General features: G+C 73.8%; 46 protein-coding genes (1 of these 46 running past the window's edge). 13 read left to right on the plus strand and 33 right to left on the minus strand.

Annotated features, from left to right (window positions below; genetic code table 11):
• Positions 1–474: 474 nt before the first annotated feature.
• The 4 genes from aztD to aztB all read right to left on the minus strand — a co-directional run bounded on the left by aztD (position 475) and on the right by aztB (position 5,363).
• Positions 475–1,749, minus strand: a complete 1,275-nt coding sequence (gene aztD / locus ES689_RS12240; RefSeq protein WP_146904987.1) for a zinc metallochaperone AztD — start codon at positions 1,747–1,749, stop codon at positions 475–477.
• 58 nt (positions 1,750–1,807) lie between these two features.
• Positions 1,808–2,722 carry a zinc ABC transporter substrate-binding protein AztC gene (gene aztC, locus ES689_RS12245; protein WP_223269599.1) on the minus strand — a complete coding sequence of 305 codons (915 nt, stop codon included), beginning with the start codon at positions 2,720–2,722 and terminating at the stop codon, positions 1,808–1,810.
• 200 nt (positions 2,723–2,922) lie between these two features.
• Positions 2,923–4,353, minus strand: coding sequence for an ABC transporter (locus ES689_RS12250; RefSeq protein ID WP_146904992.1), 1,431 nt, complete (start codon positions 4,351–4,353; stop codon positions 2,923–2,925).
• A complete protein-coding gene (gene aztB, locus ES689_RS12255) occupies positions 4,350–5,363 on the minus strand; it encodes a zinc ABC transporter permease AztB (protein WP_146904995.1) in 1,014 nt (337 codons plus the stop codon). Before aztB ends, ES689_RS12250 begins: the two co-directional genes overlap by 4 nt.
• A gap of 44 nt (positions 5,364–5,407) precedes the next feature.
• On the opposite strand from aztB, the gene aztA reads away from it, so the two are divergent.
• Together aztA and ES689_RS12265 are read left to right on the plus strand one after the other, a co-directional pair.
• A complete protein-coding gene (gene aztA / locus ES689_RS12260) occupies positions 5,408–6,106 on the plus strand; it encodes a zinc ABC transporter ATP-binding protein AztA (RefSeq protein WP_146904998.1) in 699 nt (232 codons plus the stop codon).
• A gap of 278 nt (positions 6,107–6,384) precedes the next feature.
• Positions 6,385–7,209 carry a class I SAM-dependent methyltransferase gene (locus ES689_RS12265; protein WP_370512371.1) on the plus strand — a complete coding sequence of 275 codons (825 nt, stop codon included), beginning with the start codon at positions 6,385–6,387 and terminating at the stop codon, positions 7,207–7,209.
• 104 nt (positions 7,210–7,313) lie between these two features.
• Here the strand turns inward: ES689_RS12265 and deoC are convergent, their stop codons facing one another.
• The 7 genes from deoC to ES689_RS12300 form a co-directional block, all read right to left on the minus strand.
• Positions 7,314–8,027, minus strand: a complete 714-nt coding sequence (gene deoC / locus ES689_RS12270) for a deoxyribose-phosphate aldolase (RefSeq protein WP_146905001.1) — start codon at positions 8,025–8,027, stop codon at positions 7,314–7,316.
• Positions 8,024–9,673, minus strand: coding sequence for a GMC family oxidoreductase (locus ES689_RS12275; RefSeq protein WP_223269585.1), 1,650 nt, complete (start codon positions 9,671–9,673; stop codon positions 8,024–8,026). Before ES689_RS12275 ends, deoC begins: the two co-directional genes overlap by 4 nt.
• Positions 9,670–11,067 carry an alpha/beta hydrolase gene (locus ES689_RS12280; protein ID WP_146905004.1) on the minus strand — a complete coding sequence of 466 codons (1,398 nt, stop codon included), beginning with the start codon at positions 11,065–11,067 and terminating at the stop codon, positions 9,670–9,672. The genes ES689_RS12275 and ES689_RS12280 overlap by 4 nt, the downstream gene beginning before the upstream one ends.
• 294 nt (positions 11,068–11,361) lie before the next feature.
• Positions 11,362–12,585: a DUF2254 domain-containing protein gene (locus ES689_RS12285; RefSeq protein ID WP_191330415.1), complete on the minus strand. Its 1,224-nt coding sequence runs from the start codon at positions 12,583–12,585 to the stop codon at positions 11,362–11,364.
• 298 nt (positions 12,586–12,883) lie between these two features.
• Positions 12,884–15,517, minus strand: a complete 2,634-nt coding sequence (locus ES689_RS12290) for an MMPL family transporter (RefSeq protein WP_146905010.1) — start codon at positions 15,515–15,517, stop codon at positions 12,884–12,886.
• A gap of 140 nt (positions 15,518–15,657) precedes the next feature.
• On the minus strand, positions 15,658–16,308 hold the full coding sequence (locus ES689_RS12295) for a helix-turn-helix domain-containing protein (RefSeq protein ID WP_146905013.1): 651 nt from the start codon (positions 16,306–16,308) through the stop codon (positions 15,658–15,660).
• 77 nt (positions 16,309–16,385) lie between these two features.
• Positions 16,386–18,944 carry an excinuclease ABC subunit UvrA gene (locus tag ES689_RS12300; RefSeq protein WP_146905016.1) on the minus strand — a complete coding sequence of 853 codons (2,559 nt, stop codon included), beginning with the start codon at positions 18,942–18,944 and terminating at the stop codon, positions 16,386–16,388.
• Between the two features lie 287 nt (positions 18,945–19,231).
• Between ES689_RS12300 and ES689_RS12305 the strand changes: the two genes are divergently transcribed.
• Both ES689_RS12305 and ES689_RS12310 read left to right on the plus strand, forming a co-directional pair.
• Positions 19,232–20,689 carry a GAF domain-containing protein gene (locus ES689_RS12305; protein ID WP_146905019.1) on the plus strand — a complete coding sequence of 486 codons (1,458 nt, stop codon included), beginning with the start codon at positions 19,232–19,234 and terminating at the stop codon, positions 20,687–20,689.
• Positions 20,690–20,841: 152 nt separating this feature from the next.
• Positions 20,842–21,600 carry a L,D-transpeptidase family protein gene (locus tag ES689_RS12310; RefSeq protein ID WP_223269586.1) on the plus strand — a complete coding sequence of 253 codons (759 nt, stop codon included), beginning with the start codon at positions 20,842–20,844 and terminating at the stop codon, positions 21,598–21,600.
• A 22-nt stretch (positions 21,601–21,622) separates the two neighbouring features.
• Here ES689_RS12310 and ES689_RS12315 read toward each other — a convergent pair whose 3' ends face one another.
• The 4 genes from ES689_RS12315 to ES689_RS12330 all read right to left on the minus strand — a co-directional run bounded on the left by ES689_RS12315 (position 21,623) and on the right by ES689_RS12330 (position 25,056).
• Positions 21,623–21,988: a hypothetical protein gene (locus ES689_RS12315; protein WP_146905022.1), complete on the minus strand. Its 366-nt coding sequence runs from the start codon at positions 21,986–21,988 to the stop codon at positions 21,623–21,625.
• Complete coding sequence (locus ES689_RS12320; RefSeq protein ID WP_191330417.1) at positions 21,985–23,139, minus strand: serine hydrolase; 1,155 nt, start codon at positions 23,137–23,139, stop codon at positions 21,985–21,987. The genes ES689_RS12315 and ES689_RS12320 overlap by 4 nt, the downstream gene beginning before the upstream one ends.
• Positions 23,136–23,714 carry a helix-turn-helix transcriptional regulator gene (locus ES689_RS12325; RefSeq protein ID WP_223269587.1) on the minus strand — a complete coding sequence of 193 codons (579 nt, stop codon included), beginning with the start codon at positions 23,712–23,714 and terminating at the stop codon, positions 23,136–23,138. Before ES689_RS12325 ends, ES689_RS12320 begins: the two co-directional genes overlap by 4 nt.
• Before the next feature lie 160 nt (positions 23,715–23,874).
• On the minus strand, positions 23,875–25,056 hold the full coding sequence (locus ES689_RS12330; RefSeq protein ID WP_191330419.1) for an ROK family transcriptional regulator: 1,182 nt from the start codon (positions 25,054–25,056) through the stop codon (positions 23,875–23,877).
• A gap of 126 nt (positions 25,057–25,182) precedes the next feature.
• Here ES689_RS12330 and ES689_RS12335 point away from each other — a divergent pair, with 126 nt between their 5' ends.
• Positions 25,183–27,372: an alpha-galactosidase gene (locus ES689_RS12335; RefSeq protein WP_146905029.1), complete on the plus strand. Its 2,190-nt coding sequence runs from the start codon at positions 25,183–25,185 to the stop codon at positions 27,370–27,372.
• An 85-nt stretch (positions 27,373–27,457) separates the two neighbouring features.
• Positions 27,458–27,742 (plus strand): hypothetical protein, encoded by a 285-nt coding sequence (locus ES689_RS12340; RefSeq protein WP_146905032.1) that lies wholly within the window; start codon positions 27,458–27,460, stop codon positions 27,740–27,742.
• Between the two features lie 34 nt (positions 27,743–27,776).
• On the opposite strand, the gene ES689_RS12345 is transcribed toward ES689_RS12340, so the two are convergent.
• From ES689_RS12345 to ES689_RS12365, 5 genes are all read right to left on the minus strand, one after another.
• Entirely contained in the window at positions 27,777–28,370 is a 594-nt protein-coding gene (locus tag ES689_RS12345; protein ID WP_146905035.1) for a TetR/AcrR family transcriptional regulator, read from the minus strand.
• Positions 28,371–28,393: 23 nt separating this feature from the next.
• Complete coding sequence (locus ES689_RS12350) at positions 28,394–29,437, minus strand: SDR family NAD(P)-dependent oxidoreductase (RefSeq protein WP_146905038.1); 1,044 nt, start codon at positions 29,435–29,437, stop codon at positions 28,394–28,396.
• Positions 29,438–29,659: 222 nt separating this feature from the next.
• Positions 29,660–30,355 carry a YqjF family protein gene (locus tag ES689_RS12355; RefSeq protein ID WP_146905040.1) on the minus strand — a complete coding sequence of 232 codons (696 nt, stop codon included), beginning with the start codon at positions 30,353–30,355 and terminating at the stop codon, positions 29,660–29,662.
• A gap of 222 nt (positions 30,356–30,577) precedes the next feature.
• Positions 30,578–31,396, minus strand: a complete 819-nt coding sequence (locus tag ES689_RS12360) for an SDR family oxidoreductase (protein ID WP_146905043.1) — start codon at positions 31,394–31,396, stop codon at positions 30,578–30,580.
• 161 nt (positions 31,397–31,557) lie between these two features.
• Entirely contained in the window at positions 31,558–32,295 is a 738-nt protein-coding gene (locus ES689_RS12365) for an SDR family NAD(P)-dependent oxidoreductase (RefSeq protein WP_146905046.1), read from the minus strand.
• An 89-nt stretch (positions 32,296–32,384) separates the two neighbouring features.
• Between ES689_RS12365 and ES689_RS12370 the strand changes: the two genes are divergently transcribed.
• From ES689_RS12370 to ES689_RS12380, 4 genes are all read left to right on the plus strand, one after another.
• The gene (locus tag ES689_RS12370) at positions 32,385–33,005 is read left to right on the plus strand and encodes a hypothetical protein (RefSeq protein WP_146905049.1); all 621 of its coding nucleotides are present in this window, start codon (positions 32,385–32,387) and stop codon (positions 33,003–33,005) included.
• 124 nt (positions 33,006–33,129) lie between these two features.
• Positions 33,130–33,396: a DUF1775 domain-containing protein gene (locus ES689_RS16010; RefSeq protein ID WP_255515954.1), complete on the plus strand. Its 267-nt coding sequence runs from the start codon at positions 33,130–33,132 to the stop codon at positions 33,394–33,396.
• Positions 33,393–33,956: a DUF1775 domain-containing protein gene (locus tag ES689_RS12375; RefSeq protein WP_255515955.1), complete on the plus strand. Its 564-nt coding sequence runs from the start codon at positions 33,393–33,395 to the stop codon at positions 33,954–33,956. The genes ES689_RS16010 and ES689_RS12375 overlap by 4 nt, the downstream gene beginning before the upstream one ends.
• Positions 33,953–35,410: a PepSY domain-containing protein gene (locus ES689_RS12380; RefSeq protein ID WP_146905051.1), complete on the plus strand. Its 1,458-nt coding sequence runs from the start codon at positions 33,953–33,955 to the stop codon at positions 35,408–35,410. Before ES689_RS12375 ends, ES689_RS12380 begins: the two co-directional genes overlap by 4 nt.
• Positions 35,411–35,508: 98 nt before the next feature.
• Here ES689_RS12380 and ES689_RS12385 read toward each other — a convergent pair whose 3' ends face one another.
• The 7 genes from ES689_RS12385 to ES689_RS12415 form a co-directional block, all read right to left on the minus strand.
• On the minus strand, positions 35,509–36,498 hold the full coding sequence (locus ES689_RS12385) for an endo-beta-N-acetylglucosaminidase H (protein ID WP_146905054.1): 990 nt from the start codon (positions 36,496–36,498) through the stop codon (positions 35,509–35,511).
• A 153-nt stretch (positions 36,499–36,651) separates the two neighbouring features.
• Positions 36,652–39,930: a GH92 family glycosyl hydrolase gene (locus ES689_RS12390; protein WP_223269588.1), complete on the minus strand. Its 3,279-nt coding sequence runs from the start codon at positions 39,928–39,930 to the stop codon at positions 36,652–36,654.
• A complete protein-coding gene (locus tag ES689_RS12395) occupies positions 39,927–42,971 on the minus strand; it encodes a glycoside hydrolase family 38 C-terminal domain-containing protein (protein WP_146905057.1) in 3,045 nt (1,014 codons plus the stop codon). The genes ES689_RS12390 and ES689_RS12395 overlap by 4 nt, the downstream gene beginning before the upstream one ends.
• Positions 42,972–43,065: 94 nt before the next feature.
• Positions 43,066–44,379, minus strand: coding sequence for a glycosyl hydrolase (locus tag ES689_RS12400; protein ID WP_146905060.1), 1,314 nt, complete (start codon positions 44,377–44,379; stop codon positions 43,066–43,068).
• Positions 44,379–45,326 carry a carbohydrate ABC transporter permease gene (locus tag ES689_RS12405; RefSeq protein ID WP_223269589.1) on the minus strand — a complete coding sequence of 316 codons (948 nt, stop codon included), beginning with the start codon at positions 45,324–45,326 and terminating at the stop codon, positions 44,379–44,381. The genes ES689_RS12400 and ES689_RS12405 overlap by 1 nt, the downstream gene beginning before the upstream one ends.
• Positions 45,323–46,201 (minus strand): carbohydrate ABC transporter permease, encoded by an 879-nt coding sequence (locus ES689_RS12410; protein ID WP_146905064.1) that lies wholly within the window; start codon positions 46,199–46,201, stop codon positions 45,323–45,325. The genes ES689_RS12405 and ES689_RS12410 overlap by 4 nt, the downstream gene beginning before the upstream one ends.
• A gap of 15 nt (positions 46,202–46,216) precedes the next feature.
• The gene (locus ES689_RS12415; RefSeq protein ID WP_146905067.1) at positions 46,217–47,542 is read right to left on the minus strand and encodes an extracellular solute-binding protein; all 1,326 of its coding nucleotides are present in this window, start codon (positions 47,540–47,542) and stop codon (positions 46,217–46,219) included.
• 149 nt (positions 47,543–47,691) lie between these two features.
• Here ES689_RS12415 and ES689_RS12420 point away from each other — a divergent pair, with 149 nt between their 5' ends.
• The gene (locus ES689_RS12420) at positions 47,692–48,783 is read left to right on the plus strand and encodes a LacI family DNA-binding transcriptional regulator (RefSeq protein ID WP_223269590.1); all 1,092 of its coding nucleotides are present in this window, start codon (positions 47,692–47,694) and stop codon (positions 48,781–48,783) included.
• Between the two features lie 159 nt (positions 48,784–48,942).
• Here ES689_RS12420 and ES689_RS12425 read toward each other — a convergent pair whose 3' ends face one another.
• From ES689_RS12425 to ES689_RS12440, 4 genes are read right to left on the minus strand one after another with little or no spacing between them, the layout of a single operon-like run.
• Positions 48,943–51,345 (minus strand): glycoside hydrolase family 3 N-terminal domain-containing protein, encoded by a 2,403-nt coding sequence (locus tag ES689_RS12425; RefSeq protein ID WP_191330421.1) that lies wholly within the window; start codon positions 51,343–51,345, stop codon positions 48,943–48,945.
• Positions 51,342–52,283, minus strand: a complete 942-nt coding sequence (locus ES689_RS12430; protein ID WP_146905070.1) for a carbohydrate ABC transporter permease — start codon at positions 52,281–52,283, stop codon at positions 51,342–51,344. Before ES689_RS12430 ends, ES689_RS12425 begins: the two co-directional genes overlap by 4 nt.
• Complete coding sequence (locus ES689_RS12435) at positions 52,280–53,302, minus strand: carbohydrate ABC transporter permease (RefSeq protein ID WP_123546985.1); 1,023 nt, start codon at positions 53,300–53,302, stop codon at positions 52,280–52,282. The genes ES689_RS12430 and ES689_RS12435 overlap by 4 nt, the downstream gene beginning before the upstream one ends.
• A gap of 7 nt (positions 53,303–53,309) precedes the next feature.
• Positions 53,310–54,623, minus strand: a complete 1,314-nt coding sequence (locus ES689_RS12440) for an ABC transporter substrate-binding protein (protein ID WP_146905073.1) — start codon at positions 54,621–54,623, stop codon at positions 53,310–53,312.
• Positions 54,624–54,769: 146 nt separating this feature from the next.
• Between ES689_RS12440 and ES689_RS12445 the strand changes: the two genes are divergently transcribed.
• Entirely contained in the window at positions 54,770–55,807 is a 1,038-nt protein-coding gene (locus ES689_RS12445) for a LacI family DNA-binding transcriptional regulator (protein ID WP_146905076.1), read from the plus strand.
• 210 nt (positions 55,808–56,017) lie between these two features.
• Here the strand turns inward: ES689_RS12445 and ES689_RS12450 are convergent, their stop codons facing one another.
• Entirely contained in the window at positions 56,018–56,287 is a 270-nt protein-coding gene (locus tag ES689_RS12450; protein WP_146905079.1) for a GlsB/YeaQ/YmgE family stress response membrane protein, read from the minus strand.
• Between the two features lie 409 nt (positions 56,288–56,696).
• Between ES689_RS12450 and ES689_RS12455 the strand changes: the two genes are divergently transcribed.
• Positions 56,697–57,083, plus strand: a complete 387-nt coding sequence (locus ES689_RS12455) for a hypothetical protein (protein WP_146905082.1) — start codon at positions 56,697–56,699, stop codon at positions 57,081–57,083.
• On the opposite strand, the gene ES689_RS12460 is transcribed toward ES689_RS12455, so the two are convergent.
• Positions 57,080–57,671 carry the 3' portion of an AI-2E family transporter gene (locus ES689_RS12460; protein WP_146905085.1) on the minus strand. Its footprint extends 578 nt past the window's final position, so only the last 592 of its 1,170 coding nucleotides appear in the window; its start codon lies beyond the right edge, outside the window; the stop codon is at positions 57,080–57,082. The two genes, ES689_RS12455 and ES689_RS12460, sit on opposite strands and share 4 nt — an antisense overlap.

Below are 57,671 nucleotides of genomic sequence, written 5' to 3' on the forward strand. Positions count from 1 at the left end.
TCCTCGAGGGCACCACCGTCCACATCAGCCCCGACGCCGCCGCCCTGCTGAACCAGACCTTCAACACCGACGCCGTCCAGGACGAGATGCTCGTCGGCGTCGCGAAGATCACCGTCGCCACCGAGTAGGGTCCGCCCTCACCCGAGTGACGACGACACCGGCCCCGACCCTGCACGTGGGCCGGTGTTCCCGGTGGGGCCCCGTCCCGCGCCTCGGCGTGGGACGGGGTTCTCCCATCGCTCCGTCGTGAGACGCCAGGAAAGGTCCTTCCCCGCTCGGGGAAGGACCTTTTCTGTCGTCTCGGCGCCGCTCGACGGGTCCGGGGACGGGACGGGGCCGGGGCCGGCCACCCCGGGTCGGCACCATTCAGGAGGTGCGGGCTGGCGCCTCCTGAACTGTGCACTAATCAGGACGCTGCGCACCTGTGCTGCGCGACTCAGGACAGAGATTCCTGAATGAGGAGAGAGCGACGCGCTAGCCGGTGACGACCGCGATCTCGTTCGCCGCGACGCCGAGGTCGCCCGTGGCCGTGACCTCGCCGGTGGCGACGTCCACCGCGTGGATCGAGCCCGACGCAGGGTCGGTCACGTACGCGGTGTCGCCGACGACCGAGAGGCTCGGGTGCGAGTCCTGCCACTCGGCCGGCCCCTCCCACGCCCCGATCACCGGGTACGAGGCCCCGAACGAGCCTGTGCCGGTGCCGACGTCGAGCACGTGCAGCGCCCCGTCGGTGCCGAGCACGAGCGCGTCGTCGTCGGCGGTGCGGCCGACGCCCTTCCAGGTGTACGCCACGCCGGACGGCAGGTCGAGCACCTGCGACGAGGCCGCGGCCGTGTCGACCATGGTCAGCTGCGTCAGCTCGTAGCCCTCGGAGTCGGGGTCGCTGTTGTAGTCGCCGAGCATGACGGGCGACGAGTCGGTGACGTAGGCGTTGCCGGTGCGGCCGTACTCGTCAGCGGCGGCGATCTTCGTGAAGGCGCCGTCGTCGTAGAGGAGCACGCCGTCGCTGCAGCCGAACACGGCGACCTCGTCGGCCGTGGTGCCCTCGCCGTGCACGGAGGGGCACTCCTCGCTGCGGGCGGTCTCCTCGCCGTCGGCGTCGAGCGCCCGCACGCCGACCCGCGACTCGGAGTCGCCGATCGTAGTGAGCAGCGTGCCGTCCTCGAGCTCGATCGAGACGCCGTGGTGGGCCTCGGGCGACGAGATCGTCTCGGTCGCGGGCAGCTCGCCGGTCGACGAGACGTCGAGCAGGTCGGCCGTCTCGAAGACGGTGGTGTCGCCGGTCCCGTCCGAGAACAGGATCGTCTTGTCGCCGTGGCGCACGACGTGGCCGGGCGTCGGCGCCTCGAAGACGAGGTCGGTGAGCTCGGGCTCTGCCGTGTAGGACTTCCCGTCGGCGGTCCAGGCCCCGGTGTCGAGCACCTGGAACCCCGCCTCGGTCGAGACGAGCACGTGCCGCCCGTCGCCCGCCGGGTTGACCCGGGTGAAGCCGGCCAGCTCGATGTCGGCGACGGTCTCGAGCGTGGTCGCGTCGAGCACGAGCACCCCGCCGTCGTAGGTGGCCGCGATGCGGGGCTGCGCCGAGGAGGCGGTGGTCGCGCCCGCCTCGGAGACCGCGCCGGTCGCGGCGTCGCCGCCCGCGCCTCCTGCGCCCGAGCCTGCCGTTCCGCTGCACGCGGTGAGGGCGAGCGCGGCCGAGGCGGCGAGGGCAAGGCCGGCGAGGGCCCTGGTGCGGTGTCGCTGGGTCATGTGTCGCTGGGTCATGTGATCCGTTTCCGTGTTCGGTGAGGGGGGTGGTGCGGGCCGGTCAGGGCGACAGGCCGGTCGCGATGAGCTGCTCGTTCGAGCGCATCATCTCGAGGTAGGTCTCGGCTCCCCCGCCGGGGGCGCTGAGCGACTCGGTGTGCAGGGCGACGACGTCGACGTCGACGTCGGCCTCGTCGGCGAGGACCTGCACGAGGCGGTCGGGCTGGGAGGCGTCGGCGAAGATCGTGCCGACCCCCGCCTCCTCGATCGCGTCGGTGAGCCCCGCCAGGTCGGACGCGCTCGGCGCCGCCAGCGTCGTGCCGCTCGGCAGCACCGCCCCGACGACGCGGAACCCGTACCGCTCGGCGAGGTAGCCGAAGACGTGGTGGTTGGTGACGAGCGCACGGCGCTCGGCCGGGATCGCGCCGAAGCTCGCCTCGAGGTCGGCGTCGAGCTGCTCGAGCTGGCCCCGGTAGGAGGCGGCGGCCGACTCGAGCGCGCCGGCGTCGAGGCCGTCGACCTGCGTCGCCAGCTCGCGCTCGAGCCCGTCGACGACGTCGAGCATCCGCTGCGGGTCGGTCCAGAAGTGCGGGTCGAGCTCGCCCTCGGCGTCGCCCTCGGCGTAGGCCAGGGGCTCGATCAGGTCGCCGGCCTCGACGACGGGCACGCCCGCGGCCTCGGCGGAGTCGACGTGCTGCTGCAGGCCCTCCTCGAGGCCGAGGCCGTTCGAGACGACCAGGTCGGCGTCGCGCAGGTCGGCGGCCTCCCGGGCCGAGATCTCGACGCTGTGCGGGTCGGCCCCCGGGGGCATCAGGGTGACGACGTCGGCCTGGTCGCCGATCAGCTCGTCGACGACGTCGCCGAGGATGTTCGTCGTGACGACGACGCGCGGGGTGCCGGCGGCTGCGCCGCCTGTGCCGCCGGGGCCACCCGGGCCGCCGTCGGCGAGGGCCGAGCAGCCGCTGGTGACGAGCAGCACGGCCAGGGCGGCGGCTGCTGTCGCGACTGCACGCGCGGGCCGCGCGGGTCGCGCGGGTCGGACACCCCCGAGTGGACCATGCACCCCGGAACGACGGGGTGTTCCGTCCACTCCGGGGTGCCGGAGGGGGGCGGGGGCGGGCGCAGCGTCGGCAGTGGGAGCAACGCCGGAGCGGGAGGGGAGGAGGCGCGCGGGGCTCATCGGCCCGTCTCCACGACCAGGCGGCCGGGCAGCGACAGCGTGCGGGCGACCCGCGCCGAGTCGGCGTGGTCGATCTCGTGGACGACTCCCGCCGACGGCGAGTTGAGGTAGCTGCGCGACGCGTCGACCTCGAGCACGACGCCGGCGGGCAGCTCGGGGCCGCCGGCTCCCGCGACGAGGTCGGCGGCGACGAGAGGCTCGGTCTGCGCGAGGACGCCCTCGGGCGAGAGGACCATCACGCGTCCGGAGACGTCGACCGCCACGACCGTGTCGTCGGAGTCGCCGACGGCTGTGGCCCGCAGCAGGGGCTCGGGGGTCTCGATCAGCGTCCAGGTGCGGGCCCGCGTGTCGAGCAGCCACGCACCGCGGGTGCCGGCGACGGAGGCGACCGCCGGGCGTCCGGGACGCGCCTGGAACGAGGTGGCGACGTCCGACGCGGCCGTCCCGGCCGGGTACGGGATGCGCTCGAGCGTCACGTCGCCGGCGCTGTCGGCGGTGGCGAGCACGGCGCCGTCGGCACAGCCGACGACCACGCCGACGCGGGTCGTTGCCGAGCCGCGGAGGGCAGGGCAGGGCTCCTCGAGGCCGTCGACGGGCTCGCCCTCGGCCGTCGTGACGACGACCGTGTCGGCGAGCACGGGCGCGGCCGGCGCGGAGGCGTCGGCAGACCCGGACACGGACGTGGCGGACGCGTCGGCCGCGTCGGAGGCGTCGGAGGCGGCCGCGTCGGAGGCGTCGGCCGCGTCGCTGACGACGCTCGCGATCAGCTCGTCGCCGAGCGGCACGAGCACTCCGTCGTGCGGCGTCCCCTCGATCCGGCCGACCGAGTCGAGCTTGCCGTCGCCCAGTGCGTCGCCGTCGAATACGAGCCCCGTGCCGGTGGCCGGCCAGAAGGCGGCGGTGAGGGACGCACTGGAGGCGGCCCGCACCTCCTGCGCACCGCCCTCGGCGGACGAAGAGGCGGCTGATCCGGGGCTGCCACTGCCGGTCTCGACGCCGAGGTCTTCCAGGTCGTCGGGCTCGGCGACGATCCGTGGCTCGGCGAGGTAGTAGTGCGAGTGGTCGCCGTGGGGAACGGTCCAGGCGCCGCCGTCGACGACGGTGAGCCGCCCGTCCGGGGTCGCCGCGAAGAGGTGCCGGCCGTCGGTCGTGAGCGAGGAGGCGTCGCCGAGCGAGCCCCCGGACGCCAGCTCGACGATCTCGCCCGAGGCAGGGTCGAGGGCGCTCAGCACGTCGCCGTCGAGGGCGACGAGGCGGAGCTGCGGCTCCTGGAGCTCGCGGGCTCCCTCGACGTACCCGTGCGGGACGGCGGTCTCGTCGGCACCGGTCGTGCCGGCGTCGTCGGCGGAGTCGGCGCCGGGGCTGCAGGCCGCGAGGGCGAGCAGCGCGACGAGGGCGGCGGGGAGGAGGGCTGTTCTTCTGGTCACGAGTGCGGGGTCGCTTCCTGTCGCGCCGGTGGCGCGAGGTCGAGGGGCGGGCGGTCAGGTGCGGGGTTGGCGGCGAGCACGAGGGTGGCTGCCGTCGTCGCGGATGCGGATGCGGGTGCGGGTGCGGGTGCCGGTGCGGACGTGGATGCGGGCGTCGCTCCGGCGGTCGCGTCGGGCGTCGATCCCGAGGAGGCGCGGTCTCCGACCACGGCTCGCGCTGCGGCTGACAGCCCGGCCAGGGCCACCGCGCACGCGGCGATGCTCGCGCCCGCCGCGGTCGAGGCGTGCCACGAGACGAGCAGCCCGACGAGCACGGCGAGGGCACCGACGAGAGCGGCGGCGGCCATGGTGGTGGGGATGCGCCGGGTCCACTGGGCGGCGGCCACGGCCGGGGCGATCAAGAGGCCGACGACGAGGAGGCTGCCGACCGCCTGGTACGAGGCGACGACGACGAGCGTGACGAGCCCGACCAGCACGACGTGGGCGAGCCCCGGACGGAGGCCGGACGTGCTCGCGACCCGCGGGTCGAAGGCCAGGGCCACGAACGGGCGGTGGAACGCGGCCGTGACGACCACCCCGACGACGACCGCGACGGCGATGAACACGAGGTCGCCCTGGTCGACGGCCAGCACGTCACCGAACAGCACGGCCGTGAGGTCGGTCGCGAAGGAGCGCGAGCGGGAGACGATCACGACGCCCACGCTGAGCATCGCGACGTAGAGCAGGCCGATGGCGGTGTCGGGAGAGACCCGCGAGCGTCGCGTGACGAGACCGACGCCGGCCGTCATCACGGCGGCGCTGACCGCGGCGCCGAGCACGGCGGGCAGCCCGAGGAGCGCGGCCAGGGCGACGCCGGGCAGGACTCCGTGCGCCATCGCCTCGCCGAGGAAAGCCATGCCGCGGACGACGACCCAGGTGCCGACGACGCCGCAGAGCACGGCGACGAGCACGCCGCCGACGAGGGCCCTGAGCATGAACGCCGTGCTGAACGGGTCGAGGAGAAAGGTCACGAGGCACGACCATACATGAAAACGATTATCAGTATGATCAAGGCATGGACATCGCACCGTCACCCTCCGCGCCTGCCTCCGACCTCGCTCCGGACCTGCCGGAGCGGGTCTCGAGGACGGTCGCGCGCCTCCTCGGGGTCAGCGCCCACCACGACGGTCGCACCGCCCTGCAGGACGTCGACGTGGACGTGCTCGGCGGTCGGCTGACGGCGCTCGTCGGCCCCAACGGCTCGGGCAAGTCGACGCTGCTGGGGGTGCTGGCCGGCACCCACCGCGACGTGGAGGGGCAGGTCGCCCTGCCCGCGTCGGGCACGACCGCGTTCGTCGTCCAGCGGAGTGCGGTCACCGACCGGCTGCCGATCACCGTGCGGGAGACCGTCGCGATGGGGAGGTGGGGGTCGCTCGGAGCGTGGCGGCCGCTCGGGCGTCGTGACCGCGCCGTCGTCGACGACTGCCTCGAGGCGCTCGACGTCGCCGACCTCGCGCGGCGCCCGCTGGCGGCGCTGTCGGGCGGGCAGCGGCAGCGCGTGCTCGTGGCACAGGGGCTGGCACGCCAGGCCGACCTGCTCTTGCTCGACGAGCCGACGGCCGGGGTCGACGCCGCCGCCACGACCCTGATCCGCGCGGCGATCAGCGCCGAGCTCGCCCGGGGAGCGACCGTCGTCGAGGCGACGCACGACCATGCGCTGCGCGGGCCGGGCATCGACGTCGTGCACCTCGTGGACGGTCGCCGCGTGGCCTGAGCGCGGATGCGCGGCTGCGCGGCGCGGCTGCAGGCGCACCTCGGCGACACGCCTGGCGGCCGCCGCACGCGGCTGTGCGCCCGCACCCCGCGAACCCGCGCGGACCCTCGCGCGCGCCGGAGGGTGTGCGCGGGTTCCGCGGGCGCGGGCAACGAGCGCCTCCGCTGGGCGCGAGCTACACCCGCGGACCAGCGCTACACCCCTCGTTCCACGGGCGTAGTGCGGGTCCGGGGGTGTAGCTCGCGTGATGGCCGCGGCACGCGCAGCGTCCGCACCCCATGAACCCGCCCACACCCCCGCACGCGCCGGAGGGTCCGCGCGGGTTCGTGGGGTGCGGACGGCGCGCGATGATGGTCGGCGTGCAGCTGCCGCCGAGTGGACCCCCGCGTGAGCCCGACGCGGGCACCGATGCCGACACGGGCCCGGACGCAGGCGCGGGCGCGGTTGCGGGCGCGGACGTCGTCCGTGCGGCCTACGCCGAGCGCGCCGGCGAGTACGCGGCAGTGCTCGGTTCGATGAGCGCGGTGCACCCCGACGACATCGACCTCGTCACCCGCTGGGCCAGGGGCCTCGACGGACCCGTGCTCGACCTCGGCTGCGGACCAGGCCACTGGACGGCGTACCTCGCCGGGCACGGACTCGCGCAGGGCGGTCATGCCGCGCCAGAGCACGCGGGGAGCGGCGGCCTCGACGTGACGGGCGTCGACCCCGTGCCGGCGTTCGTGGAGCACGCCCGACGCACGCACCCGGGCGTCCGCTACGAGGTCGGCACGGCCGAGCACCTGTCCGCGGACGACGGCAGCGTGGGCGGGGTGCTCGCGTGGTACTCGCTGATCCATCACGGTCCGGACGCGATCGAGGAGCCGTTGCGCGAGATCACGCGCGTCCTGCGTCCGGGCGGGCGCCTCCTCGTGGGGTTCTTCGAGGCGCCGACGCCGGAGCCGTTCGACCACGCCGTCGTGACGGCCTGGCGCTGGCCGGTCGCCGAGCTCGCCGCGAGGCTCGAGGCAGCTGACCTCACCGTGCTCGAGACGACGACGCGCACCGACCCTGGCTCCCGCCCGCACGCGGCCGTCGTCGCCGAGCGCCGCCCCCGCGACTGACGCTGCCGAGCAGCGCGGCCCCTGGACACCGCACGGCTGCCGGCCCGGACGACGGACGCCCCGGTGCCGGGTCGGCAGCGGGGCGTCCGAGAGACGATCAGCGACTAGTACGAACCGGCCCCCGAGGAGGCGGCGGCCGAGTCGGCGAGGAGCGCCCGCGACCCCGAGACGCCCAGGCGCGTGGCGCCGGCGGCGACGTACGCCTGCGCGTCGGCGAGGGTGCGCACACCGCCCGAGGCCTTGACGCCGAGGCGCCCGCCGACGGTCTCGGCCATCAGTCGGACCGCGTGTTCGGACGCACCGCCGGCCGGGTGGAACCCGGTCGAGGTCTTGACGAAGTCGGCACCGGCCGACTCGGCGGCCTTGCAGGCACCGACGATCGCGTCGTCGCTCAGCGCGGCCGACTCGATGATGACCTTCAGCACGGTCGGGGCCGGCACGGCCTGGCGGACTGCGGCGATGTCCTCCTCGAGGGAGGCGTAGTCGCCGGCGACCGCGGCGCCGACGTCGATGACCATGTCGACCTCGTCGGCCCCGGCACGGACGGCCTCGGCCGCCTCGGCGGCCTTGACCGCGGAGGTGTGCTTGCCGCTGGGGAACCCGGCGACGACGGCGACCTTGAGGTCGGCGCCCTCGGGCAGCACGAGGGGCAGCATCGACGGCGAGACGCAGACCGAGTACGTGCCGAGCTCGACGGCCTCGGCGATCAGGGCGTCGACGTCGGCGCGGGTCGCCTCGGGCTTGAGCAAGGTGTGGTCGATCAGGCGGGCTGCGTCGGCGCTGGTGAGGGTCGTCGCGCCGGGGGTCGTCTCAGTCATGAGACCAGGGTACGGCGGTCGGCCGCGTCGTCCTGCGCCGCGTCGCCGTCGGCCGCTCCGTCTGCCCCGTCGTCGCGCACCTCGACGACCGAGGCCGTCGGGTGCTGCGCCAGGAACCGGTCGGCCGTGCGCAGCGACATCGCCATCTGCAGCAGGGCGGGGTTCGCCACGACGGCGCTGGGGAACGTCGAGTTGTCGCAGACCCACAGGTTGGACACGTCGAAGCTGCGGCCGTCCGGGTCGACCACGGCGTCGGCAGCGTCGTCGCCCATCCGGCAGGTGCCGAGGGTGTGCGCCGTCCGGGCCAGGACCCGGATGTCGGTGCCGCCCGCGGCCTCGACGATCGACGTCATCGTGCGGATGGCGTGCTCGTCGATGGCCTGCTCGTTCGGGCCCGCCGTGAACGAGATGCGCGCCTTGGGCACGCCGACCTCGTCGAGCTCGTCGGAGAGGACGAGGCGGTTGTCGTCGCTCGGCAGGCACTCGGCGTTGATGCCGATGCCCGACAGGTGGCGGTAGCCGCCGATGACGTCGGCCAGCTCGTCGCCCCAGAGCCCTCCGCCGCGCACCAGGGTCGTGGCGAGGGTGAGCGGCGGGACGCCGAGGCTCTGGATCAGGTAGCCGCCCACGAAGTCCGCGTCGGCGGGCGCGCGCAGGTCTTCGGTGATGATCGACGACGGGTAGCCGCGGTGCCCGCGCATCTCGCCCTCGAAGGTGCCCCAGACCTGGGTGGCGCCGTGCGCCATGAAGTTGCGGCCGACCTGGTCGCTGCTGTTCGCGAGGCCCGTGTGCAGCAGCAGCCGTGGGGTCTCGACGCCGCCGGCGCAGAGGAAGAGCGCGGCGGTGCGCTGGCGGTACTCGACCCCGTCGTGCACGTAGACGACCGCCGTGACCTCGCCGCTCTCGTCGGTGTCGATTCCGATCACCGTCGAGTCGGCGCGGATCTCGGCGCCGTGCGCGACGGCGCTCGGCAGGTACGTGACATCCATGCTGACCTTGGCGCCGTTGCGGCAGCCCTGGTGGCAGCTGCCACAGCTGACGCAGGCGTGGCGGAGGCCCGCGTGTTCCTGGTGGTGGTCGTGCGTGATGAGAGCCTCGGGCGCGTCCGCCGTGCGGATCCCGACGGCGTCGCAGCCGCGCACCATCATGTCGGCCGCCGCGTTGCGCCCCGCGGGCGGGTAGGCGTAGTGCCGTGTGGGGTCCCACGGGTAGTCGCTCGGCCCGGAGACGCCGACAAAGGCCTCGACCTGCTCGATGTAGCCGGTGACCTCCGCGGAGTCCACGGGCCAGTCGACGCCCTGGCCGGTGACGGACTTCAGGTGGAGGTCGCGCTCGTCGGGCCGAGGCACGAAGGCGCCCCAGTGGAGAGTCGAGCCGCCCACGCCCCGGCCCGAGTTGTTCGGGCCGAACGCGTTCGGGTCCGCACCGTCGCTGAGGCGCTCGTCCATCCAGTTGATGGCCGTGCCCGCGTCCTCGTCGTTCGTGTACAGCTCGGGGTCGAAGTTCGGCCCCGCCTCGATCGCGACGATGCGCAGGCCGGCCGCAGCCAGCTTCGCCAGCAGGGGCGCGCCTCCTGCACCGGTGCCGACGACGACGGCGTCGACGACCTCGTCGCGGCCGTAGGTGGTCATGTCGTCGAGCTTCATCGTGCTGCCTCCGTCGGTGCTGCCTCCATGGTCGGTTCCCACGCTTCTCGGGCATCGGCGGCGAGCAGCTGGAAGCCCTGGAACCGAGGCCCGTCGCCCCCGTTCGCGTAGCCGTCGTAGCCGATGCGCGACATCGTCGCCGGGTGCGAGAGCCAGGTGCGGACGAGGTCGACCCGGCAGTCCTCGAACCACAGGGTCATCTGCTCGGCCGTGAAGTCGTCGACGCGCGGCTCGTGCTCACCGGCGATGATCGCCGTGACGAGGGCGTCCTGCTCGGCCCGGGGCAGCCCGCCGAAGCCCGCGAGCTCGTCGAGCCCGCGGCGATAGGCCTCGGGGTCGGGCGGCAGGGCGGCGTTGCGCCACCCGTCGCCACGGCCCGAGCCGACCTGCGCGTCGACGCGGGCGGCGAGGTCGATCGTCTGTCGCGGCTCGGGCGCGCGCTGCGGGACGACGCGGTCGCTCAGCTCGCGCAGGGTGCGCAGCTGCACCTCGTCGAGCACGACGGGGGCGTAGCGGGGGTCGTCGGCCAGCACGCGACGGGCGTGCAGCGCACGGGTCTGCGTGCTGACCCGCGAGGAGGCGAGGGTGCGGACCACGTCGACGGGCACGACCGGGCCCGTGCCGGCCTCGTCGCGCCAGAAGTCGCGGATGGCGGCAGCGACCTCGTCGGGGCGCTCGAGGGGCAGCAGGTGACCCGCACCCTCGAGCACGTGCACCTGGGCCCGCGGATAGACGCTGCCGTTGAGCTCTCGCTGCGCCGCCTCGCCGAGGTCGCCGTCGCTGCCGCCCGCCAGGATGACGGCGGGCACGTCGAGGACGCCGACCGTCTCGGACCAGTCTTCGCGGCTGCCGCGGTCGAACCAGGCCGTCCAGGCCTCGGCGGAGGCGCGCTGCACGTCGTCGACGGCGGTCGCGTCGGACGTCGGGTCGAGCGGCGCACCTACGTTCGCGTCGACGAACGCACGCGCCGACGCCGCGTCGAGCGCGCCCCCGTCGGCCATCGCGCGCTTCTCGGCGCGGTCGTCGTCGCTCATCGGCTCGGGGCTCGGCGGCGAGGCCGCGAGCAGCACGACGCCGCTGAGGCCGAAGAGGCCGTGCTCGCCGGCGAGGGCGCGCGAGGCCACGACGGACGCGACCTTGCCGCCCATGCTGTGACCGACCAGCAGCCAGCGCCCCGGCGCGTGACGGCGGACCTTGCGGACGACCAGGGCGGCCATGTCGTCGACCGAGACGCCGGAGGCGGCGCTCGCGTCGCCGAAGCCGGGCAGGTCGAGCGCGACCACGTCGCCGGTGTCGGCGAGCCGGGCGGCGACGCCGTCGAACTCGCGCCCGCTCATGCCCAGGGCGTGCAGGAAGAAGATCGTCGGACGGGACGCGTCGACGGCAGTGCTCATGATGGCTCCTCGCGGGCCTCGGTGCGGCGCCCCGGACTGCGGGGCCACGACGGACACTACGAGGCACCGCCGACATTACGAACGGGCGGCTGACCGGCCTCCCAGCCAACCGCCTCCTGCCGGGGTACGCCCGTCGCCACGAGCTGCATGTCGGCATGTCGAGGGCGGGTCTTCCGGGTCGAGGGCGGGTCCGCGGCTACCCGCCCTCGACCCGGATGACCCGCCCTCGAGGGGCAACGTGGCCGAGGAGGCGCAGGTCGACGGGCCGGCGGAGGCGCGGGTCGCGCCGGGCGCTCAGCCGGCGGCAGCGGCCGGCAGGGCAGCGAGCCGGCGCTCGAGCTCGTCGACCGTGCCGAGCCGCCGCTCCGGCGACACGTCCCGCAGGCGCCCGACGAGCCGGCGCGCCGCCGCGACCACGGCCGGCTGGTCGGCGCCGTACGTCTCGACGCCCGCCACGACCGAGTCGACGAGCGACTCGACCGACGGCAGCCCGACGACGACGCGGAGCGTGCCTGCGGCGTCACGGTGGCCGGTCACCCGGTCGCGTCCCCGCCACACGGGCACGAGGACCGCCGTCGACATGTCGAGCGCGCTCACCGCCGTGTAGGGGTCGTTGGTGCCGGAGGCCAGGCCGCGCACGGCGATCTCCACGAGCTGCTGCAGCGCGTAGGCGACGTCCTGGTAGGGGGTCCGCGACGGCCCGAGCGTCACGCAGGCGCGGATCGCCGTCACCGTGGCGGACGACGCGGTCGTCGTCGTGCCGACGAGCTCGTCGCCGACGATGACCCAGCTGCCGGGCACGGCGCGCACGACCGCGACCGTGTCGGCGTCGGCCGCCACGCGGGCGAGCCGCGGCCAGTCGACGGCCTGGACGTAGCCGTCCCGGTCCGTGCGCACCGCGGCCGTCGTGCGGGGCGCCTCCTGCGGCTCGGTCGTGACGCGGTCGCCGGGCGAGGCCGGGTAGGCGAGGTCGGCCGCCGTCCGGAGGTCGCCGAGCACCTGCTGCTGCAGCGACGTGATCTGCACCGACGTCGCGATGTGGTGGATGAAGAAGACGAGAACCCCGACGTCGACCACGCCGAGCAGGACGGCTCCGTGCACGGCGAGCAGGGGCACGAACGCCTCGGCGCCGTCGACCTCGGTGTGCACCGACCGCATCACGACGATCGCGTAGAGGAACGTCGAGGTGAAGGCCGCGAGCACGAGCTGGTTGGCGCGGTCGGCCATGAAGTTGCGCACGAGCCTCGGCCCGTAGGTCGACGACGTCGTGGCGAGCACGGAGATCGTGATGGAGAACGAGGTGCCGGCCACCGTCAGCATCGACGAGCCGATGATCGACAGCAGCGACCGCCCCCCGCTGGCGCTCAGCGCGTCGAGGAACGGCAGCCCGACCGTGCCGCCTCCGATCAGGCCGCGGTCGACGGCGACGAGCAGCTCGGCCGCGACGATCGCGACGACGCCGAACAGGGCCGGGAAGAACCAGAACGACTCGCGCGCGCGCAGCAGCAGGGCCCTCACGAGCGGGTCACGAGGGCGGAGGAGGCGCGGGCACGGCAGAGGGGCATGTCCCACACTGTGCCCGGTCGCGTCCCGGACGGCCCGGTACGAGCCCGAGGGCGGGTCGCACTCGTCGAGGGCGGGTCCGCATCGACCCGCCCTCGACGAAGGGGACCCGCCCTCGACGGAACGCGGAGCACGAGGAGGCGTGGAACGCGGAGCACGAGGAGGCGCAGCGCACGCAGACGAGGAGGCGCGGCGCGGCAGGGTGCCGCACCGCGCCTCCTCGACGCTGGCCGGGCCGCAGCCCGGGGGGAGGTCAGGCCCGGTGGGCGCCGTCCCCGTGGTGCCGGGTCGACGTCTCCGCGTCGACGGGCGCCTCGGCCGCGACGTGCGACACGGCGTCCGACGGCCCCACACCGGCGACCGTACCGGCACCGGCACCCGCACCCGCACCCGCACCCGCACCCGCAGCAGGGTGCGACCGCTCGAGCGACGCGCCCTCCACGTCGACGTCCGGCAGGATGCGGTCGAGCCACTTCGGGATCCACCAGGCGGCGTCGCCGAGCAGGTGCATCACCGCGGGGATCAGCAGCAGGCGGACGACGAACGCGTCGACGAGCACGCCGAGGGCGAGCCCCAGCCCGATCGACTGGATCATCACGGAGTTCGAGAACACGAAGCCCGAGAAGACCGCCGCCATGATCAGCGCCGCGGCGATGACCACGGTGCGCCCGGCGTGCACGCCGCGCTGGACGGCGAGGCGCGCCGGCGACCCGTGGGCGTACGACTCGCGCATGCCGCTGACCAGGAACAGCTGGTAGTCCATCGCGAGCCCGAACAGCACGCCGACCATCAGGATCGGCAGGAAGCTCAGGATCGGCCCGGGGTCGTGCACCCCGAAGACCGGCCCCAGCCAGCCCCACTGGAACACCGCGGTGACGCCGCCGAACGCGGCGAACAGCGAGAGCACGAAGCCGAGGGTCGCCGTCACCGGCACGAGGATCGACCGGAACACGAAGATCAGGATGATCAGCGACAGCCCGACGACGACGAGCAGGTACAGCGGCAGGGCCGCGGCCAGCTTCTCGCTGACGTCGATGTTGCCCGACGCGTTGCCGGCGACGCCGAGCGACGAGACGCCCTCGACGTCGAGCGAGCGCAGGTCCCGGACGAGCTGCTCGGTCGACTCGGCCGTCGGGCCGCCCTCGGGCACGACCTGGAAGGCGAGCAGGGCGTCGTCGTCCGAGGCGCCGATCGGGGCGATCGCGGCGACGTCGTCCTGGGCGGCCAGCTCGGTGCCGACGCGGACCTGCTCGGCGACGAGGTCGTCGTCCGAGACGGCCTGGTCGAGGTCGGCGACGACGAGCAGGGGCCCGTTGACGCCGGCGCCGAACTTGTCCTCGACGATCTTGTAGGCCTGGTAGGCGCTCGACTCGACGGGCTCGGACGACCCGGCCGGCAGCCCGAGGCGCATCGACAGCGCCGGGATCGCGACGATCAGCAGCACCACGACCCCGCCGATCAGCGTCAGCACGGCACGACCGGTGCCCATGGGCTTCGAGGGCACCTTGACGGCACCGGTGCGGCCGACCGCGGCGCGCGCCTTCTTCGTGAGGATGCGCGGGCCGACGAGGCGCAGCAGCGCCGGCGTCAGCGTGATCGCGATGAGGATCGCGACGAACACGCAGACCGCGCCCACGGTGCCCATCAGGCCGAGGAACGGGATGCCCGTCAGGTTGAGCGCGAGCAGGGCGATGAGCACGGTCGAGCCGGCGAACACGACGGCGTTGCCGGACGTGCCGTTGGCCAGCCCGATCGACTCCTCGAGCGGCACGCCGGCCTTGAGCTGCGTGCGGTGCCTGTTGAGGATGAACAGCGAGTAGTCGATGCCGACCGCGAGGCCCAGCATCACCCCCAGCACGGGCGTGACCGAGAGCATCTCGACGGCTCCCGAGAGCGACAGCGACGCGAGCACGCCGACGCCGACGCCGATCAGGGCGTTGACCAAGGGCAGTCCGGCGCCGATCAGCGTGCCGAGCATGACGAAGAGGACGACGGCCGCGATGAGCACGCCGGCGATCTCGCCCGGACCGAAGATCTCGGGGATGGTGGACGCGATGTCGTTCGAGACCTCGACGTCGACGCCGGCGATGTCGGCGTCCTCCAGGTGCGAGACGACCGCCTCCTTCGCCTCGGAGGGCACGAGGTTCAGCGCCTTGTCGAACTGGACGGTCGCGACGGCCGTGGTGCCGTCCTCCGAGACCTGGCGGATGCCGGACGAGAGGTCGAGCAGCGAGGCGCCGTCCTCGAGGGTCGACTCCTGCGTCTCGAGCTCGGAGAGGCTCGAGTCGAGGGTGGCCTGCTGCGTGTCGATCTGCTGCTGGCCCGCCGTGAGCTGCGCCTGCTGCGCGTCGAGCTGCGCCTGAGCGGCGGCGAGCTGGCCGGCGGCCTCCGCCTGTGCACGGGCGGCGTCGAGCTGCTCCTGACCTGCGGTCAGCTGCGCCTGAGCGGCGTCGATCTGCGCCTGGCCGGACTCGATCTGGGTGCGGCCGTCGGCGATCTGCTGACGACCGGCGTCGATCTGCGCCTGCGAGTCGGCCAGCTGCGCCTGCGTCGCGAACGGGTCGACCGTGCCCTTGACGTCGTCGAGGTCGGTCATGCCGCCGAGCAGCGAGACGATGTCGGCCTGCTGGTCGTCGGTGAAGGCACTGTCGTCGCTGGTCGTGAAGACGACCGAGCCCGTGCCTCCGCTCGCCTGCGGGAACTCGTCCGCGAGCTGGTCGGACACCTCCTGCGTCTTCGTGCCGGGGATGCTCACGGCGGTGGTGAGCGTGCCGCCGAACAGGGCGAACGAGCCGCCGGCGAGGCCGAGCACGACGATCCAGGCGGCGATCACCACCCAGGCGCGTCGGGCCGAGAGCCGGCCGAGTCGGTAGAGCAGGGATGCCATGGGCGGTCGTCCTCCTGGTGGTGCGGTGGGCCGGTGGTCGGTCCGTGGGGTGGTGGAGCCTCGCGTCGCGTCGTCGGGAAGGAGGTGGGGGTCGGGCGGGTCGGGCAGGTCGGTCGGGCGGGACTGGTCGGCCAGGCAGGTCAGGCAGGAGGCGCGTAGCCGCTGCGCACGGTCGCGATCAGCCGGTCGAACAGCTCGGCCCAGACCTCGCGGGAGGCGTCGTCGAGCGAGCCGTCCGTCCGCCGGACCCAGTGCACCGCGATGACCGCGATGCCGTGCATGACGGAGCTGACGAGCAGCTCGACGTCGAGCTCGTCGACGTCGATGCTGCGACGGGCCGCGTCGGCCGAGAGCTGCTCGGTCGCGCGCGAGAAGACGTCCTGCATGACGTTCGGCGCCCCGTTGCCCTCGGCGTCGCCGTCGAGGACGCGCCAGAGGTAGGCGATCACGGCGGGCAGGTCGATGCCGCGCAGGGCGAGGGCCACCTCGTCGAACAAGGAGGCGCGGGTGCCGGCGACGGCAGGCGTCGCGACGGCCGCGGTGGCCGACTGGAACTCGTCGACGGCGCCCGTGATCGCGACGGTGCCGAGCGTCATCACGACCTCGTCGAGGCTCGCGAAGTGGTTGAAGATCGTGCGGCGCGACACGTCGGCGCGGTCGGCCAGCTCGTCGACGCTGAAGCGCGGGGCGCCGCGCTCGGCGATCAGCGCGTCGGCCGCGTCGAGGATCGCCTGACGGTGCCGCGCCTTGAGGGCGGCACGTCGGTCGAGGGCGGGGGCGGTCGCGGGCACCTGCCTACACTAAGTGCAGCGACGCACTCGGTGCACGGCGTCCAGGTGGGGAAACGCTGGGAGATTCGGCCGGGTGCTCAGCGGCCGAGGGCCCGGGCCAGGTACGGGGCCGTGCGGCTCGCGCGCGACGCGGCGACCTCGCGCGGCGTGCCCGTGGCGACGACCTGTCCCCCTGCGTCTCCCCCGCCGGGACCGAGGTCGATCACGTGGTCGGCGGCCGCGACGACGTCCATCGCGTGCTCGACCACGACGACCGTGCTTCCCGCGTCGACGAGCCGCTGCAGCTGTGCGACGAGCAGCTCGACGTCGGCCGGGTGCAGGCCGGTCGTCGGCTCGTCCAGCAGGTACAGGGTCTTGCCCCCTCGCATCCGCTGCAGCTCGGTCGCGAGCTTGATCCGCTGCGCCTCGCCGCCCGACAGCTCGGGCGCCGGCTGCCCCAGCCGCAGGTAGCCGAGGCCGACCTGCCGCAGCGTCGAGAGAGCGCGGGAGGCGGCCGGCACGTCGCCGAGGAACCCCTCCGCCTCGTCGACGGTCATCCCGAGCACGTCGGCGATCGTCGCGCCGTGCCAGGTCACCTCGAGGGTCTCGGCGGTGTACCGCGCGCCGTGGCACTCGGGACACGGCGCCCAGCTGCCCGGCAGGAACAGCAGCTCGACGGTCACCGAGCCCTCGCCCTGGCAGACCTCGCAGCGGCCGCCGACGACGTTGAACGAGAACCGGCCCGCGCCCCAGCCCCGGGCCCTCGCCTCGTCGGTCGCCGCGAAGGAGGCGCGGACCGCGTCGAACAGGCCGGTGTACGTCGCGAGGTTCGACCGCGGAGTGCGCCCGATCGGGGCCTGGTCGACCTGCACGACCCGGTCGACCAGCGGGTGCTCGGTCGCCCGCTCGGCGAGGACGCCGCCGACGAGGCTCGACTTGCCCGAGCCGGACACGCCCGTGACGGCGGTGAGCACCCCGAGCGGCACGTCGACGTCCAGTGCACGCAGGTTGTGCCGGGCGACGTCGCGCAGCTCGAGCCACGCGGTCGGGGCGCGGGGGGCACGCTCGATGCGTGCGTCCGCGGGGGTCTCGTGCGCCTCCTCGGCGGTGTCGCCCTCGCCCCGACGCACTGTTCCGGCGTCCCGACGCACGGGTCCGGCGTTCTTGCGCACGGGTCCGGCGTCCTGACGCACGACGCCTGCGTCTCGACGCGGCGAGAGGAACCGCCGCGTGACCGACGCCTCGACGTCGGCGAGGCCCTCGACGGGGCCGCTGTAGAGCACCTCTCCGCCCCCGGTGCCGGCGCCGGGACCGACGTCGACGACCCAGTCGGCACGGCGGACGATCTCCATGTCGTGCTCGACGACGAACACGCTGTTCCCGCCCGCGCGCAGCTCCTCGAGCACCTCGACGAGCGACTCCGCGTCGGCCGGGTGCAGGCCCGCACTCGGCTCGTCGAGCACGTAGACGACTCCGAAGAGGCCGCTGCGCAGCTGCGTCGCGATGCGCAGCCGCTGCATCTCGCCCGGCGAGAGCGTCGGCGTGGCCCGGTCGAGGCTGAGGTAGCCGAGCCCGAGGCCGGTGAGCACCTCGACCCGGGACAGCAGGTCGCGTGCGATGGTGACGGCCACCTCCGTCCCCTCGCCCGAGGAGGCGCGCGAGGTCGCCGCGGTCGCGTGCGCCAACGAGGCGGTCGGTCGCAGCATCTCGGCGACCTCGGAGAGGGGCAGCCCGTTCAGCTCGGCGATCGTGCGGCCGGCGAAGGTCACGGCGAGCGCCGCCCGCGTCAGGCCGGTGCCGCCGCAGAACGAGCACGGGCCCGACTCGACGAACTGCAGCACCTTGGCGCGCTGCGTCTCGCTCTGCGAGTCGGCGAGGGTGTGCAGCACGAAGGCGCGGGCGCTCCAGAACCGGCCCTTGTACGGCTTCGCCACGCGGTCGCGCTGCGGGACGACCTCGACGACGGGCTGTTCCTCGGTGAAGAGCAGCCAGTCGCGGTCGGCCTTCGGCAGCTCCCGCCAGGGCCGGTCGATGTCGTGGCCGAGCACCGCGGTGACGTCGCGCAGGTTCTTGCCCTGCCAGGCGCCCGGCCAGGCGGCGATGGCCCCGTCGCGGATGCTCAGCGAGTCGTCGTGCACGGCGGACGCCTCGGTCACCTCGTGCGCGGTGCCGAGCCCGTGGCAGCGCGGGCAGGCGCCCGCGACCGTGTTCGGCGAGAACGAGTCGGACTCGAGCCGCTCGGCGCCGGCGGGGTAGCTGCCCGCCCGCGACCAGAGCATGCGGGTGGAGTTCGAGAGCGTCGTGAGGGTGCCGACGGTCGAGCGGGAGCTCGGCGCCCCGCGCCGCTGCTGCAGCGCGACCGCCGGCGGCAGGCCCGTGATCGACGCGACGTGCGGGGTGCTGCCCTGGGCGATGAGCCGGCGGGCGTAGGGCGCGACCGACTCGAGGAACCGGCGCTGCGCCTCCGCGAAGATCGTGCCGAACGCGAGCGACGACTTGCCCGAGCCGGAGACGCCCGTGAAGGCGACGATGCGGTCGCGGGGCACGTCGACGTCGACGTCGCGCAGGTTGTTCTCGCGGGCGCCGCGCACACGGACGAAGCCGTCGGCGGGGGCGTCGGCGGATGTCGAGGAGGTGCGCGAACGTGAGGAGGGCATCCGGGCGATGGTAGGCGGTGCCGCCGCACGATGCCGAGGGCGGGTCTTCCGGGTCGAGGGCGGGTCCGCGCGCACCCGCCGTCGACCCGAACGACCCGCCCTCGACGGGGACGCTGTCAGGGGCCACCGGGAGGCGGCGTCCGTCGGCTGGCTGCGAGAGGGGCGGACGGCCTTGTCCGCCCGCACCCCCGTCGCTACCGTGGAGGCACGGCACCGGGGGGTGCCGCACGCGAGGCAGCCCTGCTGCTCACCGACTCGCGGGCACGACCTGATCAGGGAGACGGACCATGCCGACGACGGCGAACACGGACAACGACACCGGCGCCGGCGCCGACGGAGGCGCAGGCGCAGGCGCAGCGGCAGGCACAGTCGCGCACGCTGGCGCAGACGGCGGCGACACGAGCGCAGGCGACGCGAGCGCAGGAGGCGCGAGCGGCGGTCGGCCGGACCGGTTCGCGACGGCCGCGGGCCGCCTCCTGCGCTCGCCTGCCGCCGCCGCGCGGTACGCCCGGCTCCGTGCGCGGGCGACCTCGACGCCCCGTCCGCACGACGTGCCGTTCGGCGCCGGGGCAGGGGTCGACCCCGACCGTGTGCTCGTCGTCGGGGCAGGCCCCGCCGTGGGCTGGGGCGTCAGCTCGCACGAGCTGGCGCTGCCGGGCCGGGTCTCCAGGAGGCTCGCCCGCCGCACGGGCCGCGGCTCCCACGTGGCGGCGCTCGCGGAGCCGACCCACCGCCTCCCGGCGATCCGGGCCGCCCTCGACGAGGTGTTCCTCGAGAACTGGGACGTCGTCGTCGTGACCCTCGGGGCGGCCGACGCCCTGACGCTCCGCTCGCCGCGCTCCTGGGGCCGCGAGCTCGACGCCCTGGTCGTGTCGCTGGTGGCACGGCTCCGGCCGTGCGCCCGAGTGGTCGTCGTCTCGACGCCCCTGACCGACGCGCTCTCGACCTTCGGGCTGCACTCGTCGGGCGCCGCCGAGCGCCACGCGGAGGTGCTGCGCGACGTCGCCGCCGAGGCCTGCTCCGCCCACGCTCGCGTGACGCACCTCTCGCTGCCGCCGCTTCCGGCCCTGCCTGCCCTGCCGGCCCTGCCTGCCCTGCCGCCACCTGCCCTCCCAGCCCTGCCGCCCCTCCCGCAGGGCACCACCCGATCCGAGGAGGCGCCCCCCGCCGTGGACGACCCGACCGGCCGTCTCTACGAGCTGTGGGCCGAGGCCCTCAGCGAGCACGTCGCGCCGCTGCTGCACGCCCAGCGCGCCCGCACCGACTCGCCGCAGCGGGCGCGCAGCCGCCCCCAGCCCGAGCGCGCCCGACTCGACGCGATCACCGCGGCGGGCCTCGACCAGGCCGAGCCGACGGCAGCCCTGCACGACATCGCCGACCGCGCCCGGGAGGCCTTCTCGACCGACGGGGCCGCGTTCGACCTCGTGCTCGACGACCACCAGTGGGCCGTCGTCAGCACGCTCGGGTCCGCCCAGGCGATGCCCCTCGGCGAGTCCTTCTGCGTCACGACGATCCGCTCGGAGGAGCCGTTCGTCGTCGCCGACGCCTGGGAGGAGGGGCTGGACCTGCCCCGGAACGACATCCGCTTCTACGCCGGCTGGCCCGTCCACACGGCCGACGGCACGAGGATCGGCGCCCTCTGCGTCTTCGATCCCCGACCCCGGGACGTCTCCGGGCTGCAGGTCGAGCGGCTCCGCGAGTTCGCGCTCGACATCGAGCGGGAACTGTTCCGCCGCGCAGCCTGACGGCGCAGCCCGGCGCGCGGCTGGCCGACGTGGCAGCGACAAGACGACGCGATGTTCCGCGTCGTCTTGTCGCTCTCGTGCAGCTCAGCGCTCGAGACGAAGGAGGCGCCTCCACATCCCGAGACTTCGTCACGTCCCCGTAGACTGACGCCGTGCTCCGTCGCCCCGCTCCCCTCGCCGCAGTCGTGCTCGCCGCCGCCCTCCTCGCGGGCTGCTCCGCGGCGGACGACGCGCCCGACCGACCGACCCCGAGCCCGACTCCGTCGGCCACCACCACCGCCCCGGCGCCGACCCCGACCCTGAGCGCGGCCCCGGCGGTGCCGTCGACGTCGACCGTCGCCAGCGTCACCGGCCGCTCGGTCGACGTGCACGACGCCCCCGACGGAGCCGTCACGACGACCCTCGACAACCCCCAGGCGTCCGGCGCGCCGCTCGTGCTCCTCGTGATCGGCCAGGAAGGCGACTGGGTGCACGTCGCCGTCGCGCAGCGTCCGAACGGGAGCAGCGGCTGGGTGGCGGCCTCCGCGGTGTCCTTGACGACCACCTCCTACGCGCTCGTCGCCTCGACGACGGACAACACGCTCGTGCTCTACGAGGCCGGCGTCGAGAAGAAGTCGTTCCCGGTCGCGACCGGCACGGGCGGCACCCCGACGCCGACCGGCTCGTTCTACCTGACCGAGCTGCTCGCGCCGACGAACCAGGGCTACGGGCCCTTCGCCTACGGGCTCTCCGCGTTCTCGGACGCCCTCAACTCGTTCGGCGGAGGCCCCGGCCAGATCGGCCTGCACGGCACGGACGACGAGGCGAGCATCGGCCAGGCGGCCAGCCACGGCTGCATCCGCCTCTCGAACACGGACATCAGCGAGCTCGCCGCGATGCTGCCGCTCGGCACGCCGATCACGATCACGTAGCGGGGCCGGCCGCGGGCCCACCTCAGAGGACGACCAGCACCACCACGACCGCAGCCGCGACGACGACCTCCAGCACGACGTCCGCCACGATCCGCCGACGCGACCGGTCGGGCCGCAGCCACGGCAGGCCCGGCCAGCACAGCACGGCGCCCACCACGCCGGCCGCGACGAGCAGCACCGGCAGCAGCCAGAGCGCCACGGGGACCGAGCTCCAGGGCAGCAGCTGGTGCAGCACCACCAGGACCACCACCGAGTTCAGCGCGGCGATCAGCAGGTCGACGCGGCTGCGGGTGCGCCGCGCCTCCTTGTCGGTCCAGACCGAGAACGCGAAGGTGCCCGGCACGAACAGGGCGAGCACGCCGACGACGACGGCCGAGATCCAGGTCACTTCTCCTCCTCCAGCAGGGCGAAGGCGAGGTCGTCGAGGCTGACGGCCGAGCTGCTCAGCACGACCACCGCACGGTCGGAGTCACGGTCGAAGCCGACGAAGCTCGCGTAGCCGCCCGTCATCCCGTTGTGCCAGGTCGAGGTGCCCCCGGACGCCGAACCCCCGTTCCCGTCCCCACCGCCGTCGCCGTCGTCGTCGCCGTCGCGCGGCGTCGTCAGCCACGCCCAGCCGATCTCGCCGCCGCCGTCGCCCGCCTCGACGAGCGGCTCCGTCGCGATGACGCCCGGAGCCCGGTCGTCGCGCTGCGCCGCGGTGTAGGCGACCATGTCGTCGAGGGTCGAGCGGACGCTGCCGGCGGGCCCGAAGGCGCGCATCGTCCAGGCGTCGGCGTGTCGACCGGTGGCGGTGAACCCGGTCGGGGCGTCCGTGCGGAGCCCCTCCGGGTCGCCCGGAGCGTACGTGTCGGCCAGGCCGAGCGGCTCGGCGACGCGCTCGGCGACGAGCTGTTCCCACGGGGTCTCCGCCGCCGCGGCGAGCGCCTGCCCGAGCAGCGCCATGCCGAAGTTGGAGTAGCCGTAGGGCTTCTCGTCGTCGACCTCGGCACGCGACGCCTGCCCGACGAGGTCGGCGACGTCGTCCGTGTACGGGTCGGCGCCCGAGAGGTTCGCGAGCAGCACCCGCCCGACGAACGGCAGGTCGGCGGGCAGCCGTGGCAGGCCGCTGTGCTGCGTCGCCAGCTCCTCCAGGGTGACCGAGGAGGCGTCGCCCGTCACCCCGAGGAGCTCGCCGAGCGTGCTCTCGCGCTGCACCTCGCCGCGCTGCAGGGCCACGGCGTACAGGGAGGCGGTCATCGTCTTCGTCACCGACCCGATCTCGAACTCGTCGGCGCCCGGCCCCGTGGCCGTGCCGAACTCGGCCCGGGTGACCTCGTCGCCGTCCACGACCGCGACGGCCAGCCGGTCGAAGGCGCCCGCGGGCAGCTCGTCACGGACCCGCTGGATCAGCGCCTCGTCACCGGTCACCTCGGCGGAGAGCGACGGCGTCCGCGGGATCGCGGCGGCGCCGAGGCCGAGCGTCACCACGCCGGCGACCACGGCGACGACGACGCGACGGCCGCGTCCGACCCGGCTCCTGCGCCCGCCCGCGCTCACGAGGTCCTCCCCGCGGCGCCGAGCACGACGAGCAGCGGCACGACCCGCTCGGGCGGGACGGCGTAGCGCCCCCGCCCGGCGGCCACGAGCCACCCCGTCGCCACGAGCTGTCCGAGGTGGTGGTACAGCTGCCCGGTCGAGCCGAGGCCCCCCTCGGCCGAGATCTGCGCGACGGTGTCCGCGCCTCCCACGACCGCCTGCAGCAGGCCCAGCCGGGTCGCGTTGCCGAGGGCCGCCAGCGACGGGGCGGCCTGCGACCAGTCCGCGGCGAGCAGCCCGTCGGTCGTCAGCGTGATCTGCCAGTCGACGGGGCCCGCGGGCACCGCGACGGAGCCCGCGAAGACGATGCCCCCGGGCGGGTCGAGGCGCTGCTTGACGCCGTCGAGCGCCCAGAACACGTCGGCCGAGGATCCGGCAGGAGCCGGAGCAGGAGTCGGAGCCGAGGAGGCGCCCGCCGGCTCGGCGGTGCCGCCCTCGGCAGCGTGCCGCTCGAGCACGTCGAGGCGCGCCAGGGCTCCGGCCAGGGTCTCGCGCAGCTCGTCGAGCTCTGCGCGGAGAGGATCGGGGGGCGTCATCACTCCACTGTAGTCATAATTCTGGAGAAAGTCAGGCGATGTGGAGGATGGGCCGGGCCGCGTTCCCCGAACCGACGTAAAAACGGCAAAGCGGCGTGATCCTTCGGGGAGCTTTGTCGCTTTCGCGGAGGTTCCCGCCGTGGCCCGGTGCGGCGAGCGCTCAGCGAGCCCCGACGACGAACGTCTCGACCGCCGCGACCGCCGCGCCCCGCGCCCACCGCGTGAACCCGGTCGCCTGCAGGTCGACCGTGACGGGCTCCGCGTCCGCGGCGCGACGAGCGCGCATCGCGGCGTCGACGACGTCGCGGCTCGCCAGGGCCAGCCCGATCCCGTCGCCCGTGACGACGATCGCGCGCGGCCAGGCGAGGTCGGCGACGAGCGCGAGCAGCGCGCCCAGCGCCTCCGCCGCCTCCTCGACGACGGCGGTCGCCTCGGCGTGCCCGGACGCGTGCGCCGCGAGCAGGTCGTCGAGCGAGACGTCGCCGCCCCGCCCGAGGGCCCCGGCGGCCCGGGCGAGCACCGCCGCCGTGGCCAGCACCGAGGAGGCGCACCCGCGGTGGCCCTCGTCACAGACGCCGTCGCCGATGCCGAGCGGCACGTGGGCGATCGGGCTGCGCGCGCTCGACGGCAGCTCGAGGATCACGCGGTCGACGACGAGCGCGTAGCCGAGGCCGGCCCCGATCGTGACCAGCGCGAACCGGTCGAGGTCGCGGGCGGCCCCGAGCCAGCGCTCGGCACGGACGAGCGACACGACGTCGTTGTCCACGACGACGGGCAGGGCGAGTCGCTGACGCAGGGCTCCGCCGAGGTCGACGTCGACCCAGCCGAGCAGGGGCGCCGTCCGGACCCGGCCGGCACCGTCCACCTGGCCGCCGACGCTCACCCCGACGCCGTGGACGGCCGTGTCGGGGCACTGGGACAGGAGCTGACGCACGATGTCGGCCACGGCGTCGGCGACGACGACCGGATCCGTCGACGGGAGCTCGACGGACGCCTCGTGCAGCACCTCGGCCCGCAGGCCCGCGACGACGCCCCAGACACGAGCCGCGGTGATCTTGACTCCGACGACGACGTCGCGGTCGAGCACGAGCTCGATCGGCGTGACAGGTCGCCCGAGCCCGGGCCCGAGCACCACGTCGAGCTCGGCGGCCACCCCGGCGTCGAGCAGGGGCCGGACCGCGCGCGTGACCGAGCCCGGCGTGAGGCCGAGGGCGAGGCCCAGCTCGCCACGGGTCAGCGGGCCGTGCAGCAGCAGCTCGACGACCACCTGGTGCCCTGTGCCCCGCGACGGCAGCAGGGACGGGGGCCTCACGGCAGCAGCCGTCACGGTCTGGTCGTCCACGGCGCCTCCTCCGACGATCAGCAGTGTAGTGACGACCGACTCCTTGACCCGGCACATCGTTGCGCACTACAAATAAGCGTCGAGGTCGACCCCCTCGGCAGCCCGCGACCCTGCCAGAGGAGCACGATGACGACGCCGTCCGACGCCACGCCCGACCGCACTTCCGCACCCGGGACCGCGCCCGCACCTGCGGTCCCCGCGATCGTCCACCTGACCTCCGGCGGCGTGAGCGTGGTGCTCGACCTCACCGCGGGTCGCCTGCCCGTCGTCGCCTGGTGGGGCGCGGCCCTCGGAGACCAGTCGGCCGACGAGCTCGACGCCGTCGTCCGCGGCGGCCTCGCCGGCGTCGTGCCGAACGAGCTCGACGAGCCCGAGATCGTCGAGCTGCTGCCGCTCGCCTCGGGGGGCTGGCGAGGCCAGCCGGGGCTCGAGGGGCACAGTGCGGGCACCTCCTGGACGCCCCTGTTCCGGGCCGAGGCGACGACGCTCGAGGGGCGCGTGCTCACCGTGCACGGCGTCGACGAGCGGTCCGGCCTCGCGGTCGACGTCGTCGTCGAGCTGCTCGGGTCCGGGCTGCTGCGCAGCCGTGCCGCGGTCACCCGCACGTCCGGCGACGAGTTCGTCGTCGACTCGCTGCAGCTGGCGCTCCCCGTGCCCCGCCGAGCCCAGGAGGTGCTCGACCTGGCCGGCCGGTGGGGCCGCGAGCGCGCCCCGCAGCGGCTGCCGTTCGTGGTGGGCGCGCACCTGCGCGACTCGCGGCGCGGACGCACCGGGGCCGACGCCTCCCTGGTGCTGGCCGCCGGCACGCCCGGCTTCGGCTTCTCGACGGGCGAGGTGTGGACGCTGCACGTCGCGTGGAGCGGCGACCACCGCGAGTACGCCGAGCGCATGGCGAGCGGCACGAGCGTGATCGGCGGCGGCGAGCTGCTGCTGCCCGGCGAGGTGCGGCTCCAGGCCGGCGAGACCTACCAGGGGCCGTGGGTCTACGCGTCCTGGGGCCGAGGCCTCGACGAGGCCGCAGCCCGGTTCCACGAGCACCTGCGGTCGCGCCCCGGCCACCCGTCGTCGCCGCGGCCCGTCGTCCTCAACACGTGGGAGGCCGTCTACTTCGACCACGACCTCGACCGGCTCGTCGAGCTCGCCCGAGCGGCCACCGAGGTCGGCGCCGAGCGCTTCGTGCTCGACGACGGCTGGTTCCGCGGGCGGCGCGACGACACGGCCGGCCTCGGCGACTGGTTCGTCGACGAGACGGTCTGGCCCGACGGCCTCGAGCCGCTGATCAGCGCGGTCCGCGAGCTCGGCCTCGACTTCGGCATCTGGGTCGAGCCCGAGATGGTGAACCCCGACAGCGACCTGGCCCGCACGCACCCCGAGTGGATGCTCGCGCCGGCCGGCCGCCTCCCCATGACCGGGCGCAGCCAGCAGGTGCTCGACCTCGGGCACCCCGAGGCGTACGCGTACCTGCTCGAGCGGCTCACCGACCTGCTCGGCTCGCACGACGTCGCGTACGTCAAGTGGGACCACAACCGCGACCTGCTCGAGGCCGGCCACTCCCCCACCGGCACACCGGGCGTGCACGAGCAGACCCTCGCGCTCTACCGCCTGCTCGACGAGCTGCGCGGGCGGTTCCCGGACGTCGAGATCGAGTCGTGCTCGTCGGGCGGCGCCCGTGCCGACCTCGGCGTGCTCGAGCGCACCGACCGGGTGTGGGCCAGCGACAACATCGACCCGCTCGAGCGCCAGCAGATCCAGCGCTGGACCTCGCAGCTGCTGCCCGGCGAGATCGTCGGCTCGCACGTCGGCTCGCCGCACTCCCACTCGACGGGCCGCACGCACACCCTCGCGTTCCGCGCCGGCACCGCGCTCTTCAGCCACTTCGGCATCGAGTGGGACGTCTCCCGCGCCTCGGCCGACGACCGCGCCGAGCTCGCCCGCTGGGTCGACCTCTACAAGGAGGTGCGTCCGCTCGTGCACACCGGTCGCGTCGTGCGCGCCGACCACGTCGACGAGTCGTCGCTGCTGCACGGCGTCGTGTCGCAGGACGGGTCGGAGGCTCTCTTCGCGTTCGTCCAGCTGACGACGCCGCTCACGTCGGCGACGGGGTCCGTGCCGCTGCCCGGGCTCGACCCTTCCCGGCGGTATCGGGTCGAGGTGCAGGAGCCCGGCGACCGGCCCCGGACCCGTTCCGACTCGCCGCCGCCGTGGATCGTCGACGGGAGCGTCGTGCTGCCGGGCGGCGTGCTCGCCGAGCAGGGGCTGCAGCTGCCGGCGCTGCACCCTGAGCAGCTGCTGCTGCTGCGAGCGACCGCCCTGTAGGAGGCGCGGGTCGGCCCTCGGGACGGGCTCGCCGCCTCCTGCGACCTGGGTGTCGGTCCTCGGGGCGCGGCGTACGCTCGCGCCCATGACCAACGACGATCACACCACTCGCCCCTCCGAGGCGAAGCACGAGACCGACGACCCCACCACCTCGACAGCGACCAGCGAGGAGACCGTCGAGGAGATGCAGTCGACGCCCGTCGCCGACTCCCCCGCGGTCGACGACGACATCGACCAGGACGCCGTCAAGACCCTGCCCGGCTCGGGCGGGCCCGACGACGTCGGCACGGTCGACGTGGATCCTGCTGACCTCAACCTCTCGGGCGACTCGATCCCCGGGCACCCGAAGCCGGGCCCGCCCAAGCGCTAGCCCGTCGTCACGCGCCGGTCCGCAGTCGCTGCCCTCAGGCGCCGACGCCGTCCCGGAGGAGTCGGACGGCCCCGTCGACCGACTCCTCCGTCAGGTCCCTGCGCGTCACGATGTGGTAGCTCAACAGGCCCACCAGCGCCTCGACCGCCGTCGCGACCGGGGCACCGGCGCGCACCTGGCCGGCCTTCGCCGCCCGGTCGAACCGCGCCTCCAGGGCGACCCTCGTCACGGTCGTGAGCTGCTCGTCGTACCGAGCAGCCACGTCGTCGTCCTCGGCGGTCGCCGCCGACGTCGCCCGCAGCAGGGCCGCGGTCGACGGCGTCGCGAGCGCCTGCCCGAAGTCACGAAGCCACTCGGCGACGTCGGCCCAGACGTCGTCGCTGTCGGTGTCCGGGCTCGGCACCGCGAGGCCGGGCATCAGGTGCCCCTCGAGCACGCCCTCGGCCACCAGCGCGGCCTTCGACGACCACCAGCGGTAGATCGTCTGCTTGCCGACGCCCGCCGCGGTCGCGACCCGGTCGAGCGACAGCTTGTCGTAGCCGCGCTCGGCGAGCTCGTCGCGCGCTGCGAGCAGGATCGCGAGACGCGCCTGTTCGCTGCGGGCGCGACCGGGTCGTGTCGTGGTCATGGCACCAGCTTGGTCGATCGCCGCTACTGCACCGACCAGCCGCCGTCGCTGGCGAGGATCGCACCGTTGATGTTGACCGCGTCGTCGCTCAGCAGGAACGTGATCGACGCGGCCAGCTCCTCGGCGGTCGCGATGCTCGGGATCGCCGCCTGGAACGGCCGCAGCCGCGCCGACCCGACCTCGGACACGGTCGCCGGGAAGGGGATCCCCGTCGCGACCCCGCCGGGCGCCACCGCGTTGACCCGGATGCCCTGGCCGGCGTACATGAACGCGGCCGACTTCGTCAGGCCGACCACGCCGTGCTTGGACACCGTGTAGGCGTTGCCCGAGGCGTTGCCGCGCAGCCCGGCCTCGGAGGCGACGTTGACGATCGAGCCGCGCCGCGCCTCCTGCATGAGCGGCAGCACTGCCCGCGAGAGCTTGAAGGCGCCGGTGAGGTTGACGGCGATGACCTTGTCCCACATGGCGTCGGTGGTCTCGTGCAGCGGCGAGAAGTCGTCGTTGATGCCCGCGATGTTGGCGAGGGCGTCGACGCGCCCGTCGGCGGCGGCGACGATGCGGTCGACGTCGTCCTGCGCCGTGATGTCGCCGGCGACGGTCACCAGGGCGACGGGCAGGTCCGGCAGGGCGGCGGCGAGCGCCTCGAGCTTGTCGGCGAACAGGTCGACGGCGACGACGCGGCCGCCCTCGCGGGCCACGCGGGAGGCGGTGGCTCGGCCGATCCCGGAGGCCGCCCCGGTCACCACGACGGTCTTGCCGGTGAAGCGGCCGGGGGTGGTCTTCTCGCGCCAGGGGCCGGAGCCGTCGTCGGCGCCGTCCACCGCCTCCTCAGGGAGCACGCCGCCGTTCGCGCGCAGCACCAGGTCGTCGACGACGGCCTGCGGCAGCTGTCCCTGGCTCAGCGCGACGAGCTGCTGCAGCGGCAGGCTGCGCACGGGTGCGAGCGTCGACTCGTCGAACGCGACTCCCTGCCCGAGGACCTCGCGGACGAGCGCGCCGCCCTCGGGGTGGTCGAGCCAGTCGCCGATGGAGGTGGAGCCGGTCAGCGGGCGGTCGTTCGTGGTCATGGTGTCTCGCTCCCTCGCGTTCAACGAGACTGCTTGTCTCGTTTTGGTGAGGGTAGGGGTGCAGGCTGAGCGTCAGCCGCGTCAGCCGCGTCAGTCGCGTCAGTCGAGCTCGCAGAATTCAGGAACCTGGCACCCAGGAGTCCTGATCCGTGCACGGTTCAGGACTCAGCCTCCCCCCGCCGCACGACTCAGGACCGATCTTCCTGAATGAGGAGGCGGGAGTCAGCCGCGCGAGTACTGCACGACGACGCCGGGCGACCACGTCGTGAGGTCGGGTTCACGGTCGACGAGGCCGGGCAGGCCGGCCGCCGCGAGCAGCTCGTCGTCGAGGCGCGTCGCCGTCGCGGTGCGGAGCGGCCACGGCTCGTGCGCCCTCCGCCACCAACGGGCCCGGCCGGAGGAGGCGGCGTGCACGCCCCAGCGCTCCGTCAGGAACTCGAGGGCGGGCGTCGGCGCGACCGCCTCGTCGATCGGGGCGACACGGACGAGGCTGCCCGCGCCTCCTCGGTGCCGCTCAGTGCGGTGCGCGACGTCGTCCGCCCGCACCCGGGAGCCGGCCCTGGCCCAGACGTAGGGCAGTCCGATCGTGCGCGCCGCGAGCACGGCCGGGAGGTGCTGCGTGTCGATCGAGCGGTAGGCGACGCCCTGCCGGCCGAGATCGTCGACCGTCGCGAGCTGCACGGCGATCTCGGTCATCGTGCCGAGCCGGCCGAGCCTCGGCAGCGGCGGCACCGTGCTGTCGACGAAGCGGTAGGCGACGAGGCTGGCCCAGGCGGCACCGTCGTGCTCGTCGGGGCGGGTGCCGGGCGGCACGAGCGGGGCGACGCGGTCGGGCTCGACCCGCCAGTGCAGGCCCACCACCTCGCGCCAGTCGTGCTGCGTGACGGGTCGGTGCGGGAGCGGCGGGGCGGCGGACACGCGTCCGTTCTACGCCGTGCCGTGCCGCGCCGGGCGCCCTGCCGTACGCCGGCGCGGCCGAGGGCGGGTCACTTGCGTCGAGGGCGGGTCACGGACGACCCGCCCTCGAGCGCGCTGACCCGCCCTCGACGAGATCACGTGAGGAACGGGCGGCTGGCGAGAGACGCGCCGCCGGGCAGAGCCGCGCGGCGACAGCGCGGCGGAGCGGACGCGCGCGTGGCGTCAGTAGGCCGCGGACTGCCCGCCGTCGATCGGCACGACGGCCGCGTTCACGTAGGAGGAGTCGTCCGAGAGGAGGAACGCGACGACCGACGCGATCTCGGTCGCCTCGCCGTAGCGCTTGGTGGGGTTGCCCTGGATGAACTCCTCGGCCGCGCCACGCGGGTCGTCGGCGCTGATCTGCTTCATGGAGGCCTCGACCATCGGCGTCCAGATGGCGCCGGGCGCGATCGCGTTGATGCGGATGCCGAACCGGCCGTACTCGACGGCCGAGTTGCGGGTCAGGCCGACGACGCCGTGCTTGGCCGCCGCGTAGCCGGACTGGTTGCCGACGCCGCGGATGCCGCCGACGCTGGCCGTGTTGACGACCATGCCGGATCCCTGGCGCCGCATCACCGCGAGCACCTTCTCGAGCCCGAGGAACACGCCGCGCAGGTTGATCGCGACGACCTTGTCGAACTCGTCGGCCGTGAAGTCCTCGGTGAGGTTCTGACGGCCCTCGATGCCTGCGTTGTTGAAGAAGCCGTCGATGCGCGAGAAACGCTCGACGGTGGCCGCGACGTAGGAGTCGACCTCCGCCTCCTTCGAGACGTCGGCGACCACGGTCAGCACCTCGGCGTCGGGCGACGACGAGCGGATGGCCTCGACGCTGTCGGCGAGGCCCTTCTCGCTGACGTCGACCAGGGCCAGCGACGCGCCCTCGGCGGCGAGGCGGACGGCGGCGGCGCGACCGAGGCCGGAGCCGCCGCCGGTGATGAGGACGACCTTGTCGGCGAAGCGGTCGGCGGCGGGCGTGGGGGCAGGTGCGGGCGTGGTGGTCATGGTGGTCTCCTGACTTCGACGATGAAGGGCTCGGAGCTCAGCGGTGCGGCGAGTCCTGATCGCGTGCCCTCGCACGAGATCGGCTCATATGCTACACCTGTCGGCATTGACATCACCTGTCGCCCTACAGCGTCGGCGCCCAGGCAGAGGCAGCCGCCGCGTCAGCGCTGCGGCAGCTCGACCCCCGTGGCCTCGACGAGCGCCGCGAGCAGTTCGTCCTGGAAGGACTCGTCGAGCGCCGACGCCTCGGGCTGCTGCTGACGATCGTGGTGCCAGTACGCGCCGCTGACGTCGGCATCGGCGCCTTCGCCGACCACGAGCCGGTCTTGCGTGCGGTGCCCCAGCTCGAAGTCGTCGGGGGCCGAGGGGCCGCCCATCTTCGTCGCGACCCAGCCGGGGTCGACGGAGGCGGTGAACAGGCCGGGCGACCGACGCGCGACCGCGGCCGACAGGGCGGTGACGAAGAGCTTGCTGTCCGAGTAGCTGCCCGTCGCGCGGTCGCCGCTCCAGTCGATCCCGTCGAGGGAGGCGGTGCCGCTGCGGTGCATGCCGCTGCTGAGGTAGACGTGCCGCGTCGGGTGCTCGAGCAGCGCGGTGAGCAGGTAGGGCGCGACCACGTTGACCGGGATCAGCGGCGCGCCCGAGTAGACGCCGGCGTTGTGCACGACGCCGTCGAGGGCCGGCCCGTCGTTCAGGTCGGCGACGGCGCGCAGCACGTCGTCGCGCACCCCGAAGTCGGCGACCAGGAGGCGCGCGCCGCGGTCGAGGAGGCCGGCCACCGCCTCTTTCCGCTGCTCGCCGCGCACGTGCACGACGACGTCGTGCCCCTGCTCGAGGAGGGCCGCGGCCGAGCCGTGCCCGAGGCCGTCGGAGGAACCGGTGACGAGGAGGTGTGCCATGCGGCCCATCCTGCACCCTGCCCCCGACACCCCGGCCCGGACACCTGCCCGCGCTCGGCTACCGTGGACTCGACCCCCAGGAGGCCCCCGTGGACGCACGCCGGCAGCGCATGCTGCGCGCCGCGCTGTCCGCGGGCGTCAGCACCCTCGTCACGGCCGTCGCGCACGCCCTCGGCGGCGGCACGTTCCCGCCCGCGCTGCTGCTCGGCACCGCCGTCGTCGTGAGCGTGCTCGTCTGCTTCGCGCTCGGCGGCCGCCGGGTGACGCTCCCCCGGCTGGTCGTCGCCGTCGCCGCGACGCAGGGCCTGCTGCACGCCGTCTTCACCCTCGCGGGCGGCATGGCCCCGATGACCGACGACCAGCCCGCAGGAGGCGCGGGCGGCGCGCACGCCGGCCACCACCTCCCCGGGGCGACGGCCGTGCTGCCCGAGCTCGCCGCAGGAGCACACGACGGCAGCATGGTCGGCGCGCACGTCGTGGCCGGTCTCGTGACGATCGCGTCGCTCCGCGCGGGGACCTCGGCCGTGCGACAGCTCGTCCGCGCGCTGGGGCTCGTGCTCGTGCGGCTCGTCGCCCGCGTCGTCGCGCTCGCCGTGCCGCACCGGCCGCGCGGCGTCGTCCGCGTCGAGCGTGCCCCGCGACCGCTCCTCACGCTGTTGCTCGCGACCACGCGCGCCCTCCGCGGGCCGCCCGCGCCGGCGACGACCTAGAGCCGCGCACGCCTCCTGACGGCGGGCGCGGCGTCGACCGTGCCCGACCGCTCTCACCGGTCCGGCACGGCACGACCTCCCCTGTCGCCGCGGGGTCCGCCCCGCCTGCCCGAAGGACACCCTCATGCGCCCACGCGCCCGCACCACCTCCGCTGCCCGCACCTCCTCGTCCGCTCGTCCGCGCGTCGTCGGCGCCGCCGTCGCGTCCGCCGCCGGGCTCGCGCTCGCCCTCGCCGCGCCCGTCGCCGCCCAGGCCCATGTCGAGCTCGAGGCGTCGTCGACCGCTCCCGCGGCGCTGAGCGTGCTGACCCTCGCGGTCGGCCACGGCTGCGAGGGATCCCCCACCACCTCCCTCGCCGTCACGTTCCCCCCCCCGAGGTCCAGGCCGTGACGCCGACCGTCAAGCCCGGCTGGTCGATCACCGAGTCGCCCGCCGCCTCCGCTGAGGGCACCGCGGCCGAGACCGCGGAGGCCGAGGCGACGGGCACCGACACCGACACCGGCACCGGCACCGGCACCACGGTCACCTGGACCGCCGAGCCCGGCTCCGCCCTGCCCGACGGCCTCCGCGACACGGTCGCCGTCTCGGCCCTGCTCCCGGTCGGGGGTGAGGCCGGCGACCTCGTCGCGTTCCCCACCGTGCAGACCTGCGAGGTCGGCTCGTACGACTGGGTCGAGCTCGCGGAGGCGGGCTCCGACGCCGAGCCCGCGTCCCCGGCGCCGGCCCTGACCCTCACCGAGGCGAGCGGCGGCGACGCGGGCGGCAGCAGCAGCAGCACCGACGGCGCCGCTGCGACCGGCACGCAGGAGGCGGCAGCCGCCTCGTCGGCCGTCGCCCCCGTCGACGAGACGGCCAGGGCCCTCGCCCTCGGAGCCCTCGTCGTCGGAGTCGTCGGGCTCGTGCTGCTCACGACGACCCTGCGCCGCCGTGCCGCGGAGGCCGGCCGATGAGCGGGATCGGCACCTGGCTCGGCCCCCTCCTGCTGCGACTGCACTTCTGGGCGGCGATCGTGGTGGGGCCGTTCATCCTCGTCGCGGCCCTGACGGGGGCCGCGTACGCGATCGCGCCGACGCTCGAGAAGGCCGTCTACGCCGACGAGCTCACCGCTCCCGGCACCGGCCCCGCGCTGCCGCTCGCCGTCCAGGTCGAGGCGGCCGAGCAGGTCGTCGGAGACGGCGGCGAGCTCGTCGCCGTGCGCCCCGCACCCGAGCCCGGCGACACGACGCGCGTGCAGTTCACGGGCGACGACCTGATCGAGAGCCAGACCCGGGCGGTCTTCGTCGACCCGGCGACGGCCGAGATCCGCGGCGACCTGCCCGTCTACGGCACGAGCGGCTCGCTGCCCCTGCGCACGACGATCTCCGACCTGCACCGCAGCCTCGGGCTCGGCGACGTCGGCCGCCTCTACAGCGAGCTCGCCGCCAGCTGGCTCGGCGTCGTCGTGCTCGCGGGCCTCGGCCTGTGGATCGCCCGCCGCCGCCGGGCACGAGGACCAGGACAGGCGAGGGCACGTGCACGACGCGACCTCGTGCGACCCGACCTCCGTGCGACGGGACTGCGGCGGCTGTTCTCGTGGCACGCCTCGGTCGGCGTCGTGCTGACCCTCGGGGCGCTGTTCCTCTCGGCGACGGGCATCACCTGGTCGCAGCACGCCGGCGACGACGTCACCGCGCTGCGGGCCGCGCTCAGCTGGACCGCTCCGACGCTCGACACCGCGCTGCCGGCCGAGAGCAGCGACGCAGCGGGCGCAGGCACGAGCACAGGCACAGGAGGCGCGGCACCCGACCCCGAGGACGTCGCAGCCGACCCGCACGCCGGGCACCACGGAGCCGCCGCACCCGGGGTCGTGGACGTCGACCCTGCCCTGTTCGACGACGTGCTCGCCGTCGCGCAGACGGTGAACGTCGACACCGGCCTCGTCGAGATCAAGCCGCCCGCCGACGCCGACAGCGCCTGGACCGTCACCGAGATCAAGAGGAGCTGGCCGACCCAGGTCGACTCCACGGCGGTCGACGGCACGACGCTCGCCGTCGTCGACCGGACCGACTTCGCCGACCACCCGCTGATGGCGAAGCTGGCCCGCTGGGGCGTCGACACGCACATGGGCACCATGTTCGGCCTGCCGAACCAGCTCCTCCTCGTCGTGACGGCACTCGGGGTCGCCGCGATGGTCGTGTTCGGCTACCTGATGTGGTGGCGACGCGGCGGCGCAGGAGGTGCGGGCCGGTTCCGCACCGGACGCCCCGCCCCCGCAGGCGCGCTCGTCCGCGCCCCGTGGCAGGGCCTCGTCGCGGTCGTCGCCGTGGGCCTCGTGGTGGGCCTGTTCCTGCCGATGGTCGGGCTCGGGCTCGTGCTGTTCGTCGTGGTCGACGCCCTCGTGACGGCGGCCCGCACGCGCGCGTAGCGGCACGTCCCGGCAGCTCCGTCTCGGCGGCTCACGGGGCCCGCGGGACCCGCGGGACCCGCCTCGAGCGGGCCCCGCGGGCCTCAGGGGCCCCCGGCTCAGCGGTAGAGGGCGTCCTGCCCGTAGAGCGGCTGCGTGAAGCTCGAGACGAACTCGCTGCGGTCGCCACCGGGCAGGCTGTACGTGAGGAACACGCCGTAGCCCTCGTCGATCGTGCGCTGGGCCAGAGCCGCCGCCGTGGTCGCCGACGTCGCCTGGATGTCGACCGCCGCGGGCGACAGCTGCTGCTTGCCGAGTCCGGGGATCGCCGGCACCCGCCAGCTGCCGTAGTAGGGGTTCCACGCGTAGTCGAGCTGCGCGTTCACGGCCGGGTCGGTGGCGGCGAGGCTCGCCGAGGCCGGGCCGATGTCGTAGAACGACAGCACGGCGTCCGGCAGCTCGGCGCGGAGGGCCGAGATCAGCCAGCCGGCGGACCGGTCGTTCGGCTGCGGGGTGCCGCCGACCCCGTAGTCGGAGTACTCGTCGTCGAGGTCGACCCCGTCGAGGCCGTACCGCTCGACGACGTCGGCGACCTGCGCGGCGAAGTCGGCCGCCGCCTCCGGCGAGGTGAAGTTCGCGATGCCCGCGCCCTGGTGGTTGCCGAGCACGGACAGCGAGACGTCGATGCCCTTCGCCTGGAGCGGCCTGATCTGGTTCGCGGCGTCGTCGAGGGTGGCCTGCACCCGGTCGTTCAGCGACAAGACCGCCTTCGACCCGTCGTGGTCGATGTTCGCCGCGAAGATGATCGCGACGTCGAAGGCGTTCGAGCCGTCCTCCAGCGTGTAGCGGCCGACGTTGCTCAGGTCCTCGTCGTTGACCTCGACGTAGGCGATGCTGGTCGGCCCGGCGCCCGCGGCGGAGACCGCACTCCCGGCGCCTCCCTCCGCCGATGCCGAGGCCGACGCGGACGCCGTGCCGGCGACTGCTGCGGGGACGGCGACCACCGCGACCGCGACGGCGGCGAGCAGCCGTCTGGCGGCCCTCGCCCGACTGGGTCGGCGGCTGCTCACGGCGGCGTCGTGCTGCTTCTCGTTCTCGTTCTCGTGCATGTCACTCCTCGTCGAGCGGTGCAGCGGTCGCGGATGTCGGCCGCTGCCTCGACCATCCACGACTTAAACGCTTTAGTCAACGATCGCTCCGGAGCCGGAGCCGGAGCCGGAGCGGAGCGGGCCCGAGCCGGCGGCGGAGGCGCTCGAGACCCGTCAGCCCAGCACCTCGACCTGCAGGAGGCGGAGGTCGCCCACCGCAGTCAGCCTCACTCCGTGCACGTCAGCGTCCGCACCCGGCGCCGCACCCGGCGACGCGGGCGGCGACACGACGGGCGCTCGGAACACCCTGGTCTGCCCTGGCCGATCGAAGACCTCTTCCTCCCGGTGGTCGACACCTGCCGACGTCGAGGCCGCTCCCCCTCCGTCGAGCGCCTCGAGGGTCCACGAGAACGCCCCGGGCTCCTCGACCGTCACCGTGTAGAGACCCACGGAGGCGACGGGCGTCGCGAAGTCGAGCTCGACGGCCTGCCCCGCCGCGACGCGCACAGGGCGTGCGGCCTCGTCGTCCACGAGCGCGGCGGCGTGCCGGACGCCCGAGGCACGCCCGCCCGCCGTCGCGTCGCGGATCTCTCGCCGGTGTCCGTGCTGCTGCGACGCGGAGAAGGGCCTCGATGCGGCCGCCCACCCACAGGGCGTCGTCGACAGCTCGAACTCGATCGTCGCACCGGCCACGAGACGTGCGTGGTCGATGGACACGTCGTGCCACTCGACGCCGTCGACGAGCACCCGCCGGACGAAGCGTCCCCCCTCGTCGGGGTTCGTCACGACCAGCGTGATCGGGGGGCCGCCCTGCGGCCGCAGGACGGTGCGCTCGACCGCCGGGGGCAGCAGCAGGTAGCTGCCCGAGGCCGGCACCAACGGATAGAGGCCGATCGTGGCGAAGATCCACCACGCGCTCATCTCGCCGTTGTCCTCGTCGCCCGGGTAGCCCTGGCCGAGGTCGGATCCGACGAAGAGCCGGTCGAGCGCGTCCCGGACGACGCGGTGAGCGTCGTCGTGCCTCCCGGCGAACGCGTACATGAAGGGGATGTGGTGGGCCGGCTGGTTCGAGAGGCCGAGCATGCCGCGACGGACGTCGCGCGCCTCCGTCATCTCGTGGATGGCGAAGCCGTACGACCCCGACAGCGACGCCGCCCCGGTCTCCGGCTGGGCGAAGAACCGGTCGAGCGCGGCCCCGAGCGCCTCCTCGCCGCCGTGCAGCTCGGCGAGGCCCGCACCGTCGTGCGGCACAGTGAACGCCGTGCCCCAGGCGTTCGTCTCGGTGTAGTCGTGCCCCCACTCGGCCGGGTCGAAGCTCTCGGCGGGCACGCGCCACCCGCCGTCGGGGCGGCGACCGACGAAGAAGCCGCGGGCGCGGTCGAAGACGGTGCGGTACTGGGCCGACCGCCGGGCGAACCACTCCGCCTCGGCGCTCGCACGCTCGTGCTCCGGCGTGCCCGGCTCGTGGCGCGCGGCGACGAGGGCGGCGAGCCGGGAGGTCGACCAGTCGTTGATCGCCGCGTCGAGGGTCCACGACATCCCCTCGGGGGTGTCCGTGTCGACCCAGCCGCGGAACAGCCCGGGGTGCAGGCCCTTGCGGCCGACCCGGCGGTCGGTGGGCGGCACCGTCGCGTTCGTGACGGCGCTCGCGTAGGCCTGCTCCAGGTCGAGCCCGGGCACGCCCTTGACGAGCAGGTCGGCGAAGACGGTGTCGCTGGTCGTGCCGGTCATCACGTCCTCGGCGCCGGGCGCGCTCCAGCGCGGGGTCCACCCGCCGTCGAGGTGGTGCTGCACGAAGCCCTGGGCGAGCGCGCCCGCCGACGACGGCGTGAGCAGGCCGAGCAGGGGCCAGGCTGTGCGGTAGGTGTCCCAGAAGCCGTTCGTCGACGAGTACGGCCCGACGACGACCTCGGCGGCGGCGACGGCGCCTGCCCCGGCACCGGGACCGGCCTCGGCGCCCGGGGCGGCGTCGCGGATCGGCGAGGACAGCACGCTGCCGTACGGGCTGCGCGACCGCGCCGGCCCGCCCGCCGGGGACTCGCCGTGCCGGGTCGGGAACGAGAAGAGCCGCGCGAGTCCGCTGTACAGCGACACCCGCTGGTCGAGCGTCGCGCCGCGCACCTCGACCGTGTCGAGCGCCTCGGCCCAGCGTCGCTCCGCCTCTGCGCCCATCTCGTCGAATCCGCCTGCCGCCGCCAGGTTCACCCTCGCCTCGTCACGGCCGACCGTCGAGATGCCCAGCAGCACGTCGACGGGCCCCGAGGAGGCGTCGACCACGACCCAGCCCCGCAGCCGGCCGCTCCGGACCGTCAGGTGCTCGCGAGGGTCGTCGTGCGTCGCCGGGCCGACGCGCAGGTGCACGAAGTGCGGCGGAGTCTCCGGCCGGTCGTCGAGGACGAGGTCGACGACCAGGTCGTCGCCCTCTCGCACCAGCGACACGTCGGCCACGGTGCCGTGGTGGTCGAGCACGACGGAGGAGGTCGGGCCCGCGAACGAGAAGCGCATCCCGAGCGCGAAGTCGCCGGCGGTCAGCGCCGCGTCCACTCCCCCGTCGAGCCGGACCCGGTACAGGTGCGGCCAGTCGACCTCGTCCGCGTGGTCGAAGCCGAGCGCCCGCCCCGTCGGCGAGACGTCCGGCTGTGCGGAGGGGCTCGGCATCACCTGGAACACGCCGCGGTCGCCCATCCACGGACTCGGCAGGTGCGAGGTCGCGAAGGCCTGCAGCGTGGGGCGGTTGTCGCTCGCCCGGTTGTGCTCGTGCCAGGAGTAGGGCCAGTCCGACTTCGTGGCGTCGGTGGTCGGCAGGCCGAGGACGCCCCCGTGGGGCACCGAGACGTGCGGTGCCGTGTTGCCGCGCGAGAACCGGCCGGAGGACTGCGTGCCCCGGGTGGTGCGAACGTGGTCGAGCGGCGTGGCCGGCTCGACGGGACGCGGCGCGATGCCGACGTCGTCGACGAAGACGACGAGGTCGCGCGCGGCGGACGCCCTGGCCGTCACGACGACGCGCTGCACGCGGCGGCCGGCGCACGGGCCGAGGTCGACGGTCCGCAGGTTCCACTGGTCGACCCAGAGGCGCTCGGCGGCCGCCTGGTCGTCGGGGCCGAGGCGGCCGCCGTACTGGTCGACCGCCTCCGGGAGGTCGGTCAGCCAGCCGCCGTCGTCGAACTGGACGTCGAGCGCGACCGCCGTCGCGTCCCAGAGGCTGTCGAAGGGCGCGTCGGCCCCGACCGGGCAGACCTGCCAGCTCAGCTGGTCGAGCACGTCGACGGGGTGCCCGGTCGCGACCGGGAGGTCGGCCCGGACGAGGCCGGCGCCGGCGTCCACGTCGAGGCGCCACGCCTCGAGCGACGTCGCGCCGACCCCCGGCCTCGCGGCGACCGGCGCGGACGGGCCCCCGTCGCGACGCAGGGCGCCGAGCTCGACGACGCCGTCGGGCCGCGTCTCGCCCGTCACGAGCTGGCGAGCCCGAAGCGCAGGGTGCGCACCTCGAAGCCGCCCAGGGCGAGCTCGACGGACCCGTCCTCGCCGAGCCCGTCGGCACCGGCACCGGCACCGGCACCGGCACCGGACAGTGCGCCCTCGAGCAACGAGACGGCCTCGACGCCCGTGACCTCGGCGTCGACCCGGACGGTCGCGCGCACCCGGCGGCCGACCGGCTCCCAGAGCCGGACGACGAGGTCGCCCGACCGGTCGTCGGCCAGCTTGACGCTCGACACGAGCACCCCCTCCGACGCCGTGACGAGGGGCAGGACGCCCCTCGCCCCGGTCGTCGTCGTCCGGTCGACGTTCATCCAGATCCCCTCGGCCGTCGCGCCGGCGAGGTCGGTGCCGATCACCAGGCCGAACCGGTGGGTCTGCGTGCCCTGGTCGGTCGCCGGGTCGGGGAACCTCGGCGCCCGCAGCAGCGACAGGCGCACCGTCGTGCTGACGGCCCCGTCGTCGCTGTCGCGGGTGGTGTCGAAGCCGTAGGCCGAGTCGTTGACGAGGGCGACGCCGAAGCCGGGCTCGTCGACCAGCACGAAGCGGTGCATCGAGGTCTCGAACTTCGCCGCCTCCCACGAGGTGTTGACGTGGGTGGGCCGCCGGACGGCGCCGAACTGCGTCTCGGCCGTCGTGTGCTCGGCGCGGACGTCGAGCGGGAACGCGACCTTGAGGAACTTCTCGGTCTCGTGCCACTCGGTCTGCTGCGCCCACTCGAGCGTGCGACGGCCCGGCGCGAGGGTGAGGGTCTGGACAGCGGACGACGCGGAGAACGAGCGTCGGACAACGATCTGCACCGTGCCCGTCTCGTCGACCCGCGCCTCCATGCCGTCGAGCTCGCGCAGGTCCGTCACCGTGTTGCGGTAGTACCGGTCGACGTCCCACGCGTCCCACATGTTCGGGAAGTCCTGGTGCAGCTGGAGCAGGCCGGCGACCTGCCCGGGCGCGACGGCGTCACGGCCGGTCGCGAGGTCGACGGCGGAGACGACGAGACCCTGCGCGTCGACCACGACCCGGACCAGCTCGTTGGTCAGGACGAAGCCGCCGTCGCGGGCGACGAGCTCGACCGGGCGCACGTCGCGCGGCCCGACCACCCGGGCGGAGAACGCGGCCACGCCGTCGCGGGCGACCGGCGACGAGTTGACCTCGATCTCGAGGTCGCCCTCTCCGACGAGGGCGGCCTGCGACCGCTCGACGATCGCCCTGGTGGCGGCCTCGACGCGGGCGTACTCCGCGACGGCCTCTCGGTGCACCCACGCGATCGACGTCCCCGGCAGGATGTCGTGGAACTGGTGCAGCAGCACCGTCTGCCAGAGCGAGTCGAGCTCGTCGTACGGGTAGTCGGCACCGGTGCGCACCGCCGCGGCGGTCGCCCACAGCTCGGCCTCGACCAGGAGGTGCTCGGTGCGCCGGTTGCCCTGCTTGGTCCGGTGCTGCGAGGTCAGGGTCGCCCGGTGCAGCTCGAGGTACAGCTCGCCCACCCAGACGGGCGGGTCGACGAGCTCGCCCCTGGCCCGCTCGAAGAAGACGTCGGGGTGCTCCCAGGCCACCCGCGCGCTGCCCTCGAGGTCGGCCAGCCTGGCGGCCTTGCCCGTCATCTCACGAGTCGTGCCCCCGCCGCCGTCGCCCCAGCCGACCGGGGCGATCGAGCCGCTGGCGAGCCTGTTCTCGCGGAACTGCACCGACGCCTTGGCAACCTCGGCCCCGGACAGCTGGGAGTTGTAGGTGTCCATCGACGGGAAGTGGGAGAAGGTGCGCGACCCGTCGATCCCCTCCCACTCGAAGGTGTGGTGGGGGAACTTGTTGACCTGGTTCCAGGAGATCTTCTGCGTGAAGAACCACCGGAACCCGGCGCGGTTCATCAGCTGCGGCAGGGCGGGCGAGTACCCGAAGCTGTCGGGCAGCCAGACTCCGGCGGGGCGGATGCCGAACTCGCGCTCGAAGAACCGCTGGCCCTGCGAGAACTGCCGCACGATCGACTCGCCGGAGGGCATCACCGTGTCGGACTCGACCCACATGCCGCCGAGCGGCAGGAACCGGCCGGCCTCGACGGCGGCGACGACACGCGCCCACACCTCGGGGCGGTGCTCCTTCACCCAGGCGTACTGCTGGGCGCTCGACATGCCGTAGACGAAGTCGTCGGTCTGGTCGATGAGCTCGGTCACCGACGACGCCGTGCGGGCCACCTTGCGGATGGTCTCGCGCACCGGCCACAGCCACGCAGAGTCGATGTGCGCGTGCCCCACCGCCGAGATCCGGTGCGCCGACGCCTCGGCGGGCGACGCGAGCACCGGTGCCAGGGCGGCCCTCGCGGCGGGCGCCGTCGCGACGAGGTGCTGCAGGTCGAGCGCGTCGAGGGCGTCGTCGAGGGCCTGGAGCACGCGCATGCGCCGGGGCCCCTGAGGCAGCTCGGCCTGGAGCTCGAGCAGCACCTCGACGTCGAGCGCCAGCTCGTGCAGCTCCGACTCGAACAGGGCGAGGTCCATCCGTCGGCTCGTGTAGAGCGGACGGGGCGACGAGGTCTGCACGTCGCCCTCGTCGGTCGGCAGGAAGGGGTGGTAGTCGAGCAGCACCGGGTTCGACGCGCACTCGACGAACCACTCGACCTGCTCGCCGGCTCTCGCCTCGTCGCTGACGAGCACCCACTGGTTGCGCGGGTTGATCGACTTCACCGGCGTGCCGTCGGCTCGGTAGACGAGGCCCTCGCACTGGAATCCCGGCATGTTGACGTCGAACCCGAGGTCGACGACGGCCTCGACCCGACGCCCGGCCCAGTCGGCCGGGACGGTGCCCCGCAGCCGGAACCAGGTCGTGCCCCAGGCCGCGCCCCACGGGCTGCCGACCTCGTAGGGCTCGTAGCCGAGCGCGAGCCCCTCGGTCGGCGGCACCGGCTCGCCCGGCAGCACGTGCCAGGCGACCTCGAGCGGCACCGACGTCGCGTGCACGGCCGGGACGATGCGCTCGTCGAGCACCCGGCGGGCGCGTCCGATGGTCAGGGGGATGTCGTCGTGCATGGTGGCCTCTCGCTGGGCGTCACGGATCTGGTCAGGTCGGGTCTCGGTCGTTCGGTCGGGGCAGCTCGGGCGGTCAGCTCCAGCAGACCACAGCTCACCGCAGCGTGGCGGGGTGCGCGGCCGCCAGGGGGACGGATCCGCGCCCGGTCGTCCTGTGGAGGGTCCGCACTCCCCTCGCCTCGAGGAGGCGCTGGTCGCCGAGCCGGGACGCCAGCACCACCTGGGGCCCGCGTCCCGTGCTCTCGGCCAGGCGCAGCCAGGCGGACGAGAACGCCCCGCCGGGGGCGCAGGAAGCCCGGTGCCCCGGCGCGGGCGACCCGTCGGGGGCGACGTCGTCGAGCACGAGCGCGTCCGGCACGGGGACCGGGGCCCGCCGGCTCCTCAGCTCGGCGGCGACCTCGGCGAACCGGCGGCCGGTCGGCTTGAGCACCCCGTCGGCCGTGAAGAGCCCCAGGTCGTGCTCGAGGTCGGGGAAGTCGCTCAGCGTGCGCGACACGTCGTGCGAGCACCACCAGGTCACGCCCCAGACCCCGGGGACGTCGGCCGCGTGGCGCAGCGTCCCCTCGACGAAGTCGGGGCCGTCGGCCACGGGCACGACGTTGGTCGGCGAGCCCACCTCCTGCAGCCAGCTCGGCCGGCCGGGGTCGCGGTTCCACGCCGCTGCGAGCTGCAGCAGGTACTCGGCGTGCCGCGCCGAGCCGGGGCCGAGCGCGCCCGCGAGCTGTGCGGCCCCGTTGAACACCCACGAGTGCGTCACCGTGAGGTCGCCGTGGTCGGCCGCGTGGGCCGGCTCGAAGGGCTGCCGGTCGTCGTACCAGGCGGCGTCGTACATCGCGTGGGTGACCGACGGGACCCGACCCGAGGAGGTGCCGCCCGCCTCCTCCAGGCCCTCGCGCGCCGCGCTCGTCATCGTCTCGAGCCAGGCCGAGGCCCCCGCCGTGTCGACGGGGTGAGGCGTCGGGTGCGGCGGCCCGGCGAACTGGTTGAGCTCGTTGCCGACCGTGACGCCGACGAGGGAGTCCCGGCCTCCAACCGTGCGCGCCAGGGCCCTGACGTAGTCGGCCGTGGAGGCGACGACGTCGGGATCCGTGAACAGGTTGCGCCGGTGCCAGCTCTCGAGCCACGACGGCACGAAGTCGAAGCTCGACAGGTGGCCCTGCACCGCGTCGACGCTGGTGTCGAGCCCCGCGGCGGCCGCCAGGTCGACGACCGTCGCCACGTCGTCGAGACCGCGGCGCCGGATCAGCGTGCGGTTCGGCTGGACGAGCGGCCACACCGGGAACACGCGGACGTGGTCGACGCCGAGCGACGCGATCTGCTCGAGGTCGCGGGCGACGGCGTCGACGTCGAAGTCGAGCCACGAGTGGAACCAGCCCTGGGAGGGCGTGTAGTTGACCCCGAACCGCATCAGCCCTTCACGCCTCCCTCTTCGAGGCCCTTGAAGAAGAACCGCTGCAGCACCGCGAAGACGATCGCGATCGGGATGAAGGCGATCATCGTGCCGGCGGCGATCAGCCGCTGGTCGTTGCTGAAGGTGCCGGCGAGGTACTGGAGGCCGATCGTGAGGGTGAAGTTGTCGGGCGTCGTCAGCACGATCAGGGGCCAGAGGAAGTCGTCCCACGCGCCGATGAACGAGAAGATCGCGACGACCGCGATGGTGCCCCGGACGGCGGGCAGCGCGATCAGGCGGAGGCGCTGCCAGGCGTTCGCGCCGTCCATCACCGCCGCCTGGTCGATCTCGTCGGGGATCTGCCGGAACGCGTTGAACATCAGCAGCACGTTGAGGGCGGCGATCATGCCCGGCAGCGCGACGCCCACGAGGGTGTCCGCGAGGCCGAGGTCGCGGATCGTCAGGAACTGCGACACGATCGTCACCTCGCCGGGCAGCACCAGGGTCGCCAGGAACAGCCCGAGCACGATGCCCCTGCCCTTGAACCGCAGCCGCGCGATCGCGAAGCCGGCCAGCGTCGCGAAGATCACGTTGCCGCCGACGTCGATCGCCGCCACGACCAGCGAGTTGCCGATGTAGCTGAAGACGGGGATCGCGTCGGCCACCTTCAGGTAGTTCTCGATGGTCGGCTGCGACGGGACGAAGCTCGGCGACCGCGTGTAGATGTCCTCCCCGCTGCCCTTGAGCGAGGTCGAGAACTGCCAGAGGAACGGGCCGATGCAGATCACCAGCACGAAGAGCAGCAGCACGTAGCGCAGCACCCGCTCGCCGGCCCCCATCGAGTCGATGCCGCGGCGGGGACGGCGCCCCCGTGGCTGCCGGGGCGGGACGCCGTCGGGTCCCGGGGCGGCAGCGCCCCGGGCGCCGTCGAGCACGGGCTCGGGCGTGGTCGTCGTCGTGCTCATCGGTCTGCCTTGCTGTTGATGCGGGCGAGGGCGATCATCGGCACGAGCGTGACGACGAAGAGCAGCAGGCTGAGCGCGGAGGCGTAGCCCAGGTTGCCGGTGAAGCCGCGGGCGTACTGCTGGATGAGCATCACGAGCGACTGCACCTGGCCGCCGGGGCCGCCGGTGCCGTTCGTGAGGATGAACAGCTCGGAGAACACCCGCAGCGCCGAGACGCAGACGAGGATCGCGATCAGGGTCATCGCACCGCGGACGCCGGGCACGGTGACGCTGAAGAAGCGCCGGATCGCCCCGGCCCCGTCGATCGCGGCGGCCTCGTGGAGTTCTTTGCCGACGTTCCCGAGGGCGGCCAGGTAGATGATCATGTAGTACCCGAGCCCCTTCCAGACCGTGAGGCTGATGGCGCTGAAGAGCAGCAGCCACCGGTCGGTCAGGAAGGGCAGCGGGCCCTGGATCACCTGCAGGGCCTGCGCCATCTCGTTGATGATGCCGCGGTCGTCGAGGATCCAGGTCCAGATGAGGCCGACGACGACCGCCGACGCGATGACCGGGGTGTAGAAGGCGGTGCGGAAGAACGCGATGCCCGGCATGTTCTTCTCGACGAGCGTCGCGATGAACAACGGCAGCAGCGTCAGCAACGGCAGGCAGACCGCCATGTAGACGACGCTGTTGAGCAGCGCCAGCCACACCTGGGGGTCGCCCAGCAGGGTCTCGAAGTTCTGCAGCCCGACGAAGTCGGTCACGCCCCCGAGCGGGCTCGCGTTCGTGAACGACAGCCTGACGGTGTTGATCGACGGCCAGAGGCTGAAGACCAGCAGCCACAGCAGTGCCGGCCCGACCAGCAGCCAGGGCGTGAACCAGCGGTTCGCTCTCATGACGACCTGCTCCGGCTAGCCGTTGGCCAGGAGCTGGTTCATCTTCTGCTGGGCGGTGTCGAGCGCCTCCTGGGCCGTGACGTCGCCCTTCATCGCCAGCGCGATCTGCTGGTCGAGGAACTGCGTCATGGCCGAGTTGGCCTCGACCGGCGAGAGGTTCTCCGCCGTCTTCAGCGACTCGAAGGCGAGCGCCCTGGCCTTGCCGTCGACGGTGCCGTCGTCCTCGGAGAAGTACGGGTCGGACGCCGAAGCGGTCGTCGACGGGAACACGTTGACGATGTGGCCGAACGCGGCCTGGTTCTCCTCGTTCGTCATGAAGGCGGCGAACGCGGTGGCCGTCGCGAGCTCCTTGCTCTTCGCCGAGACGCTCAGCCCCTGCACGTAGAGCGGCGGGGTGTCGAGCGCGGGCGACACGACGACCTCGCCGTCGAGGCTCGGGTTGTTCGTGACGAAGTCGCTCAGCGACGAGGCGCCTCCGGTCGTCCAGGCCACCTTGGCCTGGGTGAAGAGGGTCGAGTTGCCGAGGTACTCGCTGGTGAGGACCGACGGCGGCAGGTAGCCCTCCTGGTACGCCTCCGCGTAGCGGTCGATCAGGTCGGCCGAGGCGTCGTCGTCGGCGAAGACGAACTCCGAGCCGTCGTCGCTGACGACCTGGGCGCCGGCCAGGCTGAAGTCGCTGAGGCCGGGCTTGCGGCTCATCAGGTAGTCGTCGGGGCAGGCCTCGTGCATCGTGGCCGCCTGGGTGAAGAGCTCGTCGGTGTCGGCGGGCACCGCCGTGGAGTCGAGGCCACAGGCGTCCATCCGGGCGGCGTTCCAGTAGTTGACGTCGGTGTTGAGGTACCACGGGTAGCCGTAGACCCCGTCGACGCCGTTGTACTCGTAGGCGTCGAGGGCTCCCGAGACGTACGTGTCGTCGAGGGCGTCGTCCGCCTGCGAGATGTCGTAGAGGAACCCGCGCTTCGCCAGCGGCAGCGCGATGTCGGGCGGCAGGTTGATCACGTCGGGCAGCGTGCCCGAGCTCGCCTGGCTGAGCACCTTCTCCGCGTAGCCGTCGCCCGGCTGGTCGACGAGCTTCACCTCGGTGCCGGGGTTGGCCTCCTCGAACGCGGCGGCGACGCCGTCGAGGTAGTCCGTGTAGGTCGGGGTCAGCGACCAGGTCTGGACCGTGATGGTGCCGTCGACGGGCCCGTCGACGTCACTGCCGGCGCCGCCTCCCGCACCGCCCGAGCAGCCGGAGAGGACGAGCGCGGAGGCCGCGGCGACGGCCGCGACGACGAGGGCGGGCCGCCGGCCGGACAGGCCGGGGAGGCGGCGGGAAGGGGAGGTGGGGGTGGGCAGCATGACGTCGGACTCCTTCGTTCGCGGTCGTGCGGGGTGAGGCGCTGAAGCGGTACAGGCGACGGAGCCCGGTCGAGCTCCGTCGCGGGCCGGTGTCGTCATCGTGAAGCACTAAAGCGCTATAGTCAAGCCTCGTCCTCCATGATGAGGCCATGACCGATCCCGGAGGACCGCCCGTGACCCAGCCCCGGCGAGCCACCATCGGCGACATCGCGGCCAGGGCGGGCGTCTCGATCGGCGCGGTGTCGTTCGCGCTCAACGACCGCCCCGGCGTCTCGGCCGAGACGCGGAGCCGCGTCAAGGCGATCGCCGCCGAGCTCGGCTGGCGCCCCCACTCCGCCGCCAGGGCGCTGAGCGGCGCCCGTGCCGGTGCCGTCGGCTTCGTGCTCAACCGACCTGCGCGGGCACTCGGCACCGAGTCGTTCTTCGGCGACCTGATCTCGGGCATCCAGCTGGGGCTGACGAGCGCAGGAGGCGGTGGCCGGGACGGCTCCGCGCCCACGTCGCACGTGGCGCTCAACCTCCTCGTGGCCCGCGACCTCGACGAGGAGGTCGAGGTCTACCGCGAGTGGTGGAGCGGACACCGGGTCGACGGCGTCCTCGTGATCGATCCCCGGGAGGACGACCCGCGCCTCCGGCTGCTCGAGGCCATCGGCATGCCGTTCGTGGTGATCGGGTCGCACCCCTCGACCACGGGAACAGGCCCGTCCGTCTGGATCGACGACGTCGCCGCGGCCGACACCCTCTTCGGCTACCTGCACGCGCTCGGGCACCGGCGGTTCGCCCACGTGGCCGGCCGGGCCGAGTTCGAGCACACGGCACTGCGGCAGGCCGCCCTCGCGGAGTTCGCGCGCTCTGCCGGGCTCGAGACGGCGGAGACGATCACGACCGACTACTCGGCCGCCGCAGCCGCGGACGCGACCCGGCGCCTCCTGTCGCTGCCGGTCCGCCCCAGCGTCATCGTCTACGACAACGACGTGCTCGCGGTCTCCGGCCTGGGGGTCGCCGCCGAGATGGGAGTGGACGTGCCCGGCGACCTCTCGGTCGCCTCCTTCGACGACTCGGTGATGGCGCAGCTGGTGCGCCCAGCGCTGACGACGCTGACCCGCGACACCGTCGAGCTCGGCGAGCGCGCCACCCGGCTGCTGCTCGACCAGCTCACGTCGCCGGAGCGGCTCGCGTCGCGGCCCGGGCCCGCGCTGACGCTGACCGTGCGCGCGTCGACGGCGCCGCCGCGGCGCTGAGCGCGAGGCGCGGCGGCGCCCGCACCTCGCACCTCGCTCGCGCCGGGCACGCGCGACACCCCCGATCGTGCAGCACACCCTCGGGTTCGGGGGCGTGCTGCACGATCAGGGGTGCGGCGCGAGGCGGGGCCCGCCGGGCCGCGCCCGGGAGGGCCGGGCTCAGCGCAGCTCGACCTCGACGCCGACCACGCGCGCGTCGTCCAGCGAGACGAGGTGCACCGGCCCGGTGATGGCGAGCGCCGCCTCCGTCTCGCGCTCGGCGCACGAGGCGCCGACCCAGAGCTCGACGGCGCCGGGCTCGACCACGCGGCGCATCCGGCGGTCGCTGAACGCGAGCCGCTGCGTCGGCACGCGGAACGTCACCTGGGCCTCCTGCCCCGGCTCGAGGGCGACCCTGGCGTAGCCGAGCAGCTGCGCGACGGGCCGGGTGACCGAGGCGACGACGTCGTGCGCGTAGAGCTGCACCACGTCGGTGCCGGCGCGGCCGCCCGTGTTCCGCACCGCCACGGTCGCCGTGAACGCGCCTCCTGCGGGCACCTCGCCCGAGCCCGCGCCCGCGCCCGCGCCCTCCCCCTCGACGACGAGCCCCGACCGCTCGAACGTCGTGTACGAGAGGCCGTGGCCGAACGGCAGCACCGGGGTGCTGTCGGCGCTCGTCACGTCGCTCGGGCCGCCGAGCGGCGGGTGCAGGTACGAGAACGGCTGGGCGCCGGCCGACCGCGGCAGCGAGACCGGCAGCCGGCCCGACGGCACGACGCTGCCCGAGAGCACGCCGGCGATCGCGGGGCCGCCCTCCTCCCCCGGGAAGAACGCCTGCACGACCGCCGCCGGGGCACTCGACCCGGAGACCGCCCAGCCGATCGCGTACGGACGACCCGACAGCACGACCAGCACGACAGGGGTGCCGGAGGCGACGACCGCCTCCACGAGGTCGCGTTGCAGGCCCGGCAGCTCGAGGCTCTCGACGTCGTTGCCCTCGCCGACCGTGCCGCGGCCGAAGAGGCCGGCACGGTCGCCGACGACCACGACTGCGATGTCTGAGCCGGCCGCCTCACGGACCGCCTCGTCGATGCCCGAGCGGTCGTCGCCCTCGACGGCGCCCTCGACCTCGCAGCCGCGCACGACGACGAGCTCGCTGCCCGGCAGCTCCTCGCGGAGCGCCTCGACGACCGTCGGCACGGCGATGCCCGTCGGCACCCCGGGGTGGTGCGCCAGCACGTGGTTGACGAACGAGTAGCAGCCCATCAGCGCCTCGGTGCTGTCGGCGTTCGGCCCGATCAGCGCGACGCGGGCCGGGCCGGCAGCCGCAGCCGCACCGGCACCGGCACCGGCACCGGCCAGCGGCAGCACCCCGTCGTTCGTCAGCAGCACGACCGACTCGTCGGCCAGGCGACGGGCGACGGCACGGTGAGCCGGGCTGTCGAGGTCGATCTCGGTCGGCGGCCCGGCGGCCTCCGCGGCGTCGAGGGCGGCCTCGTCGAGCAGGCCGAGCTCCTCCTTCTGCGCGAGCACGCGGGCGACCGAGAGGTCGACGAGCGTCTCGTCGACGAGCCCGGCCCGCACGCGCTCCGCGAGCGGGGCGAGGTAGGCGTCGCCGGTGGGCAGCTCGACGTCGATGCCCGCCTCGAGCGCGAGCGCGGCGGCCTCGCCGCGGTCGGCGGCGACGGCGTGCATCACCTCGAGGAAAGCCACCGCGAAGTAGTCGGACACGACGACGCCGTCGAAGCCCCACTCGCCGCGCAGCAGGTCGGTCAGGTACTCGGGAGTCGACCCGACGGGCACGCCGTCGACCTCGGCGTACGAGTTCATCACCGATCGCACCCCGCCGTCGCGCACGGCCATCTCGAACGGCGGCAGCAGCACGTCGGCGAGGTAGCGCGGCCCGACGTTCGCGGGGGCGTGGTTGCGGCCCGCGTCCGAGAGCGAGTACCCGACGAAATGCTTGAGCGTGGCGTGCACCCCGGCCAACTGCAGGCCGCGCACGTAGGCGGTGCCGATGGTGCCCACGACGTACGGGTCCTCGGCGATGCACTCGTCGACGCGGCCCCACCGCGGGTCGCGGACCACGTCGAGCACCGGTGCGAGGCCCTGGTGCACGCCCAGCTCGCGCATCGAGCCGCCGATCAGCGTCGCCATCTGCTCGACGAGGTCCGGATCGAAGGAGGCGCCCCACGCGAGGGGCGTCGGGAACGTCGCGGCCTGCCAGGCGGCCAGGCCGGTCAGGCACTCCTCGTGCACGATCGCCGGGATGCCGAGACGGGTCTCGGACCGCAGCCGGCGCTGCTCCGCCCACAGCCAGGAGGCGCGCTGCACCGGGTCGACCGGTCGCGTCCCGTAGACCCGGGTCAGGTGGCCGAGGCCGTGCTGCGTCGCCGCTCCGTAGTCGTCGCTGGGGGTCATCGCGCCCTGCATCGGCGCCACGGCGCCTCCGCCCTGGTCGACCCACCAGCCGACCAGCTGGGCCAGCTTCTCGTCGAGTGACATGTCGTCGAGGAGGCGGCGGACGCGGTCGCTGAGGGAGTCGCCGGTCGCGCTCGTCTCGTGCTGCATCTCGATGGTCATCCCTTCACCGCCCCCGTCAGGCCGCCGACGATGCGGCGCTCGAACAGGCTGAAGAAGATCAGCGCGGGCAGCATCGACAGCGCCGTGAAGGCGAGCACCCGTGCCGTGTCGACCGAGTACTGCGACGAGAACGCCTGCACGCCGAGCGGCAGGGTGAACGTCGACGGGTCGTTGAGGATGAACAGCGGCAGCAGGTACGAGTTCCACGCGCCGATGAAGGCGAGGATGCCCACCGTGATCACGCCGGGCAGCGACAGCCGCACCACCATGCGGAAGAAGAAGCCGAGGCGGCTGCAGCCGTCGATGAACGCGGCCTCCTCGATCTCGTCGGGGATCGCGCGGAGGAACGGCACGAGGATGATGATCGTCGTCGGCAGCGCGAACGCGATCTGCGGCAGGATCACCCCGGCCAGCGAGTTCGTCAGGCCCAGGTCGCGGATCACGAGGTAGAGCGGCGTGATCGCGACGGTCATCGGGAACATCAGGCCGGCGGCGAACAGCGCGTAGAGCACGCCGCGACCCGCGAACCGGTAGCGCGCCAGCACGTAGCTCGCGGCGAGGCCGAGGGCGACCGTGCCGATCGTCGTGGCCCCGGCCGAGATGAGCGAGTTACCGACCTGCCGCCAGAAGGTGCCGCCGGTCAGCACGTCGAGGTAGTTGCCGACCTGCCAGGGGCTCGGGAAACCGGAGGGGTCGGTCGTGATCTGCGCGTTCGTGCGGAAGCCGCCGATCACGATGAAGGCGACGGGCGCGAGCATCGCGACGATGACGACCGCCGCGACCACGTACGCGACGCCGCGTCCGGGGTCGGCGATGCCGCGCCTCCTGCGGGTCGGCCGGTCGGCCGTCGGCCTGGGCGGGCGTGCTGACGCGCCCGTGCCTCCGCCGTCCGGGCCCGCAGCGCCGCGGGGGCGGGCGGGCAGGGTGCTCGCGGTCATGACTCGTCTCCTGACGTGGTGAGGGCGCCGGCCGTGTCGCGCCGCAGCACGAAGCGCTGGTAGACGAGGGCGACGACGAGCGAGATGAGGAACAGCACGACGGCGACGGCGTTGCCGTAGCCGTAGCTGCCCGAGGTGCGGCCGTTGGCGACCATGTACGTCGCCATCGTCGAGGTGCCTGCGGTGGCCGCGATGTACTGGCCCCAGATGATGTAGACGAGGTCGAACAGCTGCAGCGAGCCGATGATCGACAGGAACGCCCAGATCCGCAGGGTCGGGCCGAGCAGCGGCAGCGTGATGCGCCGCTGGATCTGCCACCAGCTCGCGCCGTCGATCGCCGCCGCCTCGCTGAGCTCCTCGGGCACGCCCTGCAGGCCGGCGAGGAACAGGATGACCGCGAAGCCGACGTACTTCCAGGTGATGATGACGAGCAGCGTCCAGATGGCGATGCTCGGGTCGGCGAGCCAGTCCTGCGTGAACGCGCCGAGGCCGACCTTCGTCAGCACGTCGTTGACGGCGCCGCTGCCCTGGAGCATCAGGCTCCAGCCGGTGCCGACGACGACCTCGCTGATGACGTAGGGCACGAAGATCAGCACCCGGATCAGCGACTGCCCGCGCAGCTTGCGGTTCAGCAGCAGCGCCAGGCCGATGGCGACCGGCCCCTGCAGCACCAGCGAGAGCACCACGATCGTGGCGTTGTGGCGCAGGGCGTCCAGGAACGTCGTGTCCTGGAAGATCGTCAGGTAGTTGCGGAACCCGACGAAGTCGGTCGGCGGGCCGAAGCCCTGCCAGCTGAAGAAGCCGTAGTAGGCGGCCATCACGATCGGGAAGACCACGAAGGCCAGGAAGACCACGAGGGCCGGGCCGACCAGCAGCGCGATCTCGAGGCCGCGGGCGCCACGCCCCTGCCGGGACACGGCCCGGGAGGCCGCCGGGGGCGAGGCGACTGCCTCGCCCCCGGCGGTGGCGTGAGCCCCGGCTGGTGCGGCGGGCCGCACGGGAGGTTCGCGGAGGCTCACGAGGGGCCTACGCCTTCTTGGCGGCCGCGTCGACGGCGTCCACGAACTCCTGCGGCGTGCCGTCGCCCGAGAGCAGGTCGACCACGGCGACGTTCATCGCGTTGCCGACGTTGAGGCCGTAGACGGTGTCGAGCCACTGCGAGACGAACGGGGCGTCGTTGTAGGCGGCCAGCACCTCCTGCAGGTAGGGCTCGGTGACGGACTCCTGGGCGACCGTGTTCACCGGAGGCGCGTTGAAGGCCTTGTAGTACGCCGTCTGCACGTCGGGGGTGGCCAGGTAGTTCAGGAAGTCGACGCACGAGTCGGGCGCACCGGCCGAGCACGAGTAGCCGTCGACGCCGCCCATGATCGCGCCGGGCTCGCCGTCGCCGCCGTCGATCGCGGGGAACGGGAACCAGCCGAGGTCGGGCAGCGGCTTCGCGTCGGGGGTGAGCGAGGCGATGACGCCCGGGTCCCACGCGCCCATCAGCTCCATGCCGGCCTGCTTGTTGGCGATGAGGCCGGCCGAGCTGCCGGCGCCCTGCTGGGCGGCCGTGGTGAGGAAGCCCTCGTTGAAGGGCTCGGTGTCGCGGAAGTCGGCGAGGTCCTGCGCCGCGTCGACCCAGCAGGGGTCGCTGAAGTCGCGGTCGGTCGCGGCCTGCTCCAGGGTGTCGCTGCTGCAGGCGCGCAGGGCGAAGAAGAAGTACCAGTGCGCAGCGGGCCAGGCGTCCTTGCCGCCGAGGGCGACGGGCTGGGTGCCCGAGTCCTTCAGCGCGGTGACGGCGTCGTCGAGCTCGTCGATCGTCGTCGGGGGCGTGGTGATGCCCGCCGCGTCGAAGACGTCCTGGCTGTACCAGAAGCCGCCGGGCAGCACCGCGATCGGCATCGAGTACACCTTGCCGTCGATCGAGCCGGCGCCGAAGGTGCCCTCGCTGATGTCGGCGCGGGCGTCGTCGGAGATGCCGTCGGTGATGTCCTTGACCTGGCCGGCCTGGACCATCGCCTGGAGCTTGCCGCCGCCGCGCTGCAGGAAAACGTCGGGGGCGTCACCCGAGTTGAGCGCGGTCTGCAGCTTGCTGTCGAAGTCCTCGTTCTGCACGGTCTGGACGTCGATCGCGACGTCCGGGTTCGCCTTCGTGAAGTCGGCCGCGGCCTGCGTCCAGAAGTCCTGGCCGGGGCCGGTCGTGGAGTTCTGCCACAGGGTGAGGGTGCCGTCGTCGGCACCGCCGCCGCCGCCTCCTGCGCTGCAGCCGGTCAGGAGGCCTGCTCCTACGAACAGGGCTGCGGAACCTGCCAGGAGGCGCCTGGCCGTTCTCGTGTTCTTGCTGGTCTTGCTCGCCATCGTTGCCACCTGTTCCTCGTCGTTGAGCGGCCGTGGTCGGCCCGTGACGCAGCGCTCCGATGTGCTGCGTCGGACCAGTGTCAGAAACGGTCCGCAGCGTGTCAAACGTTTTCGAAAACCATTTCGACGGGGCTAGGCTGCGGCTCGTGAACGCTCGCCCGACCATCCACGACGTCGCCGCGGCGGCGGGAGTCTCGCTCGCGACCGTGTCGAAGGCGGTCAACGGCCGCTACGGGGTGTCGCCCGAGACGACGGCGAAGGTGATGGCCGTCGTCGACGCGCTCGGCTACGAGTCGAGCCTGGTCGCCAGCAGCATGCGGGCCCGCCGCACCGGGGTGATCGGCGTGCTCGTGGCCGACTTCGAGCCGTTCAGCTCAGAGGTGCTCAAGGGCGTCGGCACCGCCGTGCGCCAGCTCGGTGCCGAGTACGACCTGCTCGCCTACAGCGGCGCCCACCAGGGCGGCGCCGACGGCTGGGAGCGGCGCTCGCTCAGCCGCCTCAGCGGCACGCTCATCGACGGGGCGATCCTCGTCACGCCGTCGGTCCTCACGACCACCACGAGCGTGCCGGTCGTCGCGGTCGACCCGCACAAGGGGCGCGCCGACCTGCCGAGCGTCGAGGCAGACAGCCGAGGAGGCGCAGGCCAGGCGGTCGAGCACCTCGTCTCCCTGGGGCACCGGCGCATCGGGTTCCTCGCCGGGCGGCCCGACCTGCGCTCCGCGTCGCTGCGCGAGGCCGGCTACGCGGACGCGCTCCGCTCGGCGGGCATCGTGCGCGACCCCGCGCTGACGCGGGACGGCGACTTCGAGATGGGCGCCGCACGCCGCGCCGCACGGGAGCTGCTCGACGTGCGGCCCGCCGACCGCCCGACCGCCGTGTTCGCGGCCAACGACCTGTCGGCGATCGCCGTGCTGCGCACCGCCCACGAGCTCGGCCTGCGGGTGCCCGACGACCTCAGCCTCGTCGGGTTCGACGACATCCCCGAGGCCTCGCGGGAGCAGCCGGCGCTGACGACCGTGCGGCAGCCGATGCACCGGCTCGGCACCGTCGCCACGACCATGCTGTTCACGCTGCTCGAGGGCGGGGTAATCGACCGGCCGGAGGTGCAGCTGCCGACGAAGCTGGTGGTGCGCGGCACGACGGGGCCGGTGCCTGCGCCTGCGCCTGCGCCGTCGCGCGGGTAGCTGCGCCCTCTCACGATTCAGGAACTGGCTGACCCGCTTGCCTGAATCATGCACGACTCAGGCGCGAGTCGCCCCCCGCTGCGCGGCTCAGGACACATGTTCCTGAATGAGGAGGGGGACGGGAGCGTCAGGAGCGACGGCGCGGCGGGGCGGGGACGGCGAAGGCCCCCGCCGCAGAGCGACGGGGGCCTTCGGGTGCTGCGGGTCGAGTCAGCGCTTGGCGCCGCGACGACCGGTGATGAAGCCCCAGATGACGAGGACGACGAGCGCGCCCACGATGGCGATGAGCCAGCTCTCGATGGAGAAGAAGCCGTCGTAGCCGACGCCGAAGACGGCGCCGCCGATCCAGCCGCCGAGGAGGGCGCCGATCACGCCGAGGACGAGGGTGGCGATCCAGCCGCCGCCCTGACGACCGGGGAGGATGAGCTTGGCGATGGCGCCGGCGATGAGGCCGAGGAGGATGAAGGCGAGGAAGCCCATGATGAGCCCTTTCTGAAGGAATTCGGGGGCCGCTACGGGGCAGGCGGCCGGTGCAGATTCCTAGCTTGCACTCAGTTTGGGCTCTTGTCCGGAACTGGTCTCCGTGCAAGGGTCCACGACGACCTCCCTGCCGGGCTCGATACGCTCGTGAGCCCCCCTGGCAGGCCCGTGCGTCGCCCTTGACGCAGGAGCCCGTGCCGAGAGTCGGGTCTCTCGGCGTCCGCCGGGAGTTCGGGCTCCCGGAGGTGCGCAGCCATGAACTGCGCCGGGTGCCTAGGGAACACCCGGGCATGTCTTCGGAGCCGAGGCACCCCCCGATTGGGTGACTTTCTCGCTGTCCCCCAGGAGGCGCCTCCCACGGGCGCGCGCACGCGCCACAGAGCATGCTGGAGGCCTACCGAGGGGGCACATGAAGTACATCGTCTACGGCGAGAACCGCGTGATGACGGGCGACGCGATCGCCGAGGCCGTCATCGCCTACGCCGCGGCCCTCGGCCAGAACGGCACGACCGACATCGTCGACGTGCCGACGAGCGACGAGCACGGGTCGGCGACGACCGCCGAGCTGCTGCTCGGCCCCGCCAGCCAGCTCATGATCGAGACGGCCCCCGACGACGAGCTCGAGCCCGAGGACGACGCCCTCGTCGCCGAGCTCGTGCGTCGTGCCGCGGCCGTCGGAGGCGCACGCTTCGTCGACGCCGCCTCGGGCAGCTCGATCGACGAGGAGGAGCACGCTGCGCGGTCCGGCGAGGATGCGCCCCTCCGCACCAGGCCGCCCGAGCCGGACGCTCGCTAGACCTTCTGCTGGCGCGGGACCACGACGCGCTCGAACACGACGACCCCCGCTGTGGCGATCGGGATCGCGACGAGTGCACCGAGCACGCCGCCGAGCGCTCCTCCCCCGAAGGCGGCGACGATCACCAGCGCACCGGGCACCGCGACCGCCTTCGACATGACGCGCGGCGTCAGCACGTACGCCTCGATCTGCGCGTAGACGAGCAGCACGACGCCGACCACGATCGCCGTCACCGGCGAGACGGTCAGCGTCGCCGCGATGATGATCGCGTAGGCGACGACCGTCCCGACGACGGGGATGAGCGCTCCGAGGAACGCGAGCGCCGCGAACAGCACGGGCACCGGGCCGCCCGCGATCGTCAGCACCACGAACACGAAGACGGCGTTGATCGCGGCGAGCGCCACCTGTCCCGCGACGTAGCGGCCGACGGACAGGAAGATCTCGTCCGAGATGTCCATCACGCGCTCGCGGTGGCTGCGCGGCACGGCCCGGCTGAGCGAGCGGAGCATCTGGGGCAGCGTCACGGCGAAGTAGATGGTGAGGATCGCGACGATGATCACCGCGGTGATGCCGTTCGTGATGCCCTGG

Origin of the sequence: Frigoribacterium sp. ACAM 257 (assembly GCF_007954365.1) — a bacterium.
Classification (GTDB): domain Bacteria; phylum Actinomycetota; class Actinomycetes; order Actinomycetales; family Microbacteriaceae; genus Frigoribacterium.

Coding starts and splice junctions, on each gene's coding strand:
- aztD (WP_146904987.1), bottom strand. CDS start 1,749: ATGACCCAGCGACACCGCACCAGGGCCCTCGCCGGCCTTGCCCTCGCC.
- aztA (WP_146904998.1), top strand. CDS start 5,408: ATGGACATCGCACCGTCACCCTCCGCGCCTGCCTCCGACCTCGCTCCG.
- ES689_RS12265 (WP_370512371.1), top strand. CDS start 6,385: ATGAACCCGCCCACACCCCCGCACGCGCCGGAGGGTCCGCGCGGGTTC.
- deoC (WP_146905001.1), bottom strand. CDS start 8,027: ATGACTGAGACGACCCCCGGCGCGACGACCCTCACCAGCGCCGACGCA.
- ES689_RS12275 (WP_223269585.1), bottom strand. CDS start 9,673: ATGAAGCTCGACGACATGACCACCTACGGCCGCGACGAGGTCGTCGAC.
- ES689_RS12280 (WP_146905004.1), bottom strand. CDS start 11,067: ATGAGCACTGCCGTCGACGCGTCCCGTCCGACGATCTTCTTCCTGCAC.
- ES689_RS12290 (WP_146905010.1), bottom strand. CDS start 15,517: ATGGCATCCCTGCTCTACCGACTCGGCCGGCTCTCGGCCCGACGCGCC.
- ES689_RS12300 (WP_146905016.1), bottom strand. CDS start 18,944: ATGCCCTCCTCACGTTCGCGCACCTCCTCGACATCCGCCGACGCCCCC.
- ES689_RS12305 (WP_146905019.1), top strand. CDS start 19,232: ATGCCGACGACGGCGAACACGGACAACGACACCGGCGCCGGCGCCGAC.
- ES689_RS12325 (WP_223269587.1), bottom strand. CDS start 23,714: ATGACGCCCCCCGATCCTCTCCGCGCAGAGCTCGACGAGCTGCGCGAG.
- ES689_RS12335 (WP_146905029.1), top strand. CDS start 25,183: ATGACGACGCCGTCCGACGCCACGCCCGACCGCACTTCCGCACCCGGG.
- ES689_RS12340 (WP_146905032.1), top strand. CDS start 27,458: ATGACCAACGACGATCACACCACTCGCCCCTCCGAGGCGAAGCACGAG.
- ES689_RS12345 (WP_146905035.1), bottom strand. CDS start 28,370: ATGACCACGACACGACCCGGTCGCGCCCGCAGCGAACAGGCGCGTCTC.
- ES689_RS12350 (WP_146905038.1), bottom strand. CDS start 29,437: ATGACCACGAACGACCGCCCGCTGACCGGCTCCACCTCCATCGGCGAC.
- ES689_RS12360 (WP_146905043.1), bottom strand. CDS start 31,396: ATGACCACCACGCCCGCACCTGCCCCCACGCCCGCCGCCGACCGCTTC.
- ES689_RS12365 (WP_146905046.1), bottom strand. CDS start 32,295: ATGGCACACCTCCTCGTCACCGGTTCCTCCGACGGCCTCGGGCACGGC.
- ES689_RS16010 (WP_255515954.1), top strand. CDS start 33,130: ATGCGCCCACGCGCCCGCACCACCTCCGCTGCCCGCACCTCCTCGTCC.
- ES689_RS12380 (WP_146905051.1), top strand. CDS start 33,953: ATGAGCGGGATCGGCACCTGGCTCGGCCCCCTCCTGCTGCGACTGCAC.
- ES689_RS12385 (WP_146905054.1), bottom strand. CDS start 36,498: ATGCACGAGAACGAGAACGAGAAGCAGCACGACGCCGCCGTGAGCAGC.
- ES689_RS12395 (WP_146905057.1), bottom strand. CDS start 42,971: ATGCACGACGACATCCCCCTGACCATCGGACGCGCCCGCCGGGTGCTC.
- ES689_RS12400 (WP_146905060.1), bottom strand. CDS start 44,379: ATGCGGTTCGGGGTCAACTACACGCCCTCCCAGGGCTGGTTCCACTCG.
- ES689_RS12405 (WP_223269589.1), bottom strand. CDS start 45,326: ATGAGCACGACGACGACCACGCCCGAGCCCGTGCTCGACGGCGCCCGG.
- ES689_RS12410 (WP_146905064.1), bottom strand. CDS start 46,201: ATGAGAGCGAACCGCTGGTTCACGCCCTGGCTGCTGGTCGGGCCGGCA.
- ES689_RS12415 (WP_146905067.1), bottom strand. CDS start 47,542: ATGCTGCCCACCCCCACCTCCCCTTCCCGCCGCCTCCCCGGCCTGTCC.
- ES689_RS12420 (WP_223269590.1), top strand. CDS start 47,692: ATGACCGATCCCGGAGGACCGCCCGTGACCCAGCCCCGGCGAGCCACC.
- ES689_RS12425 (WP_191330421.1), bottom strand. CDS start 51,345: ATGACCATCGAGATGCAGCACGAGACGAGCGCGACCGGCGACTCCCTC.
- ES689_RS12430 (WP_146905070.1), bottom strand. CDS start 52,283: ATGACCGCGAGCACCCTGCCCGCCCGCCCCCGCGGCGCTGCGGGCCCG.
- ES689_RS12440 (WP_146905073.1), bottom strand. CDS start 54,623: ATGGCGAGCAAGACCAGCAAGAACACGAGAACGGCCAGGCGCCTCCTG.
- ES689_RS12450 (WP_146905079.1), bottom strand. CDS start 56,287: ATGGGCTTCCTCGCCTTCATCCTCCTCGGCCTCATCGCCGGCGCCATC.
- ES689_RS12455 (WP_146905082.1), top strand. CDS start 56,697: ATGAAGTACATCGTCTACGGCGAGAACCGCGTGATGACGGGCGACGCG.